Here is a 57671-nt window from a genome sequence, read left to right on the forward strand (position 1 = left end):
GTGTATAAGAGACAGCTCCCGCACCGGCCCCGGCTCCCGCCCCGGAGCCGAGTCCGTCCCCGAGCCCACCCGGTTGAGCCGCGGCATGTGGATCGGCTGGCTCGAGTTCGACGTCCTGCTCGGCGACGTCCGATCACTCAAAGAGAAGCGGTCGATCATCCGCCCCGTCGTGGCGGAGCTGCAACGCAAGTTCAGCGTGTCGGCGGCCGAGACGGGTTCCCACGACCTGTATCGACGCGCGGGCATCGGCGTGGCCCTGGCGTCGGGCGACCGCAGCCACGCCGTCGACGTCCTCGACGCGGCCGAACGACTGGTGGCCGCCCACCCCGAGTTCGAGCTGCTGTCGGCGCGGCGCGGCCTGCGCCGCAGCGACGACGAAGGCTGAGGTCTAATGGTGGCGACCCGCCGCGCCCGGCAACGCCGCGCTTGCGATCGCCACTAACCGTCGCGGCCCTCGCGTTTGCGCCCCAACGGCGCGGGCGCGATTACGCCCGGCGCGAGCCGGCGCGTGAAGACGAGGAAGGCCGTGTGCCCGCGCATCGAGTGCTGCGGCCGGACAGCCAGGCCGACGACGTTCCACCCGCGCTGCAGCGTCTCCCACGACCGCGGTTCGGTCCAGCACTGCTGGGCCCGCAGCGCCTCCACGACCCGCGACAGCTGGGTCACCGTGGCCACGTAGATCATCAGCACGCCGCCGGGGATCAGCAGGCGCGACACCGCGTCGAGCACCTCCCACGGCGCGAGCATGTCGAGCACGGCCCGGTCGAACGAGCCATCGGGCCGATCGGAGTCCGCGAGGTCGCCGACGATCAGCTCCCAGTTGTCCGGCGGCCCGCCATAGAACACCGACACGTTGCGCCGGGCGTGTTCGGCGTGGTCGGGGCGCTGCTCGTAGGAGACCACCCGTCCGTCGGGCCCGATTGCGCGCAGCAGCGAGCAGGTCAGGGCCCCCGATCCGGCCCCGGCCTCCAGCACGCGCGCGCCCGGGAAGATGTCGCCCTCGTGCACGATCTGCGCGGCGTCCTTGGGGTAGATGACCTGCGGTCCGCGGGGCATCGACATGATGTAGTCGACCAGCAGTGGGCGCAGCACCAAAAACGGTGCTCCGTTGCTGGACTTGACCACCGTGCCCTGTTCCAGCCCGATCAGCGCGTCGTGGGCGATCGAGCCGCGATGGGTGTGAAATTCGGCGCCGGGCGTAAGCGACATGGTGTAGTGCCGGCCCTTGGCGTCGGTGAGCTGTACGCGCTCCCCGACGGTGAACGGGCCGGTTGCGGACACGCCGTCTAGCGTGCCAGCCGACTCGCCGCGGGCGGTGCTCGGGGTTGTCGGGGCCCGGTTCTACGCTGCGGACATGACCGACCAGCCGCTGCCGCGGCCGGCTTCCAGACCGGCTTCGAAACCGGCGCTGTCCCCCTCGCGGGCCGCCGACTTCAAGCAGTGCCCGCTGCTGTACCGGTTCCGCGCGATCGATCGGCTGCCGGAGGCGCCGTCCGTCGCCCAGCTGCGTGGCTCGGTGGTGCACGCCGCCCTGCAGCACCTCTACGGCCTGCCGGCCGAGCAGCGGGGTCCCGATACCGCGCTGTCACTGATCGAGCCGGCCTGGGACCAGGTGGTCGCGGCGGCGCCCGAACTGGTCGGCGAATTCGATGCCGAGCAACGCGGCCAGTTGCTCGCCGAGGCCCGCGATTTGCTGTCCGGCTACTACCGGCTCGAGGACCCGACCCGCTTCGACCCGCAGTGCTGCGAGGAGCGCGTGGAGGTCGAGCTCGCCGACGGCACGCTGCTGCGCGGTTTCATCGACCGCATCGACGTCGCGGCCACGGGCGAGCTGCGGGTGGTCGACTACAAGACCGGCAAGGCGCCGCCGGCCGCGCGGGCCCTGGCCGAGTTCAAGGCGATGTTCCAGATGAAGTTCTACGCGGTGGCGCTGCTGCGCACGCGCGGCGTGCCACCCACCCGGCTGCGGCTCATCTACCTCGCCGACGGGCAGGTGCTGGACTACTCGCCGGACCACGACGAGTTACTGCGCTTCGAGAAGACCCTGACGGCGATCTGGCGGGCCATCCAATCCGCCGGGCAGACGGGCGATTTCCGGCCCAGCCAGTCGCGGTTGTGCGACTGGTGCCCCCACCAGCAGTACTGCCCGCTGTTCGGCGGAACGCCGCCGCCCTACCCGGGTTGGCCGAACGACGTACTCGCGCAAGCGGTTTCACACCCGACCCAGCCGGCGGCGTGAGCGGTCACCGCTCAGCGATGTGACGAAGGTCTCGTTCGGCTCGGCCGCCGGTTAACCGACCCACCGTCGAATGCGCTAAGCTGCTATCAAGGTTGGCGCCGAACGGCTTGCCGGCACGTCGTGATCGATTCGTTATTTCTTCTCAGATCCCCGCGGGGCGCCGAGTCCGAGATGACCAGGTGCACCCCGCACAGCCTCGAGTCGCGGCGATCGATGTTGCCATCAGGGCAATCTCGCTACCACCGATGCTTAGGACTTTTTGAAACATGCTGGAAGACAACACTTTTGCTCACCTCGGGGTGAGCCCACCGCTGGTCGACGCGCTCGCCGAGCTTGGCGCGCAGCGGCCGTTCCCGATCCAGATCGAAACCTTGCCGGATACGCTTGCCGGCCGTGATGTGTTGGGGCGCGGCAAGACCGGTAGCGGTAAGACGCTGGCGTTTTCGATTCCGCTGGTGAGCCGGCTCGACGCCGGTGATCGGCGACCGGGCAAACCGACCGGCCTGGTGTTGGCGCCCACCCGCGAACTGGCGACACAGATCGCCGCGACCATCAAGCCGCTTGCCGCCGTTCGGGGCCTGCGGGTTGCCACGATCTTCGGCGGGGTGCCGCAGCACAGGCAGGTTGCCGCGCTGAAGTCGGGCACCGACATCGTCGTCGCCTGCCCGGGCCGCCTCGAAGACCTGATGAAGCAACGACTTGTCGACCTGAGCGGGGTGCAGGTCACCGTCATCGACGAGGCCGACCACCTCGCGGATCTGGGCTTCCTGCCCACGGTCACCCGCATCTTGGCGGCCACGCCCGCGGCCGGCCAGCGGATGCTGTTCTCGGCGACCCTCGATGCCGCCGTCGACACCCTGGTGAAGCGATTCCTCTCCAACCCGGTGACGCGATCGGTCGCCGAACCGGTGTCGGAGACTCCCGCGATGACACATCACCTCTTCTGTGTCGACGGGCCGCAGGCCAAGAGAGAGTTGGTGCACCGGTTGGCCGCGGGAGACTCCCGGCGAATCCTTTTCATGCGGACCAAGCACCAGGCCCGCAAGCTGGCCCGCCAGCTCACCCAATCGGGCATCGCGTCGGTGGAGTTACACGGCAACCTGTCCCAGAACGTGCGCGACCGCAACCTGGCGGCGTTCGCGGCCGGTCACGCGCGAGTGCTGGTCGCGACCGACATCGCCGCCCGCGGCGTGCACGTGGACAATGTCGGATTGGTGGTCCACGTCGACCCGCCCGCCGAGCACAAGGCCTACCTGCATCGGTCCGGGCCGCGCGCCGCCGGCGACGTGGTGACCATCGCGCTGCCCGAGCAACGCCGGGACACCGAATCGATGATGCGCAAGGCGGCCATCCGCGCGAAAGCCCAGCAGGTCACCGCGGCCTCACCCGTCATCGGCGTCTTGGCCGGGCAGGCCGCGCCCCGCGAGGTCATCGCGCCGCCGCCGGTGCACCGGCCGGGGCCGACGGCCGCGCGCAGCAGGCGACGGCGGTCCCGTCGCCCCGCCACCGCATCGCGGTAGCGAGTTACTGCAGCGGGGTCATCTCCTGCAGCATCGTGGGAATCAGCTCGCTGACGGTGGGGTGGATGTGCATCGTGCGGGCCAGCGTGGTGTAGGGCGCCTTGGCCGACATGACGTCCAGGATCTCGTGGACGGCCTCGTCGCCGCCGACGCCGAGGATGGCCGCCCCCAGGATCTCCCGGGTGTCGGCGTCCACCACCACCTTCATAAAGCCTTGCGTCTCACCCTTTTCCACCGCCCGACCCACTCGGGTCATCGGCCGCTTGCCGACCAGCGCCTTGCGTCCCGACGCGCGGACCTGATCGACGGTCATGCCGGCGCGCCCCAGCGGTGGGTCGATGTAGAGCGCATAAGTGGTGATGCGGTCGCTGACCCGACGCGGGTCGTCATCGAGCAGGTTCGCGGCGACGATCTCGAAATCGTTGTAGGACGTGTGGGTGAAGGCGCCCCTGCCATTGCAATCCCCCATCGCCCAGATGTGGCCGACGTTGGTTTTGAGCTGGTCGTCGACCACGATGTAGCCGCGGGCATCGGTCTGCACACCGGCCGCATCGAGCCCCAGGTCGTCGGTGTTGGGCCGGCGGCCCACGGCCACCAGCAGGTGACTCCCGGCGATCGGGGCGGCGCCCGCACTGGGCGTGAGTTCAAAACCGTTGCCGGTCTTGGCGATTCGGACGTCATCGGCGCCGACGACGACGTCGATGCCCTCGCCCTCCAGGATGTCGCGGACCGTTGCGGACACGTCCTCGTCCTCGCGAGAGGCCAACCGCGAACCCCTTTCGACCACGGTCACGTGCGCACCGAAGCGCCGGTACATCTGCGCGAATTCCAGCGCGATGTAGCTGCCGCCGAGGATGACGAGATGCGTTGGCAGCGTATCGAGTTCGAGGATCGAGACATTGGTGAGGAACTCGACGTCGGAGAGTCCCGGGATGTCGGGCACCACCGCACGGCCACCGACGTTGAGAAAGATCCGGTCGGCGTGCAGCACTGTGTCGTCGACGCGCAACGTGTGAGGGTCCGCAAAACGGGCGTGCCCACGAAACACCGTGCAGCCGTCCATGCCCGCCAACCAGTCCTCGATGCCCTTGCGGTCGCCCAGCATGATCTCGTCTTTGCGCGCCTTGACTTTCGCCATGTCCACGCTGACCGGTCCGGTCGCCACCCCGTAGTCGGAGCCGCGGCGCGCCAGGTGGGCGGCGTACGCGCTGGCCACCAGCGTCTTCGTCGGAATGCAGCCGGTGTTGACGCAGGTGCCGCCGATCAGCTTGCGCTCCACCAGCGCGACCCGCTGCCCGGCCGCCGTCAGCCGCCCCGCCAGTGGTGGGCCGGCCTGGCCGGCGCCGACGATGACGGCGTCGAAATGCTCTGTCACTTAACCGCCGTCAGGATGTATTCCGTCAGCACGTGACCCGTCACCGCGGCGATGGCGAACCCGCCGACGATCGCGACCACGTCCTCCAGCAGCGCGATGGGCAGGTCCTTGCCGGCCACGGCCGAAAGCCGCTTGCGTGCCTGGTAGCCGCCGAGGGTGCCGAGCACCGCACCGATGACACCGGCCCCGAGCGCGGTGAACGTCCAGTGCGGCCACGCGCCCAGCGCCGCCCCGGCCAGGCCGCCCATGATGATCCGGGCGGCGAAGATCGGTGGCGCCGTGCGGGCCGGTGTCTTGGGCAGCTTGTCGTTGACCAGTTCGCCGACCGCGAGAACGGTGAACACGATGACCGTGATGATGTTGGCCATCCAGGAGGCCCACGTGCCATGCAGGTCGAGCCAACCGAGGTAGGCCGCCCAGGCGACCACGGCGGGAGCCGTCAGCGAACGCAACCCGGCGACGACACCGATCAGTAAAGCCAGCAGCAGAACAAGCGCGTGTGTCACGTATACCCTCCTGGGGACGAACAGCCCGGCAACGGTAAGGGATGGCGGCCCATGGGAGTGACACGGGCGAACAGCCCTAGGCGGACGCTAACACAGCCGCCGACAGCGCACCCGTTCGGTCAGAACCGGCAGAACCTGATGTCGGACGCCAGAATCGCTTTGGCGCCGATGGCCGCCAGCTCGTCCATGATCTCGTTGACGCCCCGACGCGGCACCAGCGCGCGGATGGCGACCCAGTCCGGGTCGGCGAGCGGCGCGATGGTCGGTGACTCCAGTCCCGGCGTGATCGCCGTGGCCTTTTCGAGCACCGAGCGCGGGCAGTCATAGTCGAGCATCAGATATTGCTGGCCGAACACCACACCCTGAATCCGGGCCACCAGTTGGTCGCGCGCGCCCCTGGTCCCGTCCTGGCCGTCGGGGTCGGCGCCCTCGATAAGCACCGCCTCCGAATCGCACAGCGGATCGCCGAAGGCCACCAGGTCGTGCAGGCTCAGCGTGCGCCCCGAGCCGACCACGTCGGCGATGGCGTCGGCCACGCCGAGCTGGACCGAAATCTCCACCGCTCCGTCGAGCCGGATGACGGTTGCCTCAATACCGCGCTCCGCCAAGTCTTTTCGGACGAGGTTCGGGTAGGCGGTGGCGATCCGCTTGCCCGCCAGGTCGGCCGTCGTCCAATTGCGGCCGGCCGGGCCGGCATACCGGAAACTCGACGACCCGAAACCCAGCGCCAGCCGTTCCTTCACGGGGGCGTCCGAGTCGCGGACCAGATCCCGTCCGGTGATGCCGAAATCCAGCTGCCCCGAACCCACATAGATCGCAATGTCTTTGGGCCGCAGGAAGAAGAACTCGACCTGGTTGACCGGGTCGATGACGGTGAGGTCCTTGGAATCGGTGCGCCGCCGATAGCCGGCCTCGGCGAGAATCTCGCTGGCCGGCTCGCTCAGCGTGCCCTTGTTGGGAACCGCTACTCGCAGCATCGTCACAGCTTCCGGTAGACGTCGTCGAGCGACAAGCCACGCGCGATCATCAACACCTGCGTCCAATACAGCAACTGGCTGATCTCCTCGGCCAGCGCATCGTCGGGTTCGTGTTCGGCGGCCAGCCAGACCTCGCCGGCCTCCTCGAGGATCTTCTTGCCCAGCCCATGGACGCCGCCGTCGAGCGCGGCGACCGTGGCGCTGCCGGCGGGTCGGGTGCGGGCACGCTCCCCCAGTTCGGCGAACAGCTCCTCAAAGGTCTTCACGGCCAGCGATTGTGTCACGCGGCGATAAGCAAAGTCACGGCAGTTTCGCTCGGCCGCCGATTCGGGCCGCCCGGTCAGTCGAATCCGGCGAGGGTAAGCCGCAACGCTTCCTCTAATTGCACGTGAAAAGGCGCGCCGGCAGCGATATCCGGGTTCAGCCAGCCATCGAGGACGAATTGCACTGTGGCCAAACTCGTGTGGACCAACAACGCGGGCCGGATGTCGACCGCAGTGTCGACACCCATCCGGTATGCCACCTGCTCGATCAGCTTGTCGTGGTCGGCTTCGCTGACCAACACGGATTTGCTCAGCAGGTGAGGCGCGGTTGCGACGGCGTGGCGCCATGGATCGAGGTCGCCGACTGCGCTGACATCCTTCGCGCGCGTGACGAACAGCTGTATCAATGCTTCGACGGGCGACTCGTGCGCCGGGCGTGCGCTGTAGGACCCGACGATCTCGGCGGCCGCCTCCCGGACCGGATCGACCAGCAGGCCCTCCTTCGTGGGCGCGTACCGGAAATAGGTGCTGATGGAGATGCCGGCGGCGGCGGCGATGTCCTCCGTCGTCACCGCCTCGAACCCGCGCTCGGCGAACAGCCGGTGCGCGGTCTGTTGGATCTGCGACAACAGCGCGGCCCGCCGCCTGTCCCGCAGCGAGCCGTTGTTTGCTGAGGGCATGCCATCACCTTCGTCGATACGACCGTCCACCACCGCGGCGCCGCCCAGCGGTGATTTCAGATGAGTGACTCTACACTATTGAAAGTCCCTATCAAGTAGGTTAGTGTGATGCAGCCCACGCCGATGAACTGCAGGATTTTGAACCTTGTTGACATTATTTTAATAAAGATTGCCATCGAAGGCGTCGGGAGTCGCCTGCTCGGCGCCTGGGAATTCGGGGGTGGAAAGAGGGCCGATGGAAGCGGTGGCTGGAACGCGATGACCCTTGCCATGAGTTTGCTGGGCGCACCCCGGATCACGCCCGTATGACGACCCAAGTTGACGGTGTCGGCGCCGTTCGGGATTGGTCGGTCGGTTACGTCAAACGCCACCCCGTCGCCTCGCTGACGACGGTCGGCGAGCAGTTCGTTCTGGGTGTGCGCACCGCTCAATACTTCTTCGTCGACCTGCTGACCGGGCGATTCCAGTGGCAAGAGTTTGTCCGCCAGGGCGCATTCATGGCCGGCACCGCTGTATTGCCGACGATCCTGGTGTCACTGCCGATCAGCGTCACCCTCTCCATCCAGTTCGCGCTGCTGGCCGGGCAGGTCGGGGCCACGTCGCTGGCCGGGGCGGCCAGCGGGCTCGCGGTCATCCGGCAGGGGGCGTCGCTGGTGGCCGCGGTGCTGATGGCGTCGGCCGTCGGATCGGCCATCACCGCCGACCTGGGCTCGCGGAAGATGCGCGAGGAAACCGACGCGATGGAGGTGATGGGCGTCTCGGTGATCCGCCGGCTGGTCGTCCCCCGTTTGGCCGCCGCGGTGATGATCGGCGTGGCCCTCACCGGCGTGGTGTGCTTCGCCGGATTCTTCGCCAGCTACATGTTCAACGTGTATTTCCAGAACGGGGCGCCGGGCAGCTTCGTGTCGACGTTCGCCTCGTTCGCGACGACCGGCGACATGATCTTGGCGTTGCTGAAGGCAATCGTGTTCGGCGCCATCGTGGCCATCGTGGCGAGCCAGAAAGGCTTGTCCACCAAGGGCGGACCTACGGGTGTGGCCAACTCGGTGAACGCGGCGGTCGTCGAGGCGATCCTGTTGCTGATGATCGTCAACGTCGCCATCAGCCAGCTCTACATCATGTTGTCGCCCAGGACGGGGCTGTGACGTGACCGCTTCCGCGTACCAGCCCCTGGCACCGATTTCAGTCCCGCTGGTCCGGCTCTATCGCAGGGGCAAGGTGCCGATCATCCGGCTCGGCCATCTGCTGGTCTTCTTTGTCCGGGCCGCGGTCGCCGTGCCGCTGGCGCTGCGGCAATACCGCGGCGAGTTCCTGCGGTTGTTGTCGAACATCACCTGGGGCAACGGTTCGATCGTCGTGGGTGGCGGCACCGCCGGGGTGGCCGTCGTGCTGGGCATGACGGTCGGCGCACTCGTCGGCATCGAGGGCTACAACTTCCTGGATCTGCTCGGGCTCGGACCCGCGACCGGGTTCGTCTCCTCGCTGGTCAACACGCGCGAGCTCGCGCCTCTGATGGCATCGCTGGCTTTCGCCATGCAGGGCGGCTGCCGATTCACCGCCCAGCTGGGGTCCATGCGCATTGCCGAGGAGATCGACGCCATGGAATCGATCGCCATCCGCCCGATCCCCTACCTGGTGACCACGAGGCTGATCGCATCGGTGGTGGCGATCGTCCCGCTGTACGCCGCGTGCCTGGCGATCGGCTACCTGAGCACTCAGCTGGTCGTCGGAATCAGCAGTGGCGGATCGACCGGTTCCTACCTGCACTACTTCACGCTGATGCTGGCCGGCCAGGACATCGTCTATTCCCTGATCAAGGCCGTCATCTTCGTCTGGATCGCATCGACCATCCAGTGCTACTACGGGTATTACGCGAGCGGCGGCCCGGAAGGCGTCGGGGTGGCCGCGGGGCACGGGATGCGGGCAAGCATCACCGTCGTGATCATCGTGAACATGCTGCTCACCATGGCGCTCTGGGGCGTAGACTCCGGCGCACGGTTCGGCGGCTAGGTGGACCATGCCCAATTCCTTTGAGCTGGACGGACGCGGCCCGTCTGACCGCCAGCTGTTCGCCATCGGCATTGCGGTCGTCGTTGCCAGCGCCCTGCTCACCACCGGCATGTTGGTGAAATCCACTGGAAAATTTGATGATTACGTGCGAGTGGTCGCCGATCTGGTCAACGTGGGCGACGGCCTTCCGCAAAAGTCCGACGTCAAGTACCACGGCGTGTTGGTCGGCTCGGTCAACGGCGTCGTGCCCGCAGCGCATGGCAAGCCCAACTATGTCCACATCGACCTCAAAGAGGAATTCGCCAAGTCGATTCCGGCCACCGTGACCGCAAGGGTGGTGCCCAGCAATGTCTTCGCCGTGTCGTCGGTTCAGTTGGTGGGCTCCCCCAACCAGGGGGGCTCCGGCGAGAAAATCCGTGGCGGCGCCCATATTCCGGAGGACAAGCGGCTTCCGACCGTCCTGTTTCAGACGACAGTGAGCAAGTTACGCGATGTGCTTGCCGCGGCGGGGCGTGGCCGCGACGACCGCTCCGTCGGGATTCTGGCCGCGCTGGGCGCCGCCACCGACCACCGCCGCGTCACCCTGTTGGACGCCGGCGCCCAATTGAATCGCCTTCTCGATCAACTCAATTCGATCGTGAGCACTGACACCGGCCCGTCGACGGTATCCGCACTGCTGGATGCGACAACCGGGCTTGCCCAGACGGCCCCCGACCTACTCGACGCCCTGCACCAGGCCGTCGAGCCGATGCGGACCTTCGCCGAGACGCGGGGGCAGCTGGCCACCCTGCTTTCGGGCGCCGAGTACACGGTCGGCACAACGCGCCAGTCGTTCGGCAACCACATCGACCAACTCATCCAGATCACCACCGATTTCACCCCCGTGCTCGGGGTGCTGGCGCAAAAGTCGAACAACTTCGTGCCCGCGGTGGTCAAGCTGGACAACCTGGCGACCCAGTTCATGGAGCAGGTGTGGAACCCACGGACGAACCTTGGCAACATGCGCGCGATGCTGACGTTCACGCCCAGCTCCACCTACACGCGTGCTGACTGTCCGCATTATGGCGAGCTGAAGGGACCGAGCTGTTTTACCGCACCGCTGGTCCCCGTACGCCCTGATCTGCCCGAAGTGCTGCTGCCGCAGAACTATCAGCCGCCCAAGGATCTGGCGCCGCCCCCCGGCACGGTCATCGGTCCCGACGGCAACCTCGTCGCCGTGGGCCCACCGCTGATCAACCCGAATCCCAACCTGTCCGATCCCAACCCTCCCCTGCCCGCCGGGGTTACGCCGTCGCCGCCCGTGCCCGGGAGTGCGAACCCCGATAACCCCTCGCCCGGGGCGCCCGCGACGCCGCAACCGCACGAACCGTGGGTCGCGCCGGTGGCACCCAAGGCGCCCTGGATTCCCCAGGCGTCGTTCGGCGTCCCCCATTTCGGCGGGAATGTGGGACCCGTTGGGAGCCAGTACGAACGCACCATGTTGGGGGTGATCACCGGCGGTCCTCCGAGTGAAGCCACCGAGCTGCTGCTGGGTCCCCTCGCCCGGGGAACCACGGTGTCGCTCGCGCATCCGGCCGGGGAGGCCAAATGAAGTTTCGCGGCCCACTCATCGCCCTGACCCTGTTCATGGTCGTCTCGGTGACGCTCACGTGGCTGGTGTACGTGAGCCTGCGGCGCGACGTGGCCGGCAATACCGCCAAGTATTCGGCGGTGTTCAGCGACGTGTACGGGCTTCGCGAAGGCGACGACGTCCGCATGGCCGGAGTCCGCGTCGGTCGGGTGGAAAAGATCGAGTTGGACGGGAAACTGGCGAAGGTCTGGTTCGTGGTGCAGCAGGACCAGCGGCTGTTCGGCAACACCCTCGCGTCGGTGACATACCAGAACATCGTCGGCCAGCGCTACCTCGGACTGTCACTGGGCACCGACGGCAGCCCGGAACTGCTGCCACCGGGCAGCACCATCCCGCTGGACCGCACCGAACCATCTTTCGACGTCACCACGCTGCTCAACGGTTACGAACCGTTGTTCAGCCTGCTGAACCCCCACGACGCCGACAACCTCACCAAGGGCATCATTGCGTCCCTGCAGGGCGACACGTCTTCGCTGGCCACGCTGGTCGGCCAAACCTCCACTCTCACAGAGACATTCGCGGGCCGAGATCAGGCGCTCGGCGGCGTGATCACCAGCCTCGACAAGGTTATGGGCAACCTCGCCCGGCAAAACGACGACCTCGACGGCGTGATCACCGAGACCCGCAGCATCGTCGGCGAGCTCGACGTGCGCCGGCCGGAACTGGTTGCCTCGGTGGGTTCCCTGGCTCGGGTGACCGGGCGGCTGTCGACGTCCGCGGCGGACGTGTACCCGGCGCTGCGCGAGTTCATCGACCGCCAGCCCGGTGTCACCAAACACCTCATGGACGTCGAACCGCAGGTCGCGTTCTTCGGCGACAACATACCGCTGCTGCTCAAGGGACTCACCCGGGTTGGCAATCAGGGCGCCTACGGCAACGCCTACGTCTGCGACGTGAACTTCATGGGGTTCTTCCCCGGCCTCAACGATGTCGTGCCGATCATCGTCAACGCCGCCACGCCGGGTAACAAGGCGTGGCACAGCCCGAGATGCAGGAGCACGGCCGATGGCTGACGCGTCCGTGTGGGAGCGGATGAGGAAGCGTCCGCTGGAAAGCTACAACAAGACGTGGCTCGGGTTCATCGCCGTCGCCGTGGTTGCGGTGGTCATCGGGGTCATGCTGCTCGTGCACGCCCTCGGCGCCGGCTACCGGCACTACACCGCGGAGTTCCTGCAGGCCGCCTCGCTCCGGCCCGGCAACCCCATCGTGGTCGCGGGCATTCCGGTGGGCAACATCACGAGCATGAAACTCGTTGGCGACCATGTCGAGGCGGGGCTCAAGGTCCGGGACAACATCGCCCTGGGCAAGGACTCCAGGGCACAGATCAAGGTGACCACCATCCTGGGCTCGCGCTACCTGGCATTGGAACCCAACGGCCCGGGCCGCCTGCCCGACAACACCTTCGACCTGGCGCACACGGAAGTCCCCTACGACCTGCAGGCCGCATTGCAGGACGCCAGCACAACATTCGAGCAGGTCGACTCCGACAGGTTCGCGCAATCGCTGGCGGTACTCGGCAAGCAGCTGGAGGGCCTACCCTCCGTTGTGCCGCAGGCGGTCTCAAACATCCACACCCTGTCCTCGATCATCGCGGTCCGACGGGACCAACTGGGACAGCTGTTGCGCAGCACCGAGCAGGTGACCAACACGCTGCGGCGCCAGCAGGCCGGCATCGGCAATCTGGTCGATCAGGGTCAAGACCTGCTCGGCCAATTCGTCGCGCGGCGAGCGGTTTTCCACGCGATGATGCGATCCCTGTCCAGCCTTGTCGACACCATGAGTCAGGTCGTGGTCAACGATCGCTCGGGCCTGGAATCGCTGCTCAAGGACATGCGGGACTTCACCAACTTGATGTCCCAACACGACGACCTGTTGCACAGCATGCTGCAGACCAGCCCGATCTTCTTCCGCGAGGCGGCCAACCTCACCGGTGACGGCAACGCGATCAACTTCAACGCCCCCAACGTTCCGTTGATCGACTCGTGGATGTGCGCAATCAGCGGCCGCGCCAAGCAGTTCGGCATGATCCAGTACTTCAAGGACTGCCAGTGAGGCGCCGGGCGAACAGGTACGCGGACGTGCTCAGCACCAAGGTACTTGCCGTCGCCGTCGCCGTCGCGGTGATCGCCGGAGCGATCGGCGCCGGTTGGTGGTACCTGGGGTCCGACGAGGACAGCATTACCCTGACCGCCCAATTCGACAGCGCCTCAGGCCTATACGAAGGCAATGCGGTGGCGGTCCTGGGCATGCCCGTCGGCAAGATCACCAAGATCACCGCCAAGGGCGGCTACGTCGAAGTCGAATTCACCGTCGACCGCCACGTCAAGGTTCCCGCCACCGCGCAAGCGGTCACCGTGTCGACCTCCATCCTCACCGACCGTCAGATCGAACTCACACCGCCGTATCGCGGCGGACCGGCCCTTCAGAACCACGACACCATCGGATTGCCCCGGACCAAGACGCCCGTCGAATTCAGCAGCGTTCTCAATGTTCTGGACAAGGTGACCAAGTCACTCGAGGGCGACGGCCACGGCGGCGGTCCGATCGCCGACGTGCTGGGCGGCGGCACCGAAGTGGTGAAAGGCAACGGCGAGAAGATCAAAGCGGCGCTCGGTGAACTGTCCACGGCGCTGCGCTTGTCCAGTGACCGCGGTGCGACAACTCGCGAGCAGATCACCACGATCGTCAAGAACATCAGCACGCTGTTCGACGCCGTGAGCGCCAATGACACGAAGTTGCGCGAATTCGCCTCTACCATCCACCAAGTCAGCCAGATCATGGCCGACGAGGACATCGGCACCGGAAGCACCGGCCGCAGGCTCAACGAACTGATCCAGCGCGCCGGTGACCTGCTCGACGCCAACCGCGACAACATCAAGCAGTCCGCGCTCAACGGCAACGCGACGCTGCAGATGGTGACCGACCAGCGGCGCGACCTGGCCGAGCTTCTGGATCTGGCCCCGCTGGTGGCTGACAACGCCTACAACATGGTGGATCGTGCGAACGGCAGCGTGCGTGCTCGATTCCTCACCGATCGGCTGCTTTTCGACAGTCAGTACACCAAAGAGATCTGCAACCTCATGGGCCTTCGGCAACTCGGCTGCAGCACCGGGACCATCCAGGATTTCGGTCCCGACTTCGGGTTGACCTATGTGCTGGACGGTATGGCCGCCATGGGGCAGAAATGATGGCAGCGGGTATGCGGGGAACGCTGGCGGCGGCGGCCGCGGCCATGGTTACCGCGGGATGCGCCACGAACGGCCTTGCCAGCCTGCCTCTTCCGGCCCCGGGGCTGGGGTCCGGAGGCTATTCGCTCAACGCCGTCTTCTCCAATGCGCTCAACCTGCCGATGAACGCCAAGGTGAAGCTCGCCGGCGCCGACATCGGGCAGCTCGAATCGATGGTGGCTCGCAATTACACCGCGGTAACGCGACTGCGCATCCGCGACGGCGTGCAACTGCCCCGCGGCAGCACCGCCGAATTGCGCACCGCGACACCGTTGGGCGACGTGTTCGTCGCGCTGAAGCCGCCGGCCGCGGGCGATCCGGACGGGCCGCCGTTGAAGGACGGGGACACCATCGGCCTGGATTCGACCGCGGCGGCGGCGACCGTCGAGTCCGTGCTGAGCTCGGCGGCGATTCTGGTGAACGGCGGGGCAGTTCGCAATTTCACCAACATCATCAACGGCTTCGGCAAGGCAACCGGTGACCAGGGCCAGGCGTTCGGCGACATGATCCGCAAGTCCAACGAGCTGCTCGGGCGGTTGGATTCCCGGTCGGATCAGATCACCACCGCATTGACCCAATTGTCGCGCCTGGCCGACGAACTCGACGCCAAGAACCAAACCATCAGCGACCTGGTCGGCGCCGCCAGTCCCGCCACTTCGGCCCTGGCCGGCAACACCACCCAGCTGGCCGACCTGGCTGTGCAGGTGGGTGACACGTCCCGGTTGCTGGCCAGGTTTCCTTCGATCGGCGGGACGGACACCAGCGGCCGTAGCCTGATCCGCGACCTGAACACCGTCGCCGCGGCCGCCAACGACGTTGCGGTGAGCCCGGACACCAGCTGGCTCGCGCTGAACCGGCTGATACCCGCGTTGGTCAAATCCACGGCGGGCAATTCGATTTCGGTGAACGTCGGCGTCGACAAGATCATGCTCGGGTCGATCCCCGATATCGGTTTCCCCGGTGACATCGGGCTGCACGGACCACACCACTACAACGTGAACCTGCTCGTCGGCACGCTCAAATACACGCTGTGGCGTCTGCAGGAGCGGGTGGTCGGCCGCGGCCCGAACTCACCGCAGGTTCCGGTCATTCCGGACCCGAACATCCCGGGTCAAATCGACGTCGCCCCCGGGCCCCCGCCAGGACCGAACCCATGACCCGCGCCATCGACGACTTCGCCAACCTCATCGTCCGGGCGGTACGCACCGGTCATCGGCAACAGGTTTGGCTATCGGTGGCCGGTTTAGTGCTCATCCTGGTCGTTGCGACCGCCTACCTGCTCATCGGCGCGCTGCGGGTGAAGCCGTTCGCCTCGTCCTACCGCGTCACCGTGCAGTTGCCGGACTCGGGCGGCCTGCTCCCCAATCAAGACGTCGCGCTGCGCGGAGTGCGCGTTGGTCGTGTCGAGTCGTTGCAGATCACCGACAACGGTGTGAACGCAGTGGCCAGCATCGCGTCGACGGTGCGGATCCCGGCGAACAGCGTCGTCCACGTGTCCGCGCTCTCGCCGGCCGGCGAGCAGTACATCAACTTCGAAGCCGCCTCGGATGCCGGGCCGTATCTGCGCGACGGCAGCCTCGTCGCCTTGGACCACACCACCGTCCCGATCAGCTTGGCGCAGTTGCTCGGTGACGCCGACGGACTGTTGGCCCAAGTCGACCCCCACAAGATCGAGTTGATCAAGAAGGAATTGAGCTTGAGCAAGGAAGGCCCGGCGAAGCTGACCGCCATTGTCGACGGCGGCACGTTCCTGCTTTCGACGCTCGATTCGGTGCTGCCCCAGACCACCAGCATCATCAAGACCAGCCGGGTCGTTCTCACCCTGGCAAACGACAAGAACGCCGGCTTGGGCGCTGCCGCAAGGGAACTCAACCAGACGCTCACCGGCGTGGCCCGGATGCAGGCCGGGTATCGGCGGTTGACCGAGCAGACGCCGCGCACCCTGTCCGCCGTCGACAATCTCTTCACCGACAATTCCGACACCATGGTGCAGCTGCTGGGCAGCATGGCCACCATGTCGCAGCTGCTCTATGTGCGGGTGCCCGCACTCAACGCGCTGTTCCCCGACTACCGCGGATCGGTATTGGACGCCGTCGCAAGCACTTTCCACGATCACGGCGTGTGGGCGACGGCCGACCTCTACCCCCGCTATGTGTGCGACTACGGGACACCGTCGCACCCCTCCTCGGCCGCCGACTACTACGAACCGTTCATGTACACCTACTGCCGGGACGACGACCCCGCCGTCTCCATCCGCGGCGCCAAGAACGCGCCCCGGCCCGGGGGCGACGACACCGCCGGGCCGCCGCCGGGCGCGGACCTGGGCGCGCGCACAGATCCGACCCCGAGGGGCCGCTACACCATTCCCACCCCCTACGGTGGCCCGCCTCTGCCGATCGAACCACCCCACTGAACCCCGACCATTCGAGCCGATCCCTAGGAGATTATCGTGGCCGTGACCACCAAGAAGAACCCAAAGGCCGACCCGCAAGCCGAAGCGGACTCGGGCGCCGCAACATCGGACGTCACCGACGAGGTGCGCGCTGACGATCTCGACGACACGACCACGGGCGAGGGCGAGGACGAGGGCGCGTTGCTCAAGCGCAAGCGCCCCGATACCGAGCGCCGCAAGCGCCCCTGGAAGCAATACCTGCGCCGCGGTGCCCTGCCGATGCTGCTCATTGCCTCGCTTGCCCTTTCGGGGTTCCTCGGCTGGCGGCAGTGGCAAGAGCATCAAGTCAGGCTGGCGGGCGAGCAGGCCCAACAGGCGGCCATCGCCTACGCGCAGGTGCTGACGAGCATCGATTCGAACAAGGTCGATGACAACTTTCGGCAGGTTCTCGACGGCGCGACCGGCGAGTTCAAGGACATGTACACCCAGTCCAGCGTCAAACTTCGCCAGCTGCTGATCGATAACAAGGCGACCGCGCACGGCGTCGTGGTGGACTCGGCGGTTCAGTCGGCATCCACCAATAGGGTTGTCGTGCTGGTCTTTATCGACCAGACCGTCACCAATACCGCCGCTCCCGACCCGCGCATCGACCGCAGCAGGATCAAGATGACCATGGAGAAGGTCGACGGTCGCTGGCGGGCAAGTAAAGTCCAGCTCCTCTGAGCCGACGGGGTGATGTGATGCTCAAGGAATTGTCGATCGCAGCCGTATTGGTCGTTGCCACAACGATTCCCACCGCCGTCCCGGCAAGCGCCTCCGCTCCCTCATTCTGCGGGGAGCTGGGCGGTGACTGGGACGGCCAGTACTGCCACACCTCGGTCACATCGGAACGCAAAGCCGTGCGGGACATCAAGGTCGCGGTGCCAGACCTGGTCGACAACCCGACTACCGGCCCGGTGGTGCGCGATTACCTGAAAACCCTGGTCACAAACTGGAAGACGGCGAACGCGAGCATGGCCGCCGACAGCTACGGCGAGGAGAACTTCGAAGTGTTCCGGCACGGCAACCTGCTCAGCGCGGTGTTCCACGAGGATTACCACGCCGACGGGCCAAAGCCGAACAACGCCTACCGGACCTTCACATTCGACATGGCAAGCGGCCGTCGGGTGCAGCTGGCCGACCTGACAACGTCAAACCCGCTGACCGCCATCCCGCCGGTGGCCGCGCCGTTCGTTGAGACGGCGCTCAATCAGGCGCCCCCACCGCATGATCCGGGCACCTACCCGTTCGTCCTCGACCGTTGGACTCCCGACAAGGTCTACTCCGGGGCTTACAAGGCCTGGGCGTTGACGCCGGACGAATTGATCCTGTACATGCCAGACTACCCCGTGGCTCACGACGAGCCGCTCAACTTCACGCCAGGCGCCATGCAGTGGTTCATGGACGGGGGCACGGTGCAAGCACATATCCTGCTGTCCGCCTTGGGTTCCGTGCTGCGCGTCTAGGGCCTGCACCTATGGGCGTTGTCTCAGTTGGCCTTTCGACGACGCCGATCGATCGATATCACGTCGGCGCCGCACTCGCCGTGCGTCACCTGGCCGTCGTCCCTGGCGGACGCGCGGCTGCGGCGGGCCGAGGAACGGACGCTGGCCGCCAAATCGCCGTAGTCCCAGGCTAAATCGCCGACCTCGCGCTTCGTGCGGTCGACCGCGGTACCCAGCGCCCCGACGATGCGCCGGACGTGCAGGACCGTGACATTGACGGCTTCGGCGACAATGTCGGTGGCGATATCGGCGATGCGGTTCAACTCTGGATCAATCCTCCGGGTTGTAGCCGAGGTTGGGCGCGAGCCAGCGTTCGGCTTCCTTCAGGGTCCAGCCCTTGCGCTTCGCGTAGTCGGCGACCTGGTCCTGGCCCAGCCGGCCGACCACAAAGTACTGCGACTGGGGATGCGAGAAGTACCAGCCGCTGACGGCCGCGCCGGGCCACATCGCCATCGACTCGGTGAGCTCGATGCCGGTCCGCTCCTTGACGTCCATCAACTTCCACAGCGTCACCTTCTCGGTGTGCTCCGGGCAGGCCGGGTAGCCGGGCGCGGGGCGGATTCCCACGTACTTCTCGTCGATGAGCGCCTCGTTGTCCAGCTGCTCGTCCGGCTGGAATCCCCAGAACTCCTTGCGAACTCGCTGGTGCATCCGCTCGGCGAACGCCTCGGCCAGCCGGTCGGCGACCGATTCCAGCAGGATCGCGCTGTAGTCGTCGAGGGCTGCCTTGAACTCCGCGATCTTCTCCTGGCTGCCGAGCCCCGCGGTGACGGCGAAGGCGCCGACGTAGTCCCGGTGACCCGTATCTTTGGGGGCGATGTAGTCGCCCAGCGACCGGTTCGGGATGCCGTCGCGATGCTCACCCTGCTGGCGCAGGTTGTGCAACGTGGTCAGCACCTCGGTGCGGGTGTCGTCGGTGTAGACCTCGATGTCGTCACCGACGGCGTTGGCCGGGAAGAACCCGATCACCCCGTTGGCGGTCAGCCACTTCTCCTTGATCGCGGTGTCGAGCATCTGCTGGGCGTCGTCGTACAGCTTGCGGGCGGCCTCGCCCGAGGCCGGGTTGTTGAGGATGTCGGGGAAGCGGCCCTTCATCTCCCAGGCGTTGAAGAACGGCTGCCAGTCGATGTATTCGCGCAACTCGGCGAGGTCGTAGTCGAGGAACTCGCGTACGCCGAGCCCCTGGGCGGGCACCGGTGGCGTGTAGCCGTCCCACTCGATCGGCGTCCGGTTGGCGCGGGCCTTCTCCAGGGTCAGCATCGGCCGCTCGTTCTTTTGCGCGTGCCGTTCCCGCAGCGATGCGTAGTCCTTTTCGGTGGCCTCGAGCAGGGCTGGACGCTGCTTGTCGTCCAGGAGCGCGGCGGCGACCGGCACCGAACGGGACGCGTCCTTGACCCAGACCACCGGACCGCTGCGACGCGGCGAGATCTTCACCGCCGTGTGGGCGCGCGAGGTGGTCGCGCCACCGATCAGCAGCGGGATCTCCAAGCCCTCGCGTTCCATCTCGACGGCGAAGTTGGACATCTCGTCCAGCGACGGGGTGATCAGCCCGGACAGCCCGATGATGTCGGCGTCCTGCTCCTTGGCCGCGTCCAGGATCTTTTGCGCCGGCACCATCACGCCGAGGTCGATCACTTCAAAGTTGTTGCACTGCAAGACAACCCCGACGATGTTCTTACCGATGTCGTGGACGTCGCCCTTCACGGTCGCCATCACGATGGTGCCGTTGGTGTCCTTGGCCGCCGCAGTGCCGTTCTGCTCCTTCTCCTGCTCGATGAACGGCAGCAGATAGGCGACGGCCTTCTTCATCACCCGCGCGGACTTCACCACCTGGGGGAGGAACATCTTGCCCGAGCCGAACAAATCGCCGACGACGTTCATGCCGTCCATCAGCGGGCCCTCGATCACCTCGATCGGGCGACCGCCCGCGCCGGCGATCTCGGCGCGCAGCTCTTCGGTGTCCTCGTCGACGTGGGCGTCGATGCCCTTGACGAGGGCATGCGTGATCCGCTCGCGGACCGGGAAGCTGCGCCACTCGGCGGCCTTCGGGTCCTCGGTTTTGTCCGACTTGTTGAACCGCTCGGCGATCTCCAGCAGCCGCTCGGCCGCATCTTCGCGACGGTTGAGGACGACGTCCTCGATGCGGTCGCGCAGCTCGGGGTCGATCGAGTCATACGGCACCAACGCGCCCGCGTTGACGATGCCCATGTCCAGGCCGGCCTTGATGGCGTGGAACAGGAACACCGAGTGAATCGCCTCGCGGACGGGGTTGTTGCCCCGGAACGAGAACGACACGTTCGAGATGCCGCCGGAGATGTGCACCCCGGGCAGGTTCTCCTTGATCCAGGCGCAGGCCTCGATGAAGTCGATGCCGTAGGTCGCGTGCTCCTCGATGCCGGTCGCCAGCGCGAAGCAGTTCGGGTCGAAGATGATGTCCTCGGCCGGGAAGCCGACCTCCTCGGTCAGGATCCGGTAGGCGCGCCCGCAGATCTCCTTGCGCCGCTCCAGGTTGTCGGCCTGGCCCTGTTCGTCGAAGGCCATCACGACGACGGCGGCGCCGTACTTGCGGCACAGCCGGGCCTCGCGGATGAACTTCTCCTCGCCCTCCTTCATCGAGATCGAGTTGACGATCGGCTTGCCCTGCACGTTCTTCAGGCCCGCCTCGATGACCTCCCACTTGGAGGAGTCGATCATCACCGGGACGCGGCTGATGTCCGGCTCGGCCGCGATCAGCTTGGTGAACCGGTCCATCGCGGCGATGCCGTCGATCATGCCCTCGTCCATGTTGATGTCGATGACCTGCGCGCCGACCTCGACCTGCTGCAGCGCAACCGACAGCGCGCTGTCGTAGTCCTCGGCCTTGATCAGGTTGCGGAACCGGGCCGAGCCGGTGATGTTGGTGCGCTCACCGATGTTGACGAACAGGGAGTCCTCGGTGATGTTGAGCGGCTCGAGCCCCGAGAGCCGGGTGGCCACCGGAATCTCCGGCACCTCGCGCGGCGCCTTGCCCTCGACGACCTTGGCGATCTCGGCGATGTGTGGCGGCGCCGTCCCGCAGCAACCACCGACCAGGTTGACCAGGCCGGCCTCGGCGAAGTCGGCGATGTAGCCGGCCTGGCGCTCCGGCGTCTCGTCATACTCGCCGAATGCGTTGGGCAGGCCGGCGTTCGGGTAACACGACACGAACGTGTCGGCGATGCGCGCCATCTCGGCGATGTACGGCCGCATCTCCGGCGCGCCCAGCGCGCAGTTGAGGCCGACCGCGATCGGCCGGGCGTGCCTGATCGAGTTCCAGAAAGCCTCGGTGACCTGGCCGGACAACGTCCGCCCGGAAGCGTCGGTGATGGTGCCCGAGATGATCACCGGCCAGCGGCGTCCGCGGTCCTCGAACAGCGTCTCGACGGCGAACACCGCCGCCTTGGCGTTGAGCGAGTCGAAGATCGTCTCGACGATAAGCAGGTCGGCACCGCCGTCGACCAGGCCGTTGGCGGCTTCGAGGTAGGCGGCGACCAGCTGGTCGTAGGAGACGTTGCGGGCCCCGGGGTCGTTGACGTCCGGCGAGATCGACGCGGTCCGCGTGGTCGGCCCGATGGCGCCGGCGACGTAGCGGGGCTTGTCCGGGGTGCTGTACTCGTCGGCCGCCTTGCGGGCCAGGGCGGCGCCGGCGTAATTCAACTCGTAGGCCAGGTCGGCCATGCCGTAGTCGGACAGCGAGATCGCGTTCGCGTTGAACGTGTTGGTTTCCAGGATGTCGGCGCCGGCCTCGAGGTACTCGCGGTGGATTCCCTCGATGATCTGCGGCTGCGTCAGGTTGAGCAGGTCGTTGTTGCCCTGCAGAGCGGTCGGCCACTCCGTGAACCGATCACCGCGGTAGCCGGCCTCGTCCGGCCGGTCGCGCTGGATCGCCGTGCCCATCGCGCCGTCGATCACGACGATCCGCTGGCGCAGCGCCGCGGACAGTTCCTCGGTGCAGTCGGGACGGATGTTGGGCACGAAGGTCTCCGACGCTGGGACGTCTACAGGGGCGTTCACGCGCATTCCTTCCGTTACGGAAGGCGTCCTTGACTCTGCCGAGCGTGGCGGATACCGGCAAGGACCCGGATCCGTTGCAACGCCTCTCGACGGTGAAAAGTCTACGTTGTCACCCGACGTCTGGACGCCCAACCCATCGCCGCTACCGACAGCTCCCGCATCCTGCCCGCGACGTGGTAGTTACCCAGCTTAACCAGTTTGAAGCCGAACTATTCCTGCCTGACCGCGCCGACAGGCCGTCAATGGCATCGAGGGTCAGGGCGGCGGTCACCCCATAAGGATAGTCGTCCTATGGAATGGCTCTCGAGGTCGACAGGTCCCTGCCAGGCAAGGCCGAACATCGGCCGCAAAGGCCGTACGCTGATTCTGTGACCCCGTCCGATGGCCCACCCTTCGGTGAAGCCAAACTGCCCGAGCTGCACAACACCATCGTCGTGGCGGCATTCGAGGGCTGGAACGACGCCGGCGACGCGGCCAGTGACGCGCTCGAGCACCTCGAGGCCATCTGGGAAGCCGACCCGATCCTGGAGATCGACGACGAGGCGTACTACGACTACCAGGTGAATCGCCCGGTCATTCGGCAGGTCGACGGGGTGACCCGGGAGCTGGTGTGGCCGGCGATGCGCATCTCCCACTGCCGGCCGCCGGGCAGCGACCGCGACGTGGTGTTGATGCACGGCGTGGAACCCAACATGCGCTGGCGCACCTTCTGCGCCGAGCTGGTCGCCATCGCCGACAAACTCAACGTGGACACCGTCGTCATCCTGGGGGCCCTGCTGGCCGACACGCCGCATACCCGGCCGGTTCCGGTGTCGGGGGCGGCGTACTCCCCCGAATCGGCCAAACGCTTCGGGCTCGAGGAGAGCCGCTACGAGGGGCCGACCGGCATCGCCGGGGTGTTCCAGGACGCCTGCGTGGCGGCCGGGATCCCGGCCGTCACGTTCTGGGCGGCCGTGCCGCACTACGTGTCGCAGCCGCCCAACCCGAAGGCGACGGTCGCGCTGCTGCGCCGCGTCGAGGACGTGCTCGACATCGAGGTCCCGCTGGCCGACCTGCCGACCGAGGCCGAGGAGTGGGAGCAGGCCATCACCGAGATGGCCGCCGAGGACGAGGACCTGGCCGAATACGTGCTGTCGCTGGAACAGCGCGGCGACGCCGAGGTCGACATGAACGAGGCGCTGGGCAAGATCGACGGTGACGCGCTGGCCGCCGAGTTCGAGCGCTATCTGCGCCGGCGTCGGCCGGGCTTCGGGCGCTAGCGGCGATCGCAAACTCGGCGCTAGCCGAGTGAAGCGGGTCGTCGCCTTCGAATCAGACCTTCTTGCCCAGTCCCTGGTTGTAGGCGCTGGTGGACCGCCCGAGGGCCGCGACCTGGGCGTCCAGTTGGGGCAGCAGCTCGGCCGTGGGCTTGTGCAGCGGCAACTCTCCGACCGGGGTGGACAGCACCGGCTTGATCCAGCGGAACGCGGCCACCCAGCTGGGGCAGTAGACCCGGTTGCGGCGGCCCTCGATGCCCTTGACGAACGCGTCCGCGCACTTGGCGACGGTGGTGGTCTTGTTCAGCGGCCACGGGAAGCTGGCCAGCAGCTTGCCGAAGGCGGGCAGGTCGGCCTCGCTGTCGCGAACCAACGCGGTGTCGATCCACGACATGTGCGACGACCCGACCGCGACGCCGTGGTGCGCCACCTCCAGCCGCAACGCGTTGGCGAGAATCTCCACGCCGGCCTTGGACGCGTTGTAGGGGGCCAGCCCCGGACACGCGGCGTACGCGGCCAGCGACGAGACGATCAGCACGTAGCCGCGGGTCTCGATCACCGCCGGCAACGTGGCCCGCACGGTGTTGAAGACGCCGAGGACGTTGATGTCGAGAACACGCTTGAACGCCTCGGGGTCGACCTGCAGCACCGACCCGTAGCTGGCGATGCCGGCGTTGGCCACGACGACGTCGATGCCGCCGAACCGTTCGACGGCCTGGGCCGCGGCCGCCTGCATGGCCGGCAGGTCACGCACGTCGGCGACGGCCGTCAGCACGCGGTCCTCGCCCAGTTCGGCGGCCAGCGCGCTCAGTTCGGCTTCGTTGAGATCGGTGAGCACCAGCCTGGCGCCCTTGTCGCGCAGCCGACGGGCCACCTCGGCACCGATTCCCCGGGCACCGCCGGTGATGAAAACGACCTTGTCCTGCAGCGACGTCATGGGCGTCAAAGTACCGCTTTCACAGTTCCACCCCAAGCAGCGCGTCGACCGCGGTGGCCACCAGCTTCGGCGCCTCCACGTCGTGACCACCGTATTCGAGCGCGTCGGTGGTCCAACCATCAAGCGCCGCAAGCGCTTTGGGTGTGTTCAGGTCGTCGGCCAGGTATTGGCGCACCCGCGCGATCACGTCGGCGGCGTCCGGGCCGGCGGGCAGCGCCGTCGCGCTGCGCCAGCGCCCCAGGCGGGCGGTGGCCTCGTCGAGCACCTGCTGGCTCCAGAACCGGTCCGCGCGGTAATGCCCGGACAGCAGGCCCAGCCGGATGGCCGCCGGCTCGATGCCCTGCGCCCGCAACGTCGACACCAGTACCAGGTTGCCGCGGCTCTTGGACATCTTGTGACCGTCCCAGCCGATCATGCCCGCGTGCACGTAGTGACGGGCGAATCGCCGTTCGCCCCGGACACATTCGGCGTGCGCGGCGGTGAACTCGTGATGCGGGAAGATCAGGTCGCTCCCGCCGCCCTGGATGTCCAAGCCGCTGCCGATGCGGCTGAGCGCGATCGCCGCGCACTCCACATGCCAGCCCGGCCGGCCGTCGCCGAACGGTGCCGGCCAGCTCGGTTCGCCCGGTCTTGCGGCGCGCCACAACAGCGCGTCGAGCTCGTCGCTCTTGCCTTGCCGGTCCGGGTCGCCGCCGCGCTCCCCGAACAGCCGCAGCATGGTTTCGCGGTCGTAGCCCGACTCGTAGCCGAACTGCGGGGTGGCGTCGGCCCGGTAATAGACGTCGGGGTAGTCGCCGTCGAGCACATAGGCCGCGCCCGAGGCCAGCATCTTCTCGACGAGCTCGACCACCTCGGGGATCGCCTGGGTGGCCGCGACGTAATCGCGCGGGGGCAGGACCCGCAGCGCCGCCATGTCCTCGCGGAATCGGGCGACCTCGCGATCGCCCAGCTCGCGCCAGTCGACGCCGTCGCGGTCGGCCCGCTCGAACAGCGGATCGTCGACGTCGGTGACGTTCTGCACGTAATGCACGGTGTGGCCCAGGTCCAGCCATTGCCGGTACACCAGGTCGAAGGTCAGGTACGTCGCCGCGTGACCAAGGTGGGTGGAGTCGTACGGGGTGATGCCGCAGACATACATGGTCGCGGTCGAGGCGGGCGCCACGGGGCGCACCTGACGATCGGAGGTGTCGAACAGCCGGAGCTCCGGCCCAAGTCCCGGCAAGACCGGAACCGGCGGGGACGCCCACGACTGCATGCCAACGACTCTAAACGCGCTGGCTCAGCGCCACGCGTCGCGGATGGCGGCGAGCAGGATCGGCGCCACCTCGGCGCGACACATCACGAAGTCGGGCAGGTACGGATCGAACTGGTTGTAGCGCATGGGCGAACCGTCCAGCCGCGAGGCGTGCATGCCGGCGGCCATCACCACCCCGGCCGGCGCCGCGTTGTCCCATTCCCATTGGCCGCCCGCGTGCAGGTAGGCGTCGACGTCGCCGTCGATGATGGCCATCGCCTTGGCCCCCGCCGACCCGATCGCCACCGGCTGAATCGCCAGCGACTGGCGCATGCGGTGCAACACGAAGGGCGGCCGGCTGGCGCTCACGGCGATCCGCAGCGTGTGCGGGATGCCGACGCGCGCGGCGTCGGCGGTCACGGTGTCGGTGCGGTACACCGTGTTCCCGCGGGCCGGCAGCGACACCGCGGCGTCGGTGATCTCCCGGCGGCCGTTGGTGGGGTCGCCGGTGGGGCGTTGCCACAGCGCGATGTGCACCGCCCAGTCGTCGCGGCCGGGCGTGGAGAACTCCCGGGTGCCGTCCAGCGGGTCGATGATCCACACCCGGTCGCGTTTGAGCCGGACCAGGTCGTCGTAGGCCTCCTCGCTGAGCACCGCGTCGTCGGGGCGCTCGTCGCGCAGCCGCCGCAGGATCAGCTCGTTGGCCAGGGCATCACCGGCGTCGCCCAACGCCCACGGGTGACCGAAGCCGACCTCGTCGCGCACCTTCAGCAACAGTTCCCCGGCGTCGGCGGCGAGTTCGGCAGCCAGTGCGGCATCGGTCAGCTCGTCCGGGCCCTGGCTCACCGAATCAGTATCTCCGACGGCCCCTGCGACGTTTGAACCCGTGGCATCGCCTTAGAAGGCCGGCCATGGAATGGGCCGGTGCCGGTTGGGAACCGGCATCACCGGATCGTTCAGCAGCGCGTGCGCCCGTTTGCGCAACGCCGCGATCTCCGCCCGAGTGATGTGCTCGGCCAGCGCATCCCCCAGCTCTGCGCCCACGGCGTCGGCCAAGCCGGCGACCGCCTTCAGGGTTTGGTCGTCGATCGGCTTGCCGGCCCAGCCCCACAGCACCGTGCGCAGCTTGTTCTCGACGTGCAGGCACACGCCGTGGTCGACCCCGAAAATGTGGCCGTCCAGGTCGCGCAGGACGTGGCCGCCCTTGCGGTCGGCGTTGTTGACCAGCACGTCGAACACCGCCATCCGCCGCAGCCGGATGTCGTCGGCGTGCATCAGGATGACCTCGTCACCGGCGTAGTCGTAGGCGCGCAGCACGGGCAGGTATCCCGGCTGCTGGCTGCCGGCGGGAAACAGGTCGACCAGGTCCGGCCCCGGCCGTGGATCGCTGTCCACCGCGTCCCCGGGCTGCTGCACCCACTGCTGCAGCATTCCCGGCCCCGCCGGCCCGTGGCGAATGATGGTGTACGGCACCAGGTTCCACCCGAGCTGCGTCGAGATCAGGTAGGCGCCGAGTTCGCGGCCGGCCAGCGTGCCGTCGGGAAAATCCCACAACGGGGCCTCCCCGGAGATCGGCTTGTAGACGCAGTGCACGGTCGATTCGCCGAGCGTGGACTCGCACAGGAAGGTGGCGTTGCTGGCGGAGCGGATGCGTCCGATGACCGTCAGCTCGCCGTTCCGCAACACCTCACGGTCGTCAGGCCTCAAGTTCATCGTCAGGCCCGAGCAGCGCACTGCGCCGATAACCGTTGGCGCGTGCGCAGATATGGCCCTCCGGGTCCAACGGCTCGTCGCACAGCGGGCACGGCGGACGCCCCGCCGAGATGACGCGGTTGGAGCGCGTCGCGAACTGCCGCGCCGACTCCGGCGTCAGGAACACCCGCACCGCGTCGGGGCCCTCTTCGGTGTCGTCGAGCACCACCGACGCGTCGAACTCGGCGTCGGTGACGGCCAGCAACTCGACCACCACGGTCTGGGCCTCCGAATCCCAGCCCAGCCCCATGGTTCCGACCCGGAACTCGGCATCCACCGGTGTGATCAACGGGTTCAGGTCGTCCACCTCGGCCGGCTCCGGGGGGACCGGCGTGCCGAACCGGCGATTCACCTCCAGCAGCAGCGCACCGATGCGCTCGGCCAGCACCGCAACCTGCTGCTTCTCCAGGACCACCGACACCACCCGGGAGTCGTGCGCCGCCTGGATGTAGAAGGTGCGGTTTCCGGGCTGACCAACGGTCCCGGCCACGAAGCGGTCGGGTGTGCGGAAGACGTGAATTGCGCGGGCCATGGCACCTCCAAAATACCGGCTGTTGCCTTCGCCGTGCGATCCGATTGCCCCGCTCCGCATGTTTTAAGCGGAATTAATCAGTCGAGCCGCCGACCACCGCGTCGCCGGATGGCACGACCGCGGCCGGCTGTTCCGTTGGCGCCGCCGGGGACTCGCCGTCCGTCTTGGCCTCCGCCTTGTCCCGAGCCTCATCCTGCGGCGGTGGGCCCGCCCGAAGCGCCGCAGCCAATTTCGCTCCGGTGTGGTTGACGTGCAACACAAACGGGCGCAATTCGGTGTAGCGGATCACGTTCACCGAAGCCGGGTCCGCGGTCACCCGCTGGAACGCGTCCAGGTGCATGCCGTAGGCGTCGGCGACGACCGCCTTGATGACATCACCGTGAGTGCAGGCCACCCACAGGGCGTCGCCGTCGTTCTCCGTCGCGAGCCGCCGATCGTGTTCGCGGACGGCGGACACGGCGCGCGCCTGCACCTGCGCCAGGCCCTCGCCGCCGGGGAACACCGCCGCGCTCGCGTGCGCCTGCACGACCCGCCACAGCGGCTCGGCGGCCAGCTCGGCGATCTTGCGGCCGGTCCAGTCCCCGTAGTCCACCTCGGCCAGCCGGTCATCGATCACCGGCTCCAGGCAGAGCGCCTCGGCGAGCGGCTCGAGGGTGCGCCGGCAGCGCAGCAGCGGCGAACTGATCAACGCGCGGATGGGCAGGTCGCCGATCCGGTCGATCAGCCCGATGGCCTGATCGCGGCCCTTGTCGTCGAGGTCGACGCCCTCCGAGCGGCCCGCCAGAACGCCGGCCGTGTTCGAGCTGGATCGGCCGTGCCGCAACAGGATGACCGTCATCCCGCGCGGCCCAGCCGGGGGATCCGAGAGGTTGGCGCAACCACGACCACGACCGTACCCGGTGCGGGTCGGCTAACGGCTACGGCGAGACGGGCGTCGCATGCGCCACCGAGTCGCGCACGGCGGCGATCAGGCTGCGCTCGTCGGTCAGGTCGATCTCGACCAGGCTGCGGACGGCCGTGGCGACCACCTCGTCGGCCTGGGGAACCGGCCCGGCAAGGCGTGGTCGGTAAATTTCGACGACCAGCGAGCGGTGTTCGATGTGGAACGAAAAACTGCGCCCATCACCGACATGTCCATAGCCGCTGGCGAAAATGCCTGTCGACATGTCCTCGACAGCAAACTCTTTCTCCGCGATATGCCGGTCAACGGTGACGGCCATGAGGCGACGATACCTCGCCCGCGGGGCTTGATGTCGGCGACATGGCCATATTGGATGCGAAGGCGTTCCTTAACCTGGGAAGTCCACCGGCGCTACGCGAGGGAAGATCATTGCTGTCAGGACATATGCGCAGTAAACCGCCAGTTCATCATGGTGTGCTCGGCGTCGCGCTTTTGCTGGCCGCGGTCGTGGGGTGTTCGTCGAATACATTCAAATCGGCGCCGCCCACCATCGAACCGGCCGTCGCCGCCGTGTCTCCGCCGGTGTCAGCGAGCCCGGCCGGGCAGGTCCGCCCGCTTGCCGAGCGTGCCACCGCGGCGGCCTTCGATGGCGGCACTCACCAGCTCGCGGTGCTGGCGCCCGGCGCCGATCCAAACCGACCGGCCACAGTCACCGTGTTCGGTGGCACGAGCGCCGCGCCGCGGGTCGTCAGCCTGCCCGGGCCGGCGACCGCGTTGACCGACGACGGCCGCGGCACCCTGTTCCTCGCCGCGCGGGGTGGCTATTTCGTGGTCGACCTGTCCACGGGCCGCGCGGCGCGGGTGAACGTCGCCGACGCCGCGCAGGCCGATTTCACCGCGGTGGCCCTGCGCGCCGACGGCAAGCTGGTGCTGGGCAGCGCCGACGGGGCCGTCTACACCCTCGCCTCGCCGACACCCGGCGCCGTGGCGACCGCGACCGTCGGCAGCCGGAGCAAGATTTTCGCACGGGTCGATTGGCTTGCCACCCAAGGGAATACGACGGCGGTGCTGGACCGGGGGCAGACCTCCGTCACGACGATCGGCGCGGACGGCCAGGTTCAACAGGCGCTGCGGGCGGGTGAAGGCGCAACCACAATGGCCGCGGACCCGTGGGGCCGGGTTCTGGTCGCCGACACCCGCGGCGGCCAGCTGCTGGTCTACGGGGTCGACCCGCTGATCTTGCGGCAGGCCTATCCGGTGCCCCAGGCGCCGTACGCCCTGGCCGGATCCCGCGAGTTGAGCTGGGTAACCCAGACCGCTTCGAATATCGTGGTTGGTTACGATCTGTCCACCGGAATTCCCGTCGAAAAGGTGCGTTACCCAACCGTGCAGCAACCCAACTCGCTTGCCTTCGACGAAGCGTCGGACACCTTGTACGTGGTGTCGGGGTCCGGTGCGGGGGTGCAGGTCATCGAACACGCGGCGGGCCCGCGTTGACCGCGCCGCGCCGAAGCCAGTTGCCCGCGGGCTGGGACAGCGAGTTGTCCGACGACTACGAATGGGTGCCGCTGCGGCTGCCCCCGGAGGTGACCCGCCTCAGCGCGTCCACCCGGTTGTCGATCGAGGCCGAGTACCGGGGCTGGGAACTGACCCGGGTGCGGCTGTACACCGACGGCAGCAGGCGGGTCCTGTTGCGCCGCAAGAAGTCTCGGCTGGATAACCGGCGGCCCGACCAGCCGGAACTGTGACGGTGGCCCGCGACGGCATGGTGTACGGCCTGCTGCGACGGCTGTTCTTCCTGGTTCCGCCCGAACGCATCCACACGCTGGTCTTCGGGCTGCTGCGCGGCGTCACGGCCGTCGCGGTGGCGCGCCGGCTGTTGCACCGGCTGCTCGGACCCACCGATCCGGTGCTGGCGAGCACGGTGTTCGGGGTGCGCTTCCCCGGGCCGCTCGGGCTGGCCGCCGGCTTCGACAAGGACGGCTTGGGGTTACTGACCTGGGGCGCGCTCGGGTTCGGGTACGCCGAGGTGGGAACCGTCACCGCCAACGCGCAGCCCGGCAATCCCGCCCCGCGCATGTTCCGGCTGCCCGCCGACCGCGCCCTGCTGAACCGGATGGGATTCAACAACCTCGGCGCAGGCGCGCTGGCGGTCCAGCTCGCGCGGCACCGGCCCGACATCCCGATCGGGGTCAACATCGGCAAGACGAAGACCACCCCGGCCGCCGACGCCGTCGACGACTATCGGGCCAGCGCGCGGCTGGTCGGGCCCCTGGCGTCCTACCTGGTGGTCAACGTCAGCTCGCCGAACACCCCCGGGCTGCGCGACCTGCAGGCCGTCGAGTCGCTGCGGCCCATCCTGTCCGCCGTCCTCGCCGAGACATCGACGCCGGTGCTGGTGAAGATCGCGCCCGACCTTTCCGACGCCGACCTGGACGCCGTCGCCGACCTGGCCGTCGAGCTGGGCCTGGCCGGGATCGTCGCCACCAACACCACCGTGTCGCGCCAGGGCCTGCGGACGCCCGGAGTGGACGCGCTGGGCCCGGGCGGCATCTCCGGGCCGCCGGGGGCGCCGCGCGCCACCGAGGTGCTGCGCCGGCTATACGCCCGAGTCGGCGATCGCCTGGTGCTGATCAGCGTCGGCGGCATCGAAACGGCCGACGACGCGTGGGAGCGGATCACCGCGGGCGCGTCGCTGCTGCAGGGCTACACGGGCTTCATCTACGGAGGGGGCTTGTGGCCCAAGCGCATTCACGACGGCATCGCCCGCCGGCTGCGCGACGGCGGGTTCGCCTCGCTGAGCGACGCCGTCGGGTCGGCCGCGCTTGACGCCGGCGGGGCGGCGAGTTAAGCCGCGCCCGCCGCGTCGTCCCCGTCGTCTTGGTCCTCTTCGTCTTGTTCGGCCAGGACCCGTTCGGGATGGTGGAAAGTGTTGACGCGGGGCTGCCCGCGATCCAGATGCGGCGGCGGGATCCATACCGTTTCGCCGTTGGCGCGTTTGCGGGTGGCCCACCCCTTCTCCAGCAGCCGGTGGTGCGGGCCGCACGCCAGGGTGAGCTGATCGATGTCCGTGCGGCGGGTGCTGGCCCAGTCCTCGACGTGGTGGACTTCGCAGTAATAGCCCGGCACGTCGCAACCCGGATGCGAACAGCCGCGATCCTTGGCGTACAAGACAATTCGCTGACCCGGCGAGGCCAGGCGCTTGCCGTGATACAGCGCCAGCGGCTTGCCCTTGTCGAAGACCGCCAAATAGTGGTGGGCATGCCGCGCCAGGCGGATCACATCGGACATCGGCAGGATGGTGCCCCCGCCGGTCAAGCCCCTGCCCGCGGCGGCTTCCAACTCGGTCAGCGTGGTCGTCACGACGATGGCCGCCGGCAATCCGTTGTGCCGGCCCAGCGCCCCGCTGGCCAAGACCGCCCTGAGTGCCGCGTTAAGGCCGTCGTGGTTGCGTTGGGCGGGGCTACGGGTGTCGCGTTGCACCGCGTCTTCTGGCGGCGCGCCGTCCACGACCGGCGTCTCGTCGTCGGGGTCGCACATCCCGGGCGCGGCCAGCTTCGCCAGCACTGCCTCCCAGCTGGCGCGCGCTTCCGGCGTCAACCACCCGCTCAGCTTGGACATGCCGTCGGCTTGCTGGTTTCCCAGCACCAGCCCGCGGGCGCGTGCCCGGTCGGCGTCGGTGTAGCTGCCGTCGGGGTTTAGGCAGTCCATCAGGCGGCGGGCGAGCTTGGCGAGCGTGTCGGGGCGAAACCCGGCGGCCCGGGCCGCCAAGTCCTTCTCGGCCGCCGCACGGGTGCCGACGTCGACGGAGTCGGGCAGCTGGTGGAAAAACCGCCGGATGACCGCCACGTGGTCGGGCCCGATGGCCCCGGCGCGTTGGGCCGCGGCGGTGGCGGGCAGCACCGGCGCCAACGGCTCGCCGGACAGCGCCCGCCGCGGACCCAGCTCGGCCGCCTCAGCGATGCGTCGGCTGGCCTCCCCACGGGTGATGTGCAGCCGGTCGGCCAACGCCCAGCTCAGCTTGCCGCCCAGCTCTGCCGAATCCGCCTGCTCACCAAGCTGATTGATGAGCTGGTGACTTGGCGCCTGAAGTTTGCGTGTTACGCCTTCGAGTTTCTCTAAGATCCCCAAGCGTTCCGGGTTGGTCAGCGCCGCATACGTATGACCCTGAAACCGAGCAGCCACAGCACACAACGCGTCAACGTCGGCCTGAATCTGCTCACGGTCCGTCAAAGTCATGTGCAGCGTCCATTCGGCAATCCGAACGGGCTAGACAACTCATATGTGAGTGCGTCTAGCTGGCCAAGGAGGAACGCACGTTCATCCAGCACTTCAACCAGCCTCGAGGACGTCAACGCCTCATACGAATGCCGCTGGAAGCGCGAGATGACAGCGCACAACGCGTCGATATCGGCCTCAATCGCCCGCCAAGTACTCGAACACATGTTCGAATCATATGCCTGCCCACCGACAAGAGGGACGGTGGCGGAATGCGCGAGCTACTTCTGCTCGTAGATGCCGTGGATGACGGCGCGCGCTATCGCGTGCTGGAACAGGTTGAAGCCGAGGTATGCGGGGCTGGCGTCCTCGCCGAGGTCGAGCTTGTCGACGTCGACCGCGTGCACCGCGATGTAGTAGCGGTGCGGCCCGTGCCCCGGCGGCGGAGCGGCACCGATGTAACGGCGCATGCCCGCGTCGTTGACCAGAGTGAGCGCTCCCCCGGGCAGGTCGCTGCCGTCGCCGGCGCCCGCGGGCAGTTCGGTGACGTCGGCGGGCAGGTTGGCCACCGCCCAGTGCCAGAAGCCCGAGGCCGTCGGCGCGTCGGGGTCGTAAACGGTGACGGCGAAGCTGCGGGTCTCCCCCGGGAATCCCGACCAGCTCAACTGCGGGCTGACATCTTCCCCGCCCGCGCCCATGATCCCGCTGACCTGCGGCTTGGCCAGCGACTGGCCGTCGGTGACCGATTCCGATGTCAGCGTGAACGTCGGCAGCTGTGGCAGCGCGGCGTATGGGTCGGGCGCGGTGCTCATGGGCGATCCTCTCGTTACCTGTCGTGTCTTCAGCAGTGTGTCAGGAAGTGTTCCAGCACATCGGTGCCGAACCTCAGCGCATCCACGGGTACCCGCTCGTCGACCCCGTGGAACAGCGCGGTGAAGTCGAGGTCCGGCGGCAACCGCAGCGGGCTGAAACCAAAACAACGAATACCCAAGCGCGCGAAGGACTTTGCGTCGGTACCGCCGGAAAGCATGTAGGGCACCGTGCGTCCGTCGGGGTCAAGGGCCAGCACGGCGGCGTTCATGGCGTCGACCAGGTCGCCGTCGAAGCTGGTCTCGTACGACTCGAAGTCCTTGATCCACTCGCGCGTGACGTCGGGGCCCAGCAGTTCGTCGATCTCGGCCTCGAACGCCGCCTTGCGGCCCGGAAGGATTCGGCAGTCGACCACCGCTTCCGCCACCGCCGGGACGACGTTGGCCTTGTACCCGGCCTTGAGCATCGTCGGGTTCGCGGTGTCGTGCAGCACGGCCTTGAGCATCCGCGCCATGGGGCCGAGCTTTTCGATCGCTCCGGCCAGATCGCCCGACGAGACGTCGAACGTCAGCCCGGTCTCCTCCTCCACGGCGGCCAGGAACTGGGCGACGGTATCGGTCAGCACGAGCGGGAACTGATGCCGACCCAGCCGGGCGACCGCCTCGGCGACCGCGGTGACGGCGTTCTGGTCGTGCACCATCGATCCGTGTCCGGCCGGGCCGCGGGCGGTCAGCCGCATCCAAGACAAACCCTTCTCGGCCGTCTCGATCAGATACAGCCGGCGTTCGCCGCCGTCGCGGCGCGGCACGGTCAGCGAGAACCCGCCCACCTCACCGATCGCCTCGGTGACGCCCGCGAACAGGTCGGGCCGATTGTCGACCAGCCATTGCGCGCCGAAGCTGCCGCCGTGCTCCTCGTCGGCGAGGAACGCGAACACCAGGTCACGCGGCGGCACGATCCCGGCCCGCTTCAACCGCCGGGCGACCACGATCATCATGCCGACCATGTCCTTCATGTCGACCGCGCCGCGGCCCCACACGAAGCCGTCCTTGACCGCGCCGGAGAACGGGTGCACGCTCCACTCGGCCGGCTCGGCCGGCACCACGTCGAGATGCCCGTGGATCAGCAGCGCGCCCCGCGAGCTGTCCGCACCCGCTAGTCGGGCGATCACATTGCCGCGGCCTGGAGCCCCCGACTCCACGTATTGCGGCAAGTAGCCGACCTGGGCGAGCTGCTCGGCGACCCACTGCGCGCATTCGGCCTCGCCCCGCGTCGTCTCCGGTTCGCCGGTGTTGGTGGTGTCGAACCGGATCAATCTGCTGACCACCTCGACCACGTCGTCACTCCGTTCGGCCGGGAACGCGGTCTGGTCGGTCACAACCACCTTTCCTACCATTGCCGAGGCCGCTCGGCTCAGCGCTGAGCGGTCCTACTGGATTGGGTCGGCGTGAGACAATCCGATAGCCTTAGCTGCCAACCCATGCGGTTGGCTTGTCCGAGTGGCGGAATGGCAGACGCGCTAGCTTGAGGTGCTAGTGCCCTACTAATGGGCGTGGGGGTTCAAGTCCCCCCTCGGACACGCGACTGAGGCGAGGGAAATGAACGCTCGTTCATTTCCGAGCCGATAGAGTGTGTTGAGCGGCGAAGCCGCGATCACACGCGACTGAGGCGAGGGAATTCATTTCCGAGCCGATAGAGTGTGTTGAGCGGCGAAGCCGCGATCACACGCGTGGTGCAGGCCATCGAGAGGGTCTGCCGCAGTTCCGCGACAGGGGTCGAGAAAAGGCTCCTCCGCTGCACCTTCGAGGCACGGCCAGCACGAACGAAGCTGTCCCGCAACCCAGTACGCGTACAGTCGGCCAAGCGAGCCGAACCGCAATCCCCGCGTTGACAGGTCAACCGCATGCATGATGGTGCCCACTTAGGCGTCGAGGTCGACCTCGACGCGTTGTGGGCGGCCGTGCCCTGCCCCACGCTGGTCGTCGATCGCGAGGGCATCGTCCGGGCGCTGAGCGGGTCGGCCCAAGCGCTGCTGCCGGGCGCGGTGCAGGGCGGCCGGATCGACTCGGTCGACTGGCTATCGCGCGCACATCACCGCCTCGTCGAACTTCCGCACGCCGCGGCAGGGCGGGACGCGTCGGTCGTCTCGGGAAGTGTGGGCAGCCGGAAGTTCGACGCGCACGCCGCGGTGTTGCCCAGCGGCGAGGTGGCCTGGTCGCTGGTCGAGGACACCGGCCAGCTGTTGCGGGAGGCCCAAGAGGCGCTGGCGCGCGAGCAGGAGCGCGCGGCGATCCTGGTGGAGGCGTCCTCGGTGTTGACGGCGTCGCTCAACGTCGACCGCTGCCGGGAAGCGACGGTCCAGATGGCCGCGCAGCACCTGGCGGACGCGGCGGCGCTGGTGGCTCCCGCCAGCCATGGCCGGCGCCTGCCCGTCTTCTACAGCGGCGCGGCCGGCGCGGTGGAGCAGTGCAGCATCGACGCGGACCCGGCGGTGGTGGCGGGCTTGAGCGAGGCGCTGCACGGGTTCCCTCCGGTCTCGTCGGGCTGGATCGACCCCGTGACCATACCGGATTGGCTTGTCCCCCAACATTTCTCGGGCCCGATCGGGTCTGTCATGATCCTGACGCTGCCCGGGCACGGCGTTTCGGCGGGGGCTTTGGTGTTGCTGCGGCGCGCCGACCGGCCGGTGTACAGCGCCGACGAAGAGATTTTCGCCGGGTTGTTCGCCGCGCGGGCCGGGGCGGCGTTGTCGGCCGCGCGGCTCTACGCGGAGCAGGCCGCCATCACCCGCACCCTGATGCGCGACCTGTTGCCGCCGCCGCTGCACGGCCTGCACGGCATCGAATTCGCCGGCGGGTACCGGGCTTCGAAGGATTACGAGGTCGTCGGCGGCGACTTCTACGACTTCCACCCCGCGGCGAGCCCCGAGGACGAGACGCTGGTGGTGCTGGGCGACGTGTGCGGCAAGGGACTGGAGGCCGCGGTGATGACCGGCAAGATCCGGAACACGCTGCAGGCCCTGACGCCGCTGGCGGAGGACCACGAGGGCGTGCTCACGCTGCTCAACCGCGCCATGCTGTCGTCGGATCACACTCGGTTCGCCACGCTCGTGTTGGCCTCGGTGGCCTACCGGGACGGTCAGGTGGTGCTCCGGTTGACCTCCGCCGGGCATCCCGCGCCGTTGATCGTGCGCGACAACGGGCAGGTGGAAGAGGCCAACACCAAGGGCACGCTGGTCGGGGCGCTGGAGCGGATCACCGTGCAATCGTTCGAGACGTCCCTCGCGCCGGGCGAGACGTGCGTGCTGTACACCGACGGAATCACCGAAGCGCGCGGGGGCCCGCTCGGCGACGACTTCTTCGGCGAGCAACGCCTGGCGGACGCGCTGACCGGCTGTGCCGGAATGCCGGCCGAAGCGATCGTCGAGCGCGTCCTGATGCTGACCACGCAATGGGTGGGGCAGCGCGTGCACGACGACATCGCGGTCGTCGCCATCACCGCCCCGCGGCGCACCCACCTGTCCGCCGTGGACGGCCACACCCGGGGCAGGTACGTCGCATGAGTTCCTTCGACACCGACGCGACGGCCGCGGCCGCGACCCGTGCCGCCGACGAACTCCTCTTCCGCGAGCGGCTGTGGGGGGCGCTCGCCGACCGCGACGAGTACGCGGCCGCGGCCACCGTGTTCGCCGCCCTGGAAGCGGGCATGACGCCCGAGGACGTACTGCTGGAGGTGATCGCCCCCGTCCAGCACCGGGTGGGCGCCGAATGGGCCGCCAACCGCATCAGCGTCGCGCAGGAACACGCGGCCACCGCCATCAACGATCGGGTCATCGCCGCCCTGGCCCATCACGCCGCCAGCAAAGTCGCGGCACACGGCGGCCGGGTCGTATTGGCGTGCGTCGACGGCGAGTGGCACGCTTTGCCGGCCAGGCTGCTCGCGGAGGTCCTGCGGCTGCGCGGCTGGCGGGTCGACTTCCTCGGGGCGCAGGTCCCCACCCCGCACCTGATCGCCCACGTGCACGAGCACGGCCCCGATGTCGTCGCGCTCTCCTGCTCGATCCCCACCCGGCTGCCCAACGCGCACGCCGCCATCGTCGCGTGCCAGTCCGCCGGCTTCCCCGTCCTGGCCGGCGGCGCCGCCTTCGGCCGGGACGGCCGCTTCGCCCGCCAGCTGGGTGCCGACGCGTGGGCCCCCGACGCGCGCACCGCCGAGGAGCGGCTGCGCCGCGGATTCCCAAGCGTGCGGCGCGCATCCAGCCGCCAGCCCGTCGACGACCTGCCGCACCTGGTCGACCAGGAATACACGATGGTGAGCCGGAGCGCGGCGCAGCTGGTCAAGTCCACCCTGGCCGATATGGAGGACCGCTTCCCCGCCATGCGCGCGTACTCGACACTGCAACGGCAGCACACGGTCGAAGACATCGCCCACATCGTCGACTTCCTCACGGTGAGCCTGTACACGGACGACGACGCGTTGTTCACCGACTTCGTCACCTGGACCGCCGACATCCTCGCCGCGCGCGGCGTTCCGGCCGCGTCGCTTAGCCCGGCGCTGGATTTGCTGGCTGCCCAGCTCCACGAGTTCCCCCGCAGCCAGCGGCTGCTGCGTTCAGCAAACGATGCCCTCGTCGCCTGCCCAGGAGCGCCCGAATGAACCTATCCCTGAGCGTCGCCACCACCGCGCGGTCGGCCCGCGTGCATGTGTCGGGTGACTTGGTCTACGAAACCGTGGACGCGCTGGTGGGCACCACCAGTGAGCTGCTCAACCGGCAGCCCGCCCCGGCGCACCTGCATCTGGACCTGGCCGAGCTGGCCTTCTGCGATTCGGCCGGGCTCTCCGGCCTGCTGCTCATCCATCGCCGCAGCTCCCAGGCGGGGACGCGCCTGCACCTGGACAATCGGCCACGATTCCTCGACCGCATCCTGGACGTCACCGGCACTTTCGGGCACCTGGTCAGCGGGCCCGAGGCCGACGCGGGAAGCCAGAACCAAAACGCCCCGGGAGAGACGCGGGTTCGCTGACCGGCCTAGGCTGGACGGCGACCGATGACACCCGACGGCTTTCTCCGACGTTCTTCGACGCGCACGTTCCACGACCGTGGCGAGGCCGGTCGCGCGCTGGCCGAACAGCTGATGACCTATCGCGACCGAGATGACGTTCTGGTCTTCGGCCTGGCCCGCGGCGGCGTGCCGGTGGCCCGGGAGATCGCCGCGGCGCTGCACGCGCCGCTCGACGTGTTCCTTGTTCGCAAGCTCGGGGTGCCCCGCTGGTCGGAACTGGCGATGGGCGCCTTGGCCAGCGGCGGTGGCGTGGTGATGAACGACGACGTGGTGTCGAGCCTGCACATCACCGACGAGCAGGTGCGCGAGGTGATCGAGAGCGAGACGGCCGAACTCGCCCGGCGCGAGCGGGCGTATCGAGGCGGGCGCGCGCCGGCCGATCCGCACGACCGGGTGGTGATCCTGGTCGACGACGGGATCGCCACCGGCGCCAGCATGCTTGCCGCGGTCCGGGCGGTGCGGGCCGCCGGCCCGAAGTCGATTGTCGTGGCGGTGCCGGTGGGACCGGCGTCGACCTGCCGTGAGCTCGGGCTCGAGGCCGATGAGGTGGTTTGCGTGACGATGCCGCCCGGGTTCGAAGCGGTCGGCCAGGTTTACGCCGATTTTCACCAGGTCAGCGACGACGAGGTGCGCGAGGCGCTGGCCACGCCCACCGGCTGAGTGCTACTTGGTGGCCTCGTCGCCGTGGCCCTCCGCCGGAACCGTCGACTGTTCGGTGGCCTCGGCCTGCTCCGACGGCTCGCGGCCGGCCTCGGATGAGGCTTCCTCGGGATAGTCGACGGCCTCTTCTTCGCCGGTACCCACCTCGTCCTGGGCCTGGGCCTGGTCCGCGACGCCGGCGTCACGCCGCTGCCGCTCCTGCAACGCGTCGATGATCAACAGCACCACGCCGAGCACGCTGGCGCCGATGCACACCCAGGCCACCAACTCGTTGCTGGTGACGACGGCGAACACCAACGCGACGAGCCCGACCAGGGCCAGCACCAGCGCAATGATCAGCATCGGTCATCCTCCAAGCGACGAGCGGGACAGCCAGTTCTTGTGCAGGCTCAGTGTGCCGACCGCGCAGTCAGGCGAGTGTCCGGCGCGGCCGTGGAACTAGTTGTTACCCCGGTTGAATTGGTCGAATCCGCCGGCGTCGGCGCTGGAGTCGACGGGCGCCGCCGATCCGCGTTGGCCGAGCTCTTCCAGCTGGGATTCCAGGTAGGTCTTGAGCCGGGTGCGGTACTCGCGCTCGAACGTGCGCAGCTGCTCGAGCCGGCCTTCCAGGACGGTGCGCTGCTGGTTGATCGTTCCCATGATCTCGGAGTGCTTGCGTTCGGCGTCGGCCTGCAGGGCGTCGGCCTTCTCCTGGGCCTGGCGCAGCTGGGTCTCGGAGCGGGTCTGCGCGTCCGCGAGCATCGCGTCGGCGCGCTGCCGGGCCTCGGTGACCGTGGTCTCGGCGGTCTGGCGGGCCTCGGTGAGGATCTGGTCGGCGTTGGCGCGGGCGTCGGCCAGCATCTTGTCCGACTCGGCCTTGGCGGTGCTGGTCAGCCGGTCGGCGGTGTCCTGCGCAAGGCTGAGCACCCGGGCGGCCTTCATGGCCTGCTCCTCGTTGGTGCCCTGGGAGGAGGCGGGTGCCGCCGCCGCCGGTGCCGGCTTGGGTGCCGGCTCCGGCTCGGGGACCGGAATCGCCTGCGTGGGGGCTGCGGCCGCGGCGGGAGCGGCGCTGGCGCCACCGCCGCCGGCCAGCTCGTGGTCCAGCTCCTCGATCCGCTGACGCAGATCGCTGTTCTCTTCGATGAGCCGCGTCAGCTCGGCCTCCACCAGATCGAGGAAGGCGTCGACCTCATCTTCGTTGTAGCCCCGCTTGCCGATCGGTGGCTTACTGAACGCCACATTGTGGACGTCGGCTGGTGTAAGCGGCATTGTTTCGTCCCCTCAAGATCCTGTCTAACGTTCCCGAAAGTGTAGAACGCAGTGGTAGCCGTCGTGCAACTGCCGTCCATCCTGTCACACCAGGCGCGACCGTTGCTGTTTAGGCCAATAAATAAGAACCAATTGCAAACGCTGAGAGCAATAAAATCCGAATCCTTAGAATTTTTAAATCGCGGGCATCAAACCGAGGCTGAAACGTATCCGAACCGTCTCCGGCCCGGAAGGCGCCCTCGGCGAGGGGGCGGAACCGGGCTAGGCCGCGGCGCCGAACGCCAGTTGCATGCCAATGAACGCGACCAGCAGCAGCACCATGATGGACAGGTCGAACCGGACCGCCCCGATGGTGAGTTGTGGGATCAGCCGGCGCAGCAGCTTCACCGGCGGATCGGTGATGGACATGATGATCTCGAGGATCACCACCGTGACGCCGGTGGGATGCCAGTCCCGGCTGAACGAGCGGATGAACTCGACGACGACCCGAGCGATGAGCAGCAGCCAGAAGATGAACAGCGCAAACCCAAGGATCTGAAAGAACAGCACCAACTGAAGAGCCCCGACCTTACCGATGAGATGTCAAGCGCCGCGGGCTTGCGCGGCGCCTGCCAGCGTACCGACTCCGGGCGTCCGGCCACATCTTAACCGGCCCAGCCGCAGCAAGCGGCGACCGACGGCCGCCGACGAGCCGCGGTTATTGGTAAGCGTAGAAGCCGGTTTCGGCGATCCGCCGACGCTCTTCGGGCGACACGTCGACGTCGGCAGGCGACAGCAGGAACACCTTGGTCGCCACCTTGTCGAAGGAGCCGCGCAGCGCGAAGGCCAGGCCGGCCGCGAAGTCGACGAGACGCTTCGCGTCGGCGTTGTCCATCGACACCAGGTCCATGATGACCGGGGTGCCGTCGCGGAACCGCTCGCCGATGGTGCGGGCTTCGCTGTAGTCCTTGGGCCGCAGCGTGGTGATCTTGGAGAGCGGGTGGCCCTCCTCGAACATCATCGCCATCCGGCGCGGGTCCATAGCCAGCGCGCCGCGGGTGGAGTTGCGCAGCCAGGACCCGAAACGGGGCCGGCCCATCTCGGGCCGCTCGAACTCACGGGGATGGACGGCGCCGTAGCGCGGCTCGTCGCCGTAGCCGCCGCGGTAGCCGGCCGGCGGCGGGTAGTCGCCGGGCTCGCGCGGGTCGTCGTAGTCGCGCCCCTCGTAGCGGCCGTACCCGTCGTCGAAACGCGGCCGCGGAAAACCGCGGGACGGAGCGTGGTCGTCGTAATACTCGTCGTCGTAGTCGTCCATCGGGGCCATCCCGAAATAGGCCTTGACTTTGTGCAGTGTGCTCATTGCGTTGACCCCTTCTAGCCCTTCTAGCCCCTGTTGCTTGGTGTCAGTGATGAAGATGTGACTACAGTGACTTAATACGGTGACGGTAGCGGCCGCGGACCCAATAGCGCGGTACCGACACGCACACACGTGGAACCGTGTTTGACGGCAATTTCGAAATCGTCGGACATGCCGGCGGACAGGCCGACGGCGTTCGGATGGGATTCCAGGACGCGCAGGTGCTCGGTTCGCAGGCGCTCGAAGGCGACGTCGGGATCCGAGCCCAGCGGCGGGATGGCCATCAGCCCGGCCAGTTCCAGGCATTTTGACTCCTCGGCCTGCGCGCACAACCGGTCGACGGCCCCCGGGGCCGAGATGTCGACGCCGCCCCGCGCCTCGTCGCCGTCGAGGCTGATCTGAACGTAGATCCGCATCGGATCGGCGCGCCGGCCCTCCGCCAGGGCCGCCGACACGCCGCGGTCGAGCGCGCTGACCAAGTGGGCGCTGTCGACCGAGTGCGCGGTGTGCGCCCAGCGGGCGACCGAGCGGGCCTTGTTCCGCTGAATGTGGCCGACCATGTGCCACCGCACGCCCGGAGTGTCCGAGCGCGACGGGGCCGCCAACATTTTGGTGACTTCGCTCACTTTCGCCGACGCTTCCTGGTCCCGCGATTCGCCAACGGCCCGGCAACCCAATCGGGACAAAGTCACCACATCGGTTGCTGGAAAGAATTTGGTTATCGGCAGAAGTTCGATTTCGCCGACATTGCGCCCCGCGGCTTCCGCGGCGGCCGCAAGGCGCGAGCGCACGGCCGCTAATGCGTGGGTCAATTCCGTTTCGCGGTCGCTTCCACTGTCTGGGGTCGGCCTTCCTACCGTCATCGCGGTCACTCCATCCAGACCAGCGAGGCCAGCCGTCCGGTCGGCGCGTCCCGGCGATGGCTGAACAAGGCCGGGTCGTCCACCGTGCACCGGGGATCGGAGTCGATCGCCGTGACTCCCAATTGCTCTAGCTGACAAGCGATTCCGGCCCGCAGGTCGAGTCCGGGAGTGCCGGCCGCGGTGGTGGTGCGGCTGCCGGGCAACGCGGCCTCGACCTCGTCGGCCATGGCCGCGGGCACCTCGTAGTTCCGCCCGCTGACCGCCGGGCCCAGCAGGGCCGAGATGTCCTCGGCGTGCGCGCCCAGCGCCAGCATCGCCTCCACGGTGCGGGGCACCACCCCGAGCTGGGCGCCGACGCGGCCCGCGTGCACCGCCGCGGCCACACCGGCGCGCGCGTCGCCCAGCAGCACCGGCACGCAGTCGGCGGTCACCACCGCCAGCGCCAATCGCGCGGTCGTGGTGACCAACGCGTCGGTGTTGTCGACCGCGCCGGGCCGCGGCGCGTCGACCACCTCCACCCGGTCGCCGTGCACCTGGTTCATCCACACCACACGCTCGGGCTTGAGGCCGATGGCCGCGGCGAGCCGCTTTCGGTTGGCGGACACCGCCGCCGGATCGTCGCCGACGTGGTCACCCAGGTTGAAGGTGTCGAACGGCGGGCCGGAGACACCGCCGGCGCGGGTGGTGGTTACCCGCCGGATGCGCACGCTCACCCCCTCAGTATCCGGAGCGCACCGCCTGCCGACGGGCACCGCCATCCGGTCCCCTACGTTTCTTGGCCGCTTCGTCGCGCAGTGGCAAGCAAATCGAGACCCTCAGCGGCGCATGAACGGCGGCACATCGACGTCGTCGTCGTCCCCGCCGATATTCAGCGTGGCGCCGTTGGTGTGCACCGGCACGCTGACCGCGTCCACGGGCTCGAAGAGCGTCGAGGTGAGCTTGCCGGCCTTCGCCGACTCGATCCGGTGCGCGCCGGCCTTCTCGCCTGCGGCGCCGCCGATGACCGGCTTGCGGCCCGGTCCGGTGGCGTCGAAACCCGCGGCGATGACGGTGACGCGCACCTCGTCGCCCAGCGAGTCGTCGATGACGGTGCCGAAGATGATGTTCGCGTCCTGGTGGGCGGCGTCCTGCACCAGCGAGGCGGCCTCGTTGATCTCGAACAGGCCCAGGTCGCTGCCGCCGGCGATCGACATCAGCACGCCCTGGGCGCCCTCCATCGACGCCTCCAGCAGCGGCGAGTTGATCGCGATCTCGGCGGCCTTGAGCGAGCGGCCCTCGCCGCGGGCCGAACCGATGCCCATCAACGCCGTGCCGGCGCCCGACATGATGCCCTTGACGTCGGCGAAGTCGACGTTGATCAGGCCCGGGGTGGTGATCAGGTCGGTGATGCCCTGCACGCCGTTGAGCAGCACCTCGTCGGCGCTGCGGAACGCGTCCATCAGCGATACGGCCGCGTCGCCCATCTGCAGCAGCCGGTCGTTGGGGATGACGATCAGGGTGTCGCAGCTCTCCCGCAGCGCGGCGATGCCGCTTTCGGCCTGGTTACCGCGCCGTTTGCCCTCGAAGGAGAACGGCCGGGTGACCACGCCGACGGTCAGCGCGCCCAGCTTGCGGGCGATGCTGGCCACGACAGGCGCGCCGCCGGTGCCGGTGCCGCCGCCTTCGCCGGCGGTGACGAACACCATGTCGGCGCCGCGCAGCAGCTCCTCGATCTCGTCCTTGGCGTCCTCGGCGGCCCGGCGGCCCACCTCCGGGTCGGCTCCGGCGCCGAGCCCGCGGGTGGAGTCGCGGCCCACGTCGAGCTTGACGTCGGCGTCGCTCATCAACAGCGCCTGCGCGTCGGTGTTGATCGCGATGAACTCCACGCCCTTGAGGCCCTGCTCGATCATCCGGTTCACGGCGTTGACGCCGCCGCCACCGATACCCACGACCTTGATGACGGCCAGGTAGTTATGCGGGGGGGTCATCATTCGTTTTCCTCCCTGGTGGGCTCAGTTCTTCGCGACGGGATTGCTCGGAGAACGTTCGCGGTCCGCCCTGGCAAACCCTCAACCTCAACCATAGAGTTAGAGTTATGTCAAGTAGTTCCGCGCAACGAGAACGGTATGGGCATGGCGCGCCCTAACCACGCAGGCGCGCCGACGCGCGGCTCGCAAATTTTTCTGTTGCCACCGTCACAATCCGGCGGTCGCCCCTACTTCACCGTGGGCAGGTCGGGGCTGGAGACGTCGTAGGTGCGGCCGGGCTGGGTCAGCAGGGCGGCCAGCTTCTCGGCCTTCTCGTCGGTGCGGTCGGTCGTTCCCCAGATGATCACGCGGCCGTCGCCCAGGGTCAGCGTGATCGAGGCCACCGAGGGGGCCGCGATCCGGCCCACCTGACCCGCGACCTCGGGTCGCAGCGCGGTCAGCACCTGCAGGGCGGCCTTGGTGGCCGGGTCGGTGGGGCCCGGATCGGCGACGTCGAGGTAGGGCAGCGCCGGGGGCGGCGGCCCGGTCGCGAAGTCGACGCCGTCGCGGTCGAACAGGTGCGGGCCGTCGGGAAAGTCCTTGACCGCCACCGGAACTCGCTCGACGATCGTGATGCGCAGGGCCGACGGATACTGGCGCTGCACGCGGGCGCTGGCCACCCGCCGGATCGCGGCCACCCGGTCGGCGACCTGGCTGGTGTTGATCTGCAGCAGCGGTGTGCCGGGCCGCACCCGCGCGGCGTCGAGCACCTCTTCCCTGGTCACCACGCCGGTGCCGATGACCACGATGTTGCGGGCCGACATCGCCGGCGTGAAATAGAGAATCAGCGCGAGCCCGATCCCGAGGACGACCAGGAGCACCGTCACCAGCAGCATCTTCAAGCCGCGCACCACGCCCCGCGCGACGGGCTTGGGCTCGTCGGCCACGCGGCCGCTGACCCGGCGTTTGGCCTCGCGGCGGGCCTCTTCGATGGCGGTGGCGCGCGCCTGGGCGGCCCGGCGTTCGGCGCGTTCGCGGCGGGCCCGCCGGCGCGGCCCCTCGAATTCGTCCGGTTCGGGCGTGATCTCGCCGTCGGGCCCCCCGACGAATAGCGGCTCGGTGGCGGCCTCCCCGGCCTCGGGTGGCCCGCCGACCTCGCCCAGATCGCTCGGCGTCGCGTCGTTCGGCTGGGTCACCGCGGCGCCACCCGGCGGCCGGGCGCGCTGCGGTTGTCGCGGATCCGCAGTTCGGTCACGATCTCCGGGCCCAGCAGGGTCACGTCGCCCGCGCCCATCGTGACGATGACGTCCCCGGGCCCGGCCGCGGCCGCCACCTGCTCGGGGACCGCGGAGAAGTTGGGCAGGTAGCGCACCGGCACGCTGACGTGCTCGGCGACGCTGGCGCCGCTGACGCCGGCGAGCGGTTGCTCACGCGCGCCGTAGACGTCGAGGACGAACACCTCGTCGGCGGCATCGAGCGCGCGGCCGAACTCTGCCGCGAATTCCTTTGTGCGCGAATACAAGTGAGGCTGAAACACCACCAAGCTGCGACCGCCGCCGCTCTGCTCGAGGACCGTGCGCACCGCGGCCAGCGTGGCGCTGATCTCGGTGGGATGGTGAGCGTAGTCGTCGTAGACGCGCACCGACCCGGCGTTGCCCACCAGCTCGAACCGCCGGCGCACGCCCTCGAAGCCGGCCAGCCCGTCGAGCACGGCGTCGGGCGGGGCGCCGATCTCGAGCGCGGCCAGCAGCGCGCCCAGCGCGTTGAGCGCCATGTGCCGCCCGGGCACCGACAGCCGCATCACGCGCGGGTGCTGTTCACCCGCCAGCCGGATGTGTGCGACGGCCTCGGTGCCCTGCTGCTCCCAGGACAACAGGGTGGCGGCGTTCTCGGTATCTGGCGCGGATCCGTAGCGCAGCACCCGAATCCCCAGGGCGGCGGTGCGTTCGGCCAGCGCGGCCGCGCCCGGGTCGTCGACGCACACCACCAGCGCTCCCCCCGGGGCGAGGCGCTCCATGAAGGCGTCGAACACCCCGACGTAGGCGTCGGCGCTGCCGTAGAAGTCCAGATGGTCGGTCTCGATGTTGGTGACGACCGCGACGTTGGGCGTGTACTCCAGCAGCGAGCCGTCGCTCTCGTCGGCCTCGGCGACGAAGCAATCGCCGCTGCCGTGGTGCGCGTTGGTTCCGGCCTCCCCCATCTCGCCGCCGACCGCGAACGACGGGTCGCGCCCGCCGTGCTGCAGCGCCACGATCAACATCGACGTCGTCGTCGTCTTGCCGTGGGTGCCGGTGACCATCAGCGTCGTGCGCCCGTCCATCAGCCTGGCCAGCACGGCCGGACGCAGGATCACCGGGATGCCGCGCCGCCGGGCCTCGACGAGCTCGGGGTTGGTCTTCGGGATGGCCGCATGGGTGGTGATGACCGCGGTCGGGCCGCCCGGCAACAGGTCGAGCGATGACGCGTCGTGGCCGATGCGGATCGACGCGCCGCGGGCGCGCAACGCGTGCACGCCGCGCGACTCCTTGGCGTCCGAGCCCGATACCAGCGCCCCGCGGTCGAGCAGGATGCGCGCGATGCCGGACATGCCGGCTCCCCCGATGCCCACCATGTGCACCCTTGCCAACTCGGGGGGCAGCTCGGGTGGCAGCTGCTCGACGTTCACCGTCGCCCTCCCGCCGCTGCCTTCCTGGCGATGTCCAGCGCCGCCTGTGCCACCTGGCGCGCCGCGTCGGGGTGCCCCACCGGCGCGGCGGCCGCCGTCATCGCCGCCAACCGGGGCGGGTCGTTGAGCAGGCCGGCCACCTCGCGGGCGACCAGCTCCGGCGTCAGGGCGGCGTCGGCCACCACCATGCCGCCGCCGGCGTTGACCACCGGCAGCGCGTTGAGCCGCTGCTCGCCGTTGCCGATCGGCAGCGGCACGTAGATGGCCGGCAAGCCGACCGCCGAAACTTCGGCGACGGTCATGGCACCGGACCGGCAGATCGCCAGGTCGGCGGCGGCGTAGGCCAGGTCCATCCGGTCGAGGTAGGGCACCGCGACGTAGGGCGGATCGCCGGGCTGGCTCTCCCGCAGGTCCAGCGTGTTCTTCGGGCCGTGCGCGTGCAGCACCGACACGCCCGCGGCGGCGAGGTCGGCGGCGGCCGCGGACACCGCCCGGTTCAGCGACACCGCACCCTGCGAGCCGCCGAACACCAGCAACACCTTGGCGTCGTCGGCGAAGCCGAAGTGCCGGCGCGCCTCGGCGCGCAGCGCCGCGCGGTCCAGCGAGGTGATGGCCGCGCGCACCGGCACCCCGACCACCTCGGCGCGCGGTAATCCGCAGTCGGGCACCGCGGACAGCACCCGGTCGGCGCGGCGCGCGCCGACCCGGTTGGCCAGCCCGGCGCTGGCGTTGGCCTCGTGGATGAGCACCGGGACGCGGCGGCGACGGCCGAGACCGCGGGCGGCGAGGTACGCCGGCAGCGCCACGTAGCCACCGAAACCGATGATGACGTCGGCGTCGACCGCGTCGAGCACCGCGCGGGTCTCCCGGACCGCACGCCACACCCGCGGGGGCAGCCGCGCCAGGTCGCCGCTCGGCTTGCGCGGCAGCGGCACCGGCGTGATCAGCTCGAGGTGGTAACCGCGCTGGGGGACCAACCGCGTCTCCAGCCCGCGGTGGGTGCCCAGCGCGGTGATGCGCACCTGCGGGTCGAGCGCGCTGAGCGCGTCGGCCACCGCCATCGCGGGCTCCACGTGGCCGGCGGTGCCCCCGCCGGCCAGCACCACCGACAGGGGTTTGAGCGGCTTAAAAGCCGACAACGCGGCACCGGCGGGCTGGGGACTTCCCCCCACCCCGCCGGCCGGCTTGCTAACCGTGTCGTTCACCCGTAACGCTGACCTTCCAATGCGCGAGCGCGCCGTGTCTGGCGCTGGCCGGCGTATCGCTGGCCAGATCCATGATGCACCGCCCGACGGGCCGGCCGGCCGGCTGTGCGGGCGAAGGCCGGCCGCAGCGGTTCCTCGGCCTTGCGGGCGGGCTTGCGGACGGGCTTGCGCGCGCCGTTGCGGGACGGGGTGCCCTTGGCCGGTTGCTTGCCGCCCCGCTTGCGATCACGGAACGTCTCCAGCCGGGTCGGCACGTACGGCTGGGGCAGCGGCAGCCGCAGGAACCGGTTCACCTTGTCGTCGCGGCCGGCGCGCAGGGCCGCCACCGCCTCCGGTTCGTGACGCGCCGCGTTGGCCATGATTCCGATCATGAAAAGCGTTGCCGCCGTTGAGGTTCCGCCGGCCGAGATGAGCGGCAGTTGGATGCCGGTGACCGGCAGGATGCCGATCACGTAGCCGATGTTGATGAACGCCTGGCCCAGCACCCACATCGTCGTGGTCGCGGTCAACAGCCGCAGGAAGGGGTCGGCCGAGCGGCGCGCGATGCGCATCCCGGTGTAGGCGAACAACCCGAAGAGCACCAGCAGGCCGAACGCGCCGACGAAGCCCAGCTCCTCGCCGATGATCGCGAAGATGAAGTCGTTGTGGGCGTTGGGCAGGTAGTTCCACTTGGCGACGCCCTGGCCCAGGCCGTCGCCGAAGACGCCGCCGTGCGCCAGGGCGAACTTCGCCTGGCGGGCCTGATAGCCGGTGTCCATGGGGTCGTTCTCGGGGTTCATCCAGGACTTCACCCGGTCGGAGCGGTAACCCGCCGACATGGCCAGGACCGCCCCGGCCATGAAGACGGCCACCAGCGAGGTGGCGAAGACGCGCAGCGGCAGCCCGGCGTACCACAGCAGTGCCAGCAGGATGATGCCCAGCGACACCGTCTGCCCCAGGTCGGGCTGGGCCACGATCAGCGCCAGGGCGATGACCGCCGCGGGGACCAGCGGAATCAGCATCTCGCGCAGCGAGGCCCGCTCCAGCCGGCGGGCCGCCAGCAGATGCGCGCCCCAGATGGCGAACGCGATTTTCGCCAGCTCGGAGGGCTGCATCGAGAAGCCGGCGATGACGAACCACTTCCGCGACCCGTTCGCCAGGTTTCCGATGCCGGGAACGAGCACGAGCACCAGCAGGATGACGGTGACGACGTACCCGGTGAAGGCGACGCGGCGGATGAACCGCACCGACATGCGCAGGGAGGCATAGCAGGCGATCAGGCCGATCACCGTCCACAGCACCTGCTTGCCGAAGATCACCCAGGCCGACCCGTCGGCGTCGTAGGACCGCACGCCCGAGGCCGACAGCACCATGATCAGGCCGAGCGTGGTGAGCAGCCCGGCCACGGCGATGATCAGGTGAAACGAGGTCATGGGCCGGCTCAGCCAGGCTCCGAACCGGTTGCGTTCCTCGGCCGCCGGCTTGTTCGCCGCCGGCTTCGCCTCGGAGGTGCCGGCGATCGGGCCGGTGGCCTCGGCGTCGGCCTCCCCCGGTTCGGCGGCCGTGGCCGCCCCCGAAGTGTCCTTGCCCCGGCATCTCAGCCGGGCAAGCGGGTTACCCACGCCCGCCTACCGGGTGGCCGCGCGGACGGCGGCGGCGAAGGCGTCGCCGCGGTCGGCGTAGCCGCTGAACTGGTCGAACGACGCGCCGGCCGGGGCCAGCAGCACGGTGTCGCCGGGCTGCGCGAGGTCGCGGGCCGCGGCGACCGCGGCCGTCATGACGGAAGTGCCGAGATCCCCGCCCGAACGTTTCACTTCTGTCACATTTGCACCAACAACCACAGCCGTCGCATTCATATCAGCATCCTCGCCTGTCACAACCTGGACGACGGGGACATCCGGCGCGTGTCGCGATAACGCCTCTGCAACCTCTTCCCGATCTCGACCGATGAGCACGGCGCCGACCAGGTGAGCGGCCATCCTGGCGACCTCCGCGTCGATCGACGCGCCCTTGAGCAAACCGCCGGCCACCCAGACCACGCGCGGGTAGGCCAGCACGGACGCCTGGGCGGCGTGCGGGTTGGTGGCCTTGGAGTCGTCGACGTAGGTGATGCCATCGGCGACGGCAACCACCTCCGCCCGATGCCGGCCCACCCGAAAGGACGCGATGGCCTGGGCGATCGCCTCGGCGGGCACGCCGACGCTGCGGGCCAGCGCCGCCGCGGCCAGGGCGTCGAGGATGCCCACGGGCCCGGGCACCGGGATCGATTCGACCGGCAGGAGCGCGAGGTCGTCGGCGAAGGCGCGGTCGATCAGCCGGCCGTCGCGCACGCCCAGTTCGCCCGCCGCCGGTTCGCCGAGCCGGAAGCCGACGCGCACGGGCGCCGCCGCGGTGCCAAGCAGCGCGGCGGCGCGCTCGTCGTCGAGACCCACCACCGCCACCCGGCCGCCCAGCACCCGCGCCTTCGCGGCGGTGTAGTCGGCCATGGTGGAGTGCCAGTCCAGGTGGTCTTCGGCGATGTTGAGCACGGCGCCCGCCTCGGGCCGCACCGAGGGCGCCCAGTGCAGCTGGAAGCTCGACAGCTCGACGGCCAGCACGTCCCCGGGCGCCTCGAGCACATCCAGCACCGGATCACCGATGTTGCCGCACAACAGACTTCGCCTGCCCGCGGCCGTCAGCATCGCGTGCAGCATCGACGTCGTGGTGGTCTTGCCGTTGGTGCCGGTCACCACCAGCCACGGACGCGGCGGACCATAGCGGCCGGCGGCGTCGAGCCGCCAGGCCAATTCCACGTCGCCCCAGACCGGCACGCCCGCCGCCGCCGCGGCGACCAGCAGCGGCGTTTCCGGCGAGAAACCCGGGCTGGTGACGAGCAGGGCGTAGTCGGCGACGCGCTCGGTGGCCGCCGACGTGGTCAGGGTCGTCACGCCGGCCTCGGCGTGGCGCCGCAGCGTGCCCGGGTCGTCGTCGCACAGGGTCGGCACCGCGCGGAATCTCGTCAGGGCCGCCAGCACCGCCCTGCCGGTGATGCCGCCACCGGCCACCAGCACCGGCGCGCCGGGCGCCAGGGGTTCGAGCCCGGCCACGTCAGGCACCGATCGCGGCCAGCCACTCACCGTAGAAAAGGGCGACGCCCAGACCGCAGGTGATGGCCGTCAGCAGCCAGAAGCGGATTATCACCGTCGTCTCGGCCCAGCCCGCCAATTCGAAATGGTGGTGGAAGGGCGCCATCCGGAACACCCGGCGCCCGGTGGTGCGAAACGCGAGTATTTGCAGCACCACGGACGACACCTCGGCCACGAACAGCGAGCCCAGCACGACGGCAAGGATCTCCGTGCGGCTGGTGACCGACAGGCCCGCGATGATGCCGCCCAACGCCAGCGATCCGGTGTCCCCCATGAAAATCTTTGCGGGAGCGGCGTTCCACCACAGGAAGCCGATGCAGGCGCCCGCGGTCGCGGCCGCGACGAGCGCCAGATCCAGCGGGTCGCGCACGTTGTAGCAGCCCAGGCCAGGCGCGGTGACGCAGGCGTTGCGGTACTGCCAGAAGGTGATCAGCACGTAGGCGGCGGTCACCATCGCCATGCACCCGGCGGCCAGCCCGTCCAGGCCGTCGGTGAAGTTGACCGCGTTGGACCAGGCGCTGACGACGACGACGCAGAACAACACGAACAGGCCGGGAGCCAAAGTGACGGTGGCGATTTCGCGCACGTACGACAGGTCCGAGCTCGCCGGCGTCAGCCCGCTGCCATTGCGGAACCGCAACGCCAGCACCCCGAACACCACCGCGGCCGCGACCTGCCCGATGGTCTTGGCCGTCTTGTTCAGCCCGAGGTTGCGCGACCGGCGGATCTTGATCAGGTCATCGAGGAAGCCGACGCCGCCGAGCACGGTCGCCAGCCCCAGCACCAGCAGACCGGACGCGGAGACGCCCTCCCCGTCGAACGCCAGCCCGACCAGGTGCGTCCCCAGGTATCCGGCCCAGATGCCGGCCAGGATCGCCACCCCGCCCATCGACGGGGTGCCGCGCTTGGTGTGGTGGCTGGGCGGGCCGTCCTCACGAGTGTGGTGGCCGAAACCCTGCCGGGTGAACAGGCGGATCATCGCGGGCGTCAACAGGATTGACACGGCGAGCGCGATCGCGACGGCGACCAGGATCTGTCTCACGGGCGCGTCCCGCCGTCGTTCAGCGGTAACGACCCGCTTTGACCGGCTTCGCGATCGTCACGAGCCAGCGCGTCGGCCAGCGCGCCCAACCCGGCCGCGTTGGAGGCCTTGACCAGGACCACGTCGCCGGGCTGCATCTCAGCCCGCAGCAACTCCAGCGCGGCGTCGGCGTCGGCCACGTTGACGGCCTCGACCCCCCACGAGCCCTCCATGACCGCTCCGTGGTGCATGGCGCTCATCGACCTCCCACTTCCCACGACGACCAGTCGAGACACATCTAAGCGCACCGCCAGCCGGCCGATGCGATCGTGCTCGGCTACCGCATCCTCGCCGAGCTCGGCCATCTCCCCCAACACCGCCCAACTCCGGCGCTTTTCGGTGGGCCCGGCCCCGCGGCCGTGGGCGATCCAGGCCAGCGCCTGCAGCCCGGCCCGCATCGAGTCGGGGTTGGCGTTGTAGGCGTCGTCGATCACCGTGACGCCGTCCGCCCGGGTGGTCACGTGCATCCGGTGCCGCGACACCGGCCCCGCCTGCGCCAGCGCGGCGGCCACCTGGTCGACGGTCGCACCGCATTGCAGCGCGACCGCGGCGGCGCACAGCGCGTTGGTGACCTGATGGTCGCCGTAGACGCCCAGCTGCACTTCGGCCGCGCTATTCATCGCGTGCAGGGTAAAGCGCGGCCTGGCCAGTGCGTCCAGCGACACTCCGTCCGCCCAGACGTCGCTGGGACCGGCATCGGTGTGGCTGGACCGGCTGACCCGAACCACCCGCGCCCGGGTGACGCGGGCCATGGCCGCCACCGCCGGGTCGTCGAAGTTGAGGATCACCACGCCGGACGGCGGAACCGATTGCGGCAGTTCGGATTTGGTGCGCGCGATGGCTTCCCGCGAGCCGAACTCGCCCAGGTGGGCGGTGCCGACGTTGAGCACCACCCCGACCGACGGCGTGGCGATGTCGGCCAGCGCGGCGATGTTGCCGGGATGGCGGGCCGACATTTCGAGCACCAGGTAGTCGGTGTCCCGCGTCGCCCGCAACACGGTCCACGGGTGCCCGAGCTCGTTGTTGAACGACCCGGGCGGGGCGACCACCTCGCCCAGCGGCTCGAGCACGGCGGCCACCAGGTCCTTGGTCGACGTTTTGCCCGACGAGCCGGTGATGCCGACGATGGTCAGCCCGCCCGCCACCAGCTCGGCGGCCACCGGGGCGGCCAGCTTGGCCAGCGCCGAAAGCACCGCGGCGCCCGAGCCGTCGGCGTCGTGCTCGAGGACCCCGGCCCGCGCGTCGGCGGCGCTCACCGGCGGCACCACGACGGCGGGCACCCCGACCGGCCGGGCGGCCAGCACGGCGGCCGCTCCGGCCGCCACGGCCGCGCCTGCGTAGTCGTGCCCGTCGGCGCGGGCCCCGGGCAGCGCGAGGAACAAGCCACCGGAACCGACTGCGCGCGAGTCGAATTCGACGGTGCCCGTCACCCGCAGCTCCGCGGCGGCCGCCGGCGAGATGTCGGCCAGCGTGCCGCCCACGATCTCGGCGATCTGCGCGACGGTCAGGTCGATCATCGCCGCCCCTCCAGCGCCCGGGCCAACTCCACCCGATCGTCGAAGGGTCGGACCTCCCCCGCCGAACGTTGACCGGTCTCGTGGCCCTTGCCCGCGACCAGCACCACGTCGTCCGGGCCGGCCCACGCCACCGCGTGTTCGATCGCCGCCCGCCGGTCGCCTATGTCGACGACCTCGGCCCCACCACCGGCCCCGGCCGCGCCGGCCAGGATCGCGCGGCGGATGGCGGCCGGGTCCTCGCCGCGGGGGTTGTCATCGGTGACGACGACCAGGTCGGCCAGCTCGGCCGCGGTCGCGCCCATCGGCGCCCGCTTGCCCGGGTCGCGTTCGCCGCCGGCGCCGAACACCACCGCCACCCGGCGACCCGGGCGCGCCAGCGTGGTCAGCACCGCCCGCAGCGCGCCCGGCTTGTGGGCGTAGTCGACCAGCGCCAGGAAGTCCTGCCCGCGATCGATCTCTTCCATGCGGCCGGGCACCCGGGTCGTCAACAAACCCGGCGCGGCCTGCTCCGGCGAGACCCCGACCGCATCCAGAATGGCCAGCGCGACAAGGCAATTGGCGATGTTGTAATCGCCCGGCAGCCGGATGCCGACCCGGTGGCGCACGCCGGCGGGGTCGATCGCGGTGAACTCCTGTCCCCCGGCGCCCATCGGGATGACGTCCATGGCACGCCAGTGCGCGGGCTGGCCGGCGCCGCTGACGGTGATCGCGTCACCGGCGCGGGCGGCCATGGCGCGCCCGGCGTCGTCGTCGATGCAGACCACCACCTTGCGGGCGCGCAGCGGCGAAGCGGGATCGAACAGCTGCGCCTTGGCCTCGAAGTAGTCGGCCATGGTGGGGTGGAAGTCGAGGTGGTCGCGGGACAGGTTGGTGAAGCCGCCCACCGCGAATTTCGTGCCGTCCACCCGGCCCAGCGCCAGCGCGTGGCTGGACACCTCCATGACGACGGTGTCCACCCCGCGCTCGGCCATCGCCGCGAACATCGCCTGCAGCGCCGGGGCCTCCGGCGTGGTCAGCGCGCTCGGGACGTCCGCCCCGTCGATGCGGATGCCGACGGTGCCGATCAATCCTGCCGTCCGGCCGGCCGCGCGCAGCCCGGACTCGACCAGATACGTCGTGGTCGTCTTGCCCGAGGTTCCGGTGATGCCGACGACGGTCGTGCGCTCCGAGGGGTGGCCGTAGACCGTGGCGGCCAGGGCGCCGAGCACGCCGCGCGGCGCCGGGTGCACCAGCGTCGGCACGGCCGCCGCCGACGCGCCCATCTCCGCGACCCCGGCGGCATCGGTCAGGACGGCGACGGCGCCGCGTTCGATCGCCTCGCCCGCGTACCGGGCCCCGTGCGTCGACGCCCCGGTCAGCGCGGCGAACAAGTCGCCGGGCTGCACGTCCTGGGCGCGCAGCGTCACCCCGGTGATGGCCACGTCCGGCACCGCCGCGCCCCGGTCGGCGAGCACCGCGCCGACCTGGGGCGCCAGCGCGGGCAGGCGCGTTCCCGCGCCTGCGCTGGGACGCAAACCAGTGGGCACCGACAAACCTCCCGTCCACACACGTGGTCCTCATGATCGGCCATGACACCCTACCGAGAGGCGCCTGCCACGCAGGTGGGCTCGTCGATTGAGTGTGCGTTGTGGGCCTTGCGCGTGCGCTGAGGGCGTGATTCGGGCCCGACCTCCGCCCTCACCGCACGCTCGACGCCGTCACCGCACGCTCAACGTGCGGCCGCGCCTAGCGGCGACCCGCTTGCGATCGCCGCTAGGTGGCCTGGCGGCGACCCGCGGCGCCCGGCTGCGCCGCGCTTGCGATCGCCGCTAGGTGGCCTGCAACGTCAGGGGCGGGCCCGGGTCGGGCGAGAGCGGCACGTTTTCGCGCTGCATCAGCCAGCCGGCGATGTTGTGGAACAGCGGGGCCGCCGAGTGGCCCGGCGTACCGTCCGCGTTGCGATCCGGGTTGTTCATCATGATGCCGATGACGTAGCGCGGATTGTCGACGGTGGCCATGCCGGCGAAGGTGATCCAGTAGACGTTGTCGAAGTAGCAGCCGCAGGCCGGGTTGATCTGCTGGGCGGTGCCCGTCTTGCCGGCCATCTGGTAACCCGTCACCGCGGCGGCGGGCCCGGTGCCCTGCTGATAACCCATCGGGTCGCGTTGCACGACGGCGCGCAGCATGTTGCGCACGGTCTGCGCGGTCTGCGGCGACACCACCCGCACGCCTTCGGGCCGCGGTTCTTCGGTCCGGGTGCCGTCGGGCGCGATGGTGGCCTTGACGATCCGCGGCGGAATGCGCACACCGTCGTTCGCGATCGTCTGGTACATGCCGGCCATCTGCAGCAGCGTCATCGAAAGGCCCTGTCCGATGGGCAGGTTCGAGAACGTGCTGCCCGACCATTGGTCGATGGGCGGCACCAGGCCGGCGCTCTCACCGGGCAGGCCCACGTTGGTGCGTTGCCCGAGGCCGAATTTGCGGACCATGTCGTAGAAGCGTTCCGGGCCGACCCGCTGGGCGAGCATCAAAGTGCCGACGTTGGAGGACTTTCCGAACACGCCGGTCGTGGTGTAGGGCATCACGCCGTGCTCCCACGCGTCGTGGATGTTCACGCCGCCCATGTTGATCGAGCCGGGCACCTGCAGCACCTCGTCCGGGTTGGACAGGCCGTACTCGATGATCGAGGACGCGGTGATGACCTTGTTGACCGAGCCGGGCTCGAACGGCGAGGACACCGCCAGGTTGCCCAGCTGTCTGTCGCCCTGACGCCCGATGTCCTGCGACGGATCGAAGGTGTTGTCGTTGGCCATGGCCAGCACCTCGCCGGTCTTCGAATCCAGCACGACGGCCGAAACGTCATGCGCGCCCGAAAGATTCTTGGCCTGCTGCACCTGCTGCTGCACATAGAACTGGATGTCGTCGTCGAGCGTCAGCTGGACCGTCGAACCGTTGACCGCCCGATGCCG

The 57671-nt window shown here is 69.0% G+C and carries 55 protein-coding genes, 1 tRNA gene and 1 pseudogene (1 of these 57 running past the window's edge); 23 read left to right on the forward strand and 34 right to left on the reverse strand.

The annotated features are described in order from the left end of the window. Window positions 1-85: 85 nt before the first annotated feature. Window positions 86-385: a DUF503 domain-containing protein gene (locus A5730_RS12365; protein WP_067900381.1), complete on the forward strand. Its 300-nt coding sequence runs from the start codon at window positions 86-88 to the stop codon at window positions 383-385. A 53-nt stretch (window positions 386-438) separates the two neighbouring features. Here the strand turns inward: A5730_RS12365 and trmI are convergent, their stop codons facing one another. Beyond that, on the reverse strand, window positions 439-1281 hold the full coding sequence (gene trmI / locus A5730_RS12370; RefSeq protein WP_067816056.1) for a tRNA (adenine(58)-N(1))-methyltransferase TrmI: 843 nt from the start codon (window positions 1279-1281) through the stop codon (window positions 439-441). Window positions 1282-1354: 73 nt separating this feature from the next. Here trmI and A5730_RS12375 point away from each other — a divergent pair, with 73 nt between their 5' ends. Next, window positions 1355-2239: a RecB family exonuclease gene (locus A5730_RS12375; RefSeq protein WP_067900384.1), complete on the forward strand. Its 885-nt coding sequence runs from the start codon at window positions 1355-1357 to the stop codon at window positions 2237-2239. A gap of 266 nt (window positions 2240-2505) precedes the next feature. Next, a complete protein-coding gene (locus tag A5730_RS12380) occupies window positions 2506-3759 on the forward strand; it encodes a DEAD/DEAH box helicase (protein ID WP_067900388.1) in 1254 nt (417 codons plus the stop codon). Between the two features lie 4 nt (window positions 3760-3763). Here A5730_RS12380 and A5730_RS12385 read toward each other — a convergent pair whose 3' ends face one another. From A5730_RS12385 to A5730_RS12405, 5 genes are all read right to left on the reverse strand, one after another. Next, window positions 3764-5134: an FAD-containing oxidoreductase gene (locus tag A5730_RS12385; protein ID WP_067900391.1), complete on the reverse strand. Its 1371-nt coding sequence runs from the start codon at window positions 5132-5134 to the stop codon at window positions 3764-3766. After that, a complete protein-coding gene (locus A5730_RS12390; protein WP_055399370.1) occupies window positions 5131-5640 on the reverse strand; it encodes a hypothetical protein in 510 nt (169 codons plus the stop codon). The genes A5730_RS12385 and A5730_RS12390 overlap by 4 nt, the downstream gene beginning before the upstream one ends. Window positions 5641-5759: 119 nt before the next feature. After that, entirely contained in the window at window positions 5760-6617 is an 858-nt protein-coding gene (hisG, locus tag A5730_RS12395) for an ATP phosphoribosyltransferase (protein WP_067900394.1), read from the reverse strand. A gap of 2 nt (window positions 6618-6619) precedes the next feature. Then, complete coding sequence (locus tag A5730_RS12400) at window positions 6620-6901, reverse strand: phosphoribosyl-ATP diphosphatase (protein ID WP_067900398.1); 282 nt, start codon at window positions 6899-6901, stop codon at window positions 6620-6622. A 56-nt stretch (window positions 6902-6957) separates the two neighbouring features. Beyond that, on the reverse strand, window positions 6958-7560 hold the full coding sequence (locus tag A5730_RS12405) for a TetR family transcriptional regulator (protein ID WP_067900401.1): 603 nt from the start codon (window positions 7558-7560) through the stop codon (window positions 6958-6960). Between the two features lie 108 nt (window positions 7561-7668). Here A5730_RS12405 and A5730_RS12410 point away from each other — a divergent pair, with 108 nt between their 5' ends. The 11 genes from A5730_RS12410 to A5730_RS12460 all read left to right on the forward strand — a co-directional run bounded on the left by A5730_RS12410 (window position 7669) and on the right by A5730_RS12460 (window position 18324). Beyond that, complete coding sequence (locus tag A5730_RS12410) at window positions 7669-7869, forward strand: hypothetical protein (RefSeq protein ID WP_067900404.1); 201 nt, start codon at window positions 7669-7671, stop codon at window positions 7867-7869. Next, window positions 7866-8705 carry an ABC transporter permease gene (locus tag A5730_RS12415; RefSeq protein WP_055399362.1) on the forward strand — a complete coding sequence of 280 codons (840 nt, stop codon included), beginning with the start codon at window positions 7866-7868 and terminating at the stop codon, window positions 8703-8705. Before A5730_RS12410 ends, A5730_RS12415 begins: the two co-directional genes overlap by 4 nt. A 1-nt stretch (window position 8706) precedes the next feature. Further along, entirely contained in the window at window positions 8707-9570 is an 864-nt protein-coding gene (locus tag A5730_RS12420; RefSeq protein WP_067900405.1) for an ABC transporter permease, read from the forward strand. A gap of 7 nt (window positions 9571-9577) precedes the next feature. After that, window positions 9578-11161 carry an MlaD family protein gene (locus A5730_RS12425; RefSeq protein ID WP_067900408.1) on the forward strand — a complete coding sequence of 528 codons (1584 nt, stop codon included), beginning with the start codon at window positions 9578-9580 and terminating at the stop codon, window positions 11159-11161. Beyond that, a complete protein-coding gene (locus A5730_RS12430) occupies window positions 11158-12213 on the forward strand; it encodes an MlaD family protein (protein ID WP_067900411.1) in 1056 nt (351 codons plus the stop codon). Before A5730_RS12425 ends, A5730_RS12430 begins: the two co-directional genes overlap by 4 nt. Next, a complete protein-coding gene (locus A5730_RS12435; RefSeq protein ID WP_067900414.1) occupies window positions 12206-13252 on the forward strand; it encodes an MCE family protein in 1047 nt (348 codons plus the stop codon). Before A5730_RS12430 ends, A5730_RS12435 begins: the two co-directional genes overlap by 8 nt. A 26-nt stretch (window positions 13253-13278) precedes the next feature. Further along, window positions 13279-14388 carry an MCE family protein gene (locus A5730_RS12440; protein WP_067900598.1) on the forward strand — a complete coding sequence of 370 codons (1110 nt, stop codon included), beginning with the start codon at window positions 13279-13281 and terminating at the stop codon, window positions 14386-14388. Continuing rightward, complete coding sequence (locus A5730_RS12445) at window positions 14385-15584, forward strand: MlaD family protein (RefSeq protein ID WP_067900418.1); 1200 nt, start codon at window positions 14385-14387, stop codon at window positions 15582-15584. The genes A5730_RS12440 and A5730_RS12445 overlap by 4 nt, the downstream gene beginning before the upstream one ends. Then, the gene (locus A5730_RS12450) at window positions 15581-16840 is read left to right on the forward strand and encodes an MlaD family protein (protein ID WP_067900422.1); all 1260 of its coding nucleotides are present in this window, start codon (window positions 15581-15583) and stop codon (window positions 16838-16840) included. The genes A5730_RS12445 and A5730_RS12450 overlap by 4 nt, the downstream gene beginning before the upstream one ends. A 123-nt stretch (window positions 16841-16963) precedes the next feature. Further along, entirely contained in the window at window positions 16964-17542 is a 579-nt protein-coding gene (locus A5730_RS12455) for a tetratricopeptide repeat protein (RefSeq protein WP_369829874.1), read from the forward strand. A 17-nt stretch (window positions 17543-17559) separates the two neighbouring features. Beyond that, a complete protein-coding gene (locus tag A5730_RS12460; protein WP_067900428.1) occupies window positions 17560-18324 on the forward strand; it encodes a mannan-binding family protein in 765 nt (254 codons plus the stop codon). Between the two features lie 23 nt (window positions 18325-18347). Here A5730_RS12460 and A5730_RS12465 read toward each other — a convergent pair whose 3' ends face one another. Both A5730_RS12465 and metH read right to left on the reverse strand, forming a co-directional pair. Then, window positions 18348-18626 (reverse strand): hypothetical protein, encoded by a 279-nt coding sequence (locus tag A5730_RS12465; protein WP_067900431.1) that lies wholly within the window; start codon window positions 18624-18626, stop codon window positions 18348-18350. 7 nt (window positions 18627-18633) lie between these two features. Then, window positions 18634-22401, reverse strand: a complete 3768-nt coding sequence (metH, locus tag A5730_RS12470) for a methionine synthase (protein ID WP_067900433.1) — start codon at window positions 22399-22401, stop codon at window positions 18634-18636. Window positions 22402-22763: 362 nt separating this feature from the next. Here metH and A5730_RS12475 point away from each other — a divergent pair, with 362 nt between their 5' ends. Then, window positions 22764-23654 (forward strand): PAC2 family protein, encoded by an 891-nt coding sequence (locus A5730_RS12475; protein ID WP_067900436.1) that lies wholly within the window; start codon window positions 22764-22766, stop codon window positions 23652-23654. Window positions 23655-23706: 52 nt separating this feature from the next. Here A5730_RS12475 and A5730_RS12480 read toward each other — a convergent pair whose 3' ends face one another. The 7 genes from A5730_RS12480 to A5730_RS12510 all read right to left on the reverse strand — a co-directional run bounded on the left by A5730_RS12480 (window position 23707) and on the right by A5730_RS12510 (window position 29326). After that, on the reverse strand, window positions 23707-24588 hold the full coding sequence (locus tag A5730_RS12480; protein ID WP_067900439.1) for an SDR family oxidoreductase: 882 nt from the start codon (window positions 24586-24588) through the stop codon (window positions 23707-23709). Window positions 24589-24607: 19 nt separating this feature from the next. Further along, window positions 24608-25843 carry a cysteine--1-D-myo-inosityl 2-amino-2-deoxy-alpha-D-glucopyranoside ligase gene (gene mshC / locus A5730_RS12485; protein ID WP_067900441.1) on the reverse strand — a complete coding sequence of 412 codons (1236 nt, stop codon included), beginning with the start codon at window positions 25841-25843 and terminating at the stop codon, window positions 24608-24610. A 24-nt stretch (window positions 25844-25867) separates the two neighbouring features. After that, a complete protein-coding gene (locus A5730_RS12490) occupies window positions 25868-26668 on the reverse strand; it encodes a 3'(2'),5'-bisphosphate nucleotidase CysQ (RefSeq protein ID WP_067900444.1) in 801 nt (266 codons plus the stop codon). A 51-nt stretch (window positions 26669-26719) separates the two neighbouring features. After that, a complete protein-coding gene (locus tag A5730_RS12495; protein WP_067900446.1) occupies window positions 26720-27535 on the reverse strand; it encodes an SCO1664 family protein in 816 nt (271 codons plus the stop codon). Then, window positions 27519-28106 (reverse strand): DUF3090 domain-containing protein, encoded by a 588-nt coding sequence (locus A5730_RS12500; protein WP_055403377.1) that lies wholly within the window; start codon window positions 28104-28106, stop codon window positions 27519-27521. The genes A5730_RS12495 and A5730_RS12500 overlap by 17 nt, the downstream gene beginning before the upstream one ends. Before the next feature lie 73 nt (window positions 28107-28179). Continuing rightward, window positions 28180-28944, reverse strand: coding sequence for a histidine phosphatase family protein (locus A5730_RS12505; protein WP_067900450.1), 765 nt, complete (start codon window positions 28942-28944; stop codon window positions 28180-28182). A 79-nt stretch (window positions 28945-29023) separates the two neighbouring features. Beyond that, complete coding sequence (locus tag A5730_RS12510) at window positions 29024-29326, reverse strand: hypothetical protein (protein WP_055403379.1); 303 nt, start codon at window positions 29324-29326, stop codon at window positions 29024-29026. 110 nt (window positions 29327-29436) lie between these two features. Between A5730_RS12510 and A5730_RS12515 the strand changes: the two genes are divergently transcribed. Genes A5730_RS12515 through A5730_RS12525 form a run of 3 tightly spaced genes read left to right on the forward strand, consistent with a single transcriptional unit; the run spans window position 29437 to window position 31858 of the window. Further along, on the forward strand, window positions 29437-30504 hold the full coding sequence (locus tag A5730_RS12515; protein ID WP_156745792.1) for a YncE family protein: 1068 nt from the start codon (window positions 29437-29439) through the stop codon (window positions 30502-30504). Then, on the forward strand, window positions 30501-30755 hold the full coding sequence (locus tag A5730_RS12520; protein WP_055403381.1) for a DUF5703 family protein: 255 nt from the start codon (window positions 30501-30503) through the stop codon (window positions 30753-30755). The genes A5730_RS12515 and A5730_RS12520 overlap by 4 nt, the downstream gene beginning before the upstream one ends. Window positions 30756-30775: 20 nt before the next feature. Then, window positions 30776-31858 carry a quinone-dependent dihydroorotate dehydrogenase gene (locus A5730_RS12525; RefSeq protein WP_197506243.1) on the forward strand — a complete coding sequence of 361 codons (1083 nt, stop codon included), beginning with the start codon at window positions 30776-30778 and terminating at the stop codon, window positions 31856-31858. On the opposite strand, the gene A5730_RS12530 is transcribed toward A5730_RS12525, so the two are convergent. The 3 genes from A5730_RS12530 to A5730_RS12540 form a co-directional block, all read right to left on the reverse strand. Next, window positions 31855-33246 (reverse strand): HNH endonuclease signature motif containing protein, encoded by a 1392-nt coding sequence (locus tag A5730_RS12530; RefSeq protein ID WP_067900457.1) that lies wholly within the window; start codon window positions 33244-33246, stop codon window positions 31855-31857. The genes A5730_RS12525 and A5730_RS12530 overlap by 4 nt on opposite strands. A gap of 260 nt (window positions 33247-33506) precedes the next feature. Beyond that, entirely contained in the window at window positions 33507-34037 is a 531-nt protein-coding gene (locus A5730_RS12535; RefSeq protein ID WP_067900460.1) for a YbhB/YbcL family Raf kinase inhibitor-like protein, read from the reverse strand. 29 nt (window positions 34038-34066) lie between these two features. Then, window positions 34067-35431: a M20/M25/M40 family metallo-hydrolase gene (locus tag A5730_RS12540; protein WP_067900463.1), complete on the reverse strand. Its 1365-nt coding sequence runs from the start codon at window positions 35429-35431 to the stop codon at window positions 34067-34069. Window positions 35432-35528: 97 nt separating this feature from the next. Between A5730_RS12540 and A5730_RS12545 the strand changes: the two genes are divergently transcribed. From A5730_RS12545 to A5730_RS12565, 5 genes and pseudogenes are all read left to right on the forward strand, one after another. Beyond that, window positions 35529-35614 (forward strand) — tRNA-Leu (locus A5730_RS12545). Window positions 35615-35938: 324 nt separating this feature from the next. After that, entirely contained in the window at window positions 35939-37597 is a 1659-nt protein-coding gene (locus A5730_RS12550) for a PP2C family protein-serine/threonine phosphatase (protein WP_067900466.1), read from the forward strand. Then, window positions 37594-38691 carry a B12-binding domain-containing protein gene (locus A5730_RS12555; RefSeq protein WP_067900468.1) on the forward strand — a complete coding sequence of 366 codons (1098 nt, stop codon included), beginning with the start codon at window positions 37594-37596 and terminating at the stop codon, window positions 38689-38691. The genes A5730_RS12550 and A5730_RS12555 overlap by 4 nt, the downstream gene beginning before the upstream one ends. After that, window positions 38688-39059 carry an STAS domain-containing protein gene (locus A5730_RS12560; RefSeq protein WP_067900470.1) on the forward strand — a complete coding sequence of 124 codons (372 nt, stop codon included), beginning with the start codon at window positions 38688-38690 and terminating at the stop codon, window positions 39057-39059. Before A5730_RS12555 ends, A5730_RS12560 begins: the two co-directional genes overlap by 4 nt. Window positions 39060-39077: 18 nt before the next feature. Beyond that, window positions 39078-39758, forward strand: a pseudogene (locus A5730_RS12565) (phosphoribosyltransferase); the annotation flags it as partial. 3 nt (window positions 39759-39761) lie between these two features. Here the strand turns inward: A5730_RS12565 and A5730_RS12570 are convergent. From A5730_RS12570 to A5730_RS12645, 16 genes are all read right to left on the reverse strand, one after another. Further along, complete coding sequence (locus A5730_RS12570) at window positions 39762-40100, reverse strand: hypothetical protein (RefSeq protein WP_067900475.1); 339 nt, start codon at window positions 40098-40100, stop codon at window positions 39762-39764. Window positions 40101-40196: 96 nt separating this feature from the next. Beyond that, window positions 40197-41006: a DivIVA domain-containing protein gene (locus A5730_RS12575; protein ID WP_067900478.1), complete on the reverse strand. Its 810-nt coding sequence runs from the start codon at window positions 41004-41006 to the stop codon at window positions 40197-40199. 261 nt (window positions 41007-41267) lie between these two features. After that, window positions 41268-41558, reverse strand: a complete 291-nt coding sequence (locus A5730_RS12580; protein WP_067900480.1) for a YggT family protein — start codon at window positions 41556-41558, stop codon at window positions 41268-41270. A 145-nt stretch (window positions 41559-41703) separates the two neighbouring features. After that, complete coding sequence (locus tag A5730_RS12585) at window positions 41704-42345, reverse strand: cell division protein SepF (protein ID WP_055403392.1); 642 nt, start codon at window positions 42343-42345, stop codon at window positions 41704-41706. Between the two features lie 71 nt (window positions 42346-42416). Beyond that, window positions 42417-43205: a YggS family pyridoxal phosphate-dependent enzyme gene (locus tag A5730_RS12590; RefSeq protein ID WP_067900604.1), complete on the reverse strand. Its 789-nt coding sequence runs from the start codon at window positions 43203-43205 to the stop codon at window positions 42417-42419. 5 nt (window positions 43206-43210) lie between these two features. Further along, window positions 43211-43918, reverse strand: coding sequence for a peptidoglycan editing factor PgeF (pgeF, locus tag A5730_RS12595; RefSeq protein ID WP_067900484.1), 708 nt, complete (start codon window positions 43916-43918; stop codon window positions 43211-43213). Window positions 43919-44020: 102 nt separating this feature from the next. Continuing rightward, window positions 44021-45172: a cell division protein FtsZ gene (ftsZ, locus tag A5730_RS12600; RefSeq protein WP_067900606.1), complete on the reverse strand. Its 1152-nt coding sequence runs from the start codon at window positions 45170-45172 to the stop codon at window positions 44021-44023. 227 nt (window positions 45173-45399) lie between these two features. Then, window positions 45400-46314, reverse strand: coding sequence for a cell division protein FtsQ (gene ftsQ, locus A5730_RS12605; RefSeq protein WP_067900609.1), 915 nt, complete (start codon window positions 46312-46314; stop codon window positions 45400-45402). 29 nt (window positions 46315-46343) lie between these two features. Further along, window positions 46344-47762 (reverse strand): UDP-N-acetylmuramate--L-alanine ligase, encoded by a 1419-nt coding sequence (gene murC / locus A5730_RS12610; RefSeq protein ID WP_067900612.1) that lies wholly within the window; start codon window positions 47760-47762, stop codon window positions 46344-46346. A 50-nt stretch (window positions 47763-47812) separates the two neighbouring features. Continuing rightward, entirely contained in the window at window positions 47813-49021 is a 1209-nt protein-coding gene (gene murG, locus A5730_RS12615) for an undecaprenyldiphospho-muramoylpentapeptide beta-N-acetylglucosaminyltransferase (protein WP_067900486.1), read from the reverse strand. Next, the gene (gene ftsW, locus A5730_RS12620) at window positions 49018-50622 is read right to left on the reverse strand and encodes a putative lipid II flippase FtsW (RefSeq protein ID WP_067900487.1); all 1605 of its coding nucleotides are present in this window, start codon (window positions 50620-50622) and stop codon (window positions 49018-49020) included. The genes murG and ftsW overlap by 4 nt, the downstream gene beginning before the upstream one ends. 6 nt (window positions 50623-50628) lie before the next feature. Beyond that, on the reverse strand, window positions 50629-52086 hold the full coding sequence (murD, locus tag A5730_RS12625) for a UDP-N-acetylmuramoyl-L-alanine--D-glutamate ligase (protein ID WP_369829873.1): 1458 nt from the start codon (window positions 52084-52086) through the stop codon (window positions 50629-50631). A 1-nt stretch (window position 52087) separates the two neighbouring features. Further along, on the reverse strand, window positions 52088-53167 hold the full coding sequence (gene mraY / locus A5730_RS12630) for a phospho-N-acetylmuramoyl-pentapeptide-transferase (protein ID WP_067900490.1): 1080 nt from the start codon (window positions 53165-53167) through the stop codon (window positions 52088-52090). Then, window positions 53164-54723 carry a UDP-N-acetylmuramoyl-tripeptide--D-alanyl-D-alanine ligase gene (gene murF / locus A5730_RS12635; protein WP_067900492.1) on the reverse strand — a complete coding sequence of 520 codons (1560 nt, stop codon included), beginning with the start codon at window positions 54721-54723 and terminating at the stop codon, window positions 53164-53166. The genes mraY and murF overlap by 4 nt, the downstream gene beginning before the upstream one ends. After that, window positions 54720-56270, reverse strand: coding sequence for a UDP-N-acetylmuramoyl-L-alanyl-D-glutamate--2,6-diaminopimelate ligase (locus A5730_RS12640; protein ID WP_197506241.1), 1551 nt, complete (start codon window positions 56268-56270; stop codon window positions 54720-54722). The genes murF and A5730_RS12640 overlap by 4 nt, the downstream gene beginning before the upstream one ends. Window positions 56271-56531: 261 nt before the next feature. Next, window positions 56532-57671 carry the 3' portion of a penicillin-binding protein 2 gene (locus tag A5730_RS12645; RefSeq protein ID WP_067900498.1) on the reverse strand. The gene runs 912 nt beyond the window's last position, so the window shows 1140 of its 2052 coding nt (coding positions 913-2052); its start codon lies off the right edge, out of view — the gene reads right to left on this strand; its stop codon occupies window positions 56532-56534.

Source organism: Mycobacterium sp. ACS4054 (genome assembly GCF_001667275.1).
Classification (GTDB): Bacteria; Actinomycetota; Actinomycetes; order Mycobacteriales; family Mycobacteriaceae; genus Mycobacterium.

Bases quoted from the DNA above. Each gene is read 5' to 3' on its own strand.
- A5730_RS12380 (WP_067900388.1), top strand. From the start codon at position 2,506: ATGCTGGAAGACAACACTTTTGCTCACCTCGGGGTGAGCCCACCGCTG.
- A5730_RS12590 (WP_067900604.1), bottom strand. From the start codon at position 43,205: ATGACGGTAGGAAGGCCGACCCCAGACAGTGGAAGCGACCGCGAAACG.
- A5730_RS12535 (WP_067900460.1), bottom strand. From the start codon at position 34,037: ATGAGCACCGCGCCCGACCCATACGCCGCGCTGCCACAGCTGCCGACG.
- A5730_RS12425 (WP_067900408.1), top strand. From the start codon at position 9,578: ATGCCCAATTCCTTTGAGCTGGACGGACGCGGCCCGTCTGACCGCCAG.
- A5730_RS12500 (WP_055403377.1), bottom strand. From the start codon at position 28,106: ATGGCCCGCGCAATTCACGTCTTCCGCACACCCGACCGCTTCGTGGCC.
- A5730_RS12560 (WP_067900470.1), top strand. From the start codon at position 38,688: ATGAACCTATCCCTGAGCGTCGCCACCACCGCGCGGTCGGCCCGCGTG.
- A5730_RS12365 (WP_067900381.1), top strand. From the start codon at position 86: ATGTGGATCGGCTGGCTCGAGTTCGACGTCCTGCTCGGCGACGTCCGA.
- mshC (WP_067900441.1), bottom strand. From the start codon at position 25,843: ATGCAGTCGTGGGCGTCCCCGCCGGTTCCGGTCTTGCCGGGACTTGGG.
- murC (WP_067900612.1), bottom strand. From the start codon at position 47,762: ATGGTGGGCATCGGGGGAGCCGGCATGTCCGGCATCGCGCGCATCCTG.
- A5730_RS12450 (WP_067900422.1), top strand. From the start codon at position 15,581: ATGACCCGCGCCATCGACGACTTCGCCAACCTCATCGTCCGGGCGGTA.
- A5730_RS12480 (WP_067900439.1), bottom strand. From the start codon at position 24,588: ATGACGTCGCTGCAGGACAAGGTCGTTTTCATCACCGGCGGTGCCCGG.
- A5730_RS12570 (WP_067900475.1), bottom strand. From the start codon at position 40,100: ATGCTGATCATTGCGCTGGTGCTGGCCCTGGTCGGGCTCGTCGCGTTG.
- A5730_RS12405 (WP_067900401.1), bottom strand. From the start codon at position 7,560: ATGCCCTCAGCAAACAACGGCTCGCTGCGGGACAGGCGGCGGGCCGCG.
- A5730_RS12435 (WP_067900414.1), top strand. From the start codon at position 12,206: ATGGCTGACGCGTCCGTGTGGGAGCGGATGAGGAAGCGTCCGCTGGAA.
- A5730_RS12505 (WP_067900450.1), bottom strand. From the start codon at position 28,944: ATGACGGTCATCCTGTTGCGGCACGGCCGATCCAGCTCGAACACGGCC.
- A5730_RS12540 (WP_067900463.1), bottom strand. From the start codon at position 35,431: ATGGTAGGAAAGGTGGTTGTGACCGACCAGACCGCGTTCCCGGCCGAA.
- A5730_RS12585 (WP_055403392.1), bottom strand. From the start codon at position 42,345: ATGAGCACACTGCACAAAGTCAAGGCCTATTTCGGGATGGCCCCGATG.
- A5730_RS12510 (WP_055403379.1), bottom strand. From the start codon at position 29,326: ATGGCCGTCACCGTTGACCGGCATATCGCGGAGAAAGAGTTTGCTGTC.
- A5730_RS12495 (WP_067900446.1), bottom strand. From the start codon at position 27,535: ATGAACTTGAGGCCTGACGACCGTGAGGTGTTGCGGAACGGCGAGCTG.
- A5730_RS12445 (WP_067900418.1), top strand. From the start codon at position 14,385: ATGATGGCAGCGGGTATGCGGGGAACGCTGGCGGCGGCGGCCGCGGCC.
- A5730_RS12375 (WP_067900384.1), top strand. From the start codon at position 1,355: ATGACCGACCAGCCGCTGCCGCGGCCGGCTTCCAGACCGGCTTCGAAA.
- A5730_RS12460 (WP_067900428.1), top strand. From the start codon at position 17,560: ATGCTCAAGGAATTGTCGATCGCAGCCGTATTGGTCGTTGCCACAACG.
- A5730_RS12555 (WP_067900468.1), top strand. From the start codon at position 37,594: ATGAGTTCCTTCGACACCGACGCGACGGCCGCGGCCGCGACCCGTGCC.
- metH (WP_067900433.1), bottom strand. From the start codon at position 22,401: ATGCGCGTGAACGCCCCTGTAGACGTCCCAGCGTCGGAGACCTTCGTG.
- murF (WP_067900492.1), bottom strand. From the start codon at position 54,723: ATGATCGACCTGACCGTCGCGCAGATCGCCGAGATCGTGGGCGGCACG.
- A5730_RS12575 (WP_067900478.1), bottom strand. From the start codon at position 41,006: ATGCCGCTTACACCAGCCGACGTCCACAATGTGGCGTTCAGTAAGCCA.
- A5730_RS12415 (WP_055399362.1), top strand. From the start codon at position 7,866: ATGACGACCCAAGTTGACGGTGTCGGCGCCGTTCGGGATTGGTCGGTC.
- A5730_RS12530 (WP_067900457.1), bottom strand. From the start codon at position 33,246: ATGACTTTGACGGACCGTGAGCAGATTCAGGCCGACGTTGACGCGTTG.
- ftsZ (WP_067900606.1), bottom strand. From the start codon at position 45,172: ATGACCCCCCCGCATAACTACCTGGCCGTCATCAAGGTCGTGGGTATC.
- A5730_RS12550 (WP_067900466.1), top strand. From the start codon at position 35,939: ATGCATGATGGTGCCCACTTAGGCGTCGAGGTCGACCTCGACGCGTTG.
- hisG (WP_067900394.1), bottom strand. From the start codon at position 6,617: ATGCTGCGAGTAGCGGTTCCCAACAAGGGCACGCTGAGCGAGCCGGCC.
- A5730_RS12410 (WP_067900404.1), top strand. From the start codon at position 7,669: ATGCAGCCCACGCCGATGAACTGCAGGATTTTGAACCTTGTTGACATT.
- A5730_RS12430 (WP_067900411.1), top strand. From the start codon at position 11,158: ATGAAGTTTCGCGGCCCACTCATCGCCCTGACCCTGTTCATGGTCGTC.